Origin of the sequence: Corynebacterium afermentans subsp. afermentans (genome assembly GCF_030408355.1) — a bacterium.
In the GTDB taxonomy this organism is placed as follows: Bacteria; Actinomycetota; Actinomycetes; order Mycobacteriales; family Mycobacteriaceae; genus Corynebacterium; species Corynebacterium afermentans.
In genome coordinates, this window is sequence record NZ_CP046606.1 from 397511 (window position 1) to 451573 (window position 54063).

The 54063-nt window shown below is 65.6% G+C and carries 61 protein-coding genes and 3 pseudogenes (2 of these 64 only partly in view); 52 read left to right on the forward strand and 12 right to left on the reverse strand.

The features are described from left to right. The 3 genes in view from CAFEA_RS01795 to CAFEA_RS01805 are tightly spaced (at most 19 nt apart) and all read right to left on the reverse strand, a layout consistent with a single transcriptional unit that may run on beyond the window. A protein-coding gene (locus CAFEA_RS01795) for a GTPase (protein WP_063937574.1) crosses the window boundary here: on the reverse strand, positions 1–72 show its 5' end (the start). 1521 nt of this gene lie to the left of the window's left edge; 72 of the gene's 1593 nt are visible here — the first part of the coding sequence; its start codon is at positions 70–72; the stop codon falls past the left edge of the window. Beyond that, a complete protein-coding gene (locus CAFEA_RS01800) occupies positions 65–1918 on the reverse strand; it encodes a GTPase (protein WP_063937572.1) in 1854 nt (617 codons plus the stop codon). Before CAFEA_RS01800 ends, CAFEA_RS01795 begins: the two co-directional genes overlap by 8 nt. 19 nt (positions 1919–1937) lie before the next feature. Continuing rightward, positions 1938–2729, reverse strand: a complete 792-nt coding sequence (locus tag CAFEA_RS01805) for a formate/nitrite transporter family protein (protein ID WP_063937570.1) — start codon at positions 2727–2729, stop codon at positions 1938–1940. A 415-nt stretch (positions 2730–3144) separates the two neighbouring features. Here CAFEA_RS01805 and rplN point away from each other — a divergent pair, with 415 nt between their 5' ends. From rplN to CAFEA_RS01825, 4 genes are all read left to right on the forward strand, one after another. Continuing rightward, complete coding sequence (gene rplN, locus CAFEA_RS01810; protein WP_034997264.1) at positions 3145–3513, forward strand: 50S ribosomal protein L14; 369 nt, start codon at positions 3145–3147, stop codon at positions 3511–3513. A 3-nt stretch (positions 3514–3516) separates the two neighbouring features. Beyond that, on the forward strand, positions 3517–3831 hold the full coding sequence (gene rplX, locus CAFEA_RS01815; RefSeq protein ID WP_063937568.1) for a 50S ribosomal protein L24: 315 nt from the start codon (positions 3517–3519) through the stop codon (positions 3829–3831). Further along, positions 3831–4418 carry a 50S ribosomal protein L5 gene (gene rplE, locus CAFEA_RS01820; protein ID WP_034997268.1) on the forward strand — a complete coding sequence of 196 codons (588 nt, stop codon included), beginning with the start codon at positions 3831–3833 and terminating at the stop codon, positions 4416–4418. Before rplX ends, rplE begins: the two co-directional genes overlap by 1 nt. A 337-nt stretch (positions 4419–4755) precedes the next feature. Next, the gene (locus CAFEA_RS01825) at positions 4756–6273 is read left to right on the forward strand and encodes an OFA family MFS transporter (protein WP_076589984.1); all 1518 of its coding nucleotides are present in this window, start codon (positions 4756–4758) and stop codon (positions 6271–6273) included. Here CAFEA_RS01825 and CAFEA_RS01830 read toward each other — a convergent pair. After that, entirely contained in the window at positions 6270–7025 is a 756-nt protein-coding gene (locus CAFEA_RS01830) for a formate dehydrogenase accessory sulfurtransferase FdhD (RefSeq protein WP_159437633.1), read from the reverse strand. The two genes, CAFEA_RS01825 and CAFEA_RS01830, sit on opposite strands and share 4 nt — an antisense overlap. A gap of 178 nt (positions 7026–7203) precedes the next feature. On the opposite strand from CAFEA_RS01830, the gene CAFEA_RS01835 reads away from it, so the two are divergent. The 3 genes from CAFEA_RS01835 (at position 7204) to CAFEA_RS01845 (ending at position 9484) form a co-directional block, all read left to right on the forward strand. Beyond that, positions 7204–7917 (forward strand): DUF2786 domain-containing protein, encoded by a 714-nt coding sequence (locus CAFEA_RS01835; RefSeq protein WP_063937562.1) that lies wholly within the window; start codon positions 7204–7206, stop codon positions 7915–7917. Between the two features lie 107 nt (positions 7918–8024). Next, the gene (locus tag CAFEA_RS11350) at positions 8025–8351 is read left to right on the forward strand and encodes an ArsR/SmtB family transcription factor (protein WP_063937560.1); all 327 of its coding nucleotides are present in this window, start codon (positions 8025–8027) and stop codon (positions 8349–8351) included. Continuing rightward, the gene (locus CAFEA_RS01845; protein WP_253704973.1) at positions 8351–9484 is read left to right on the forward strand and encodes an MFS transporter; all 1134 of its coding nucleotides are present in this window, start codon (positions 8351–8353) and stop codon (positions 9482–9484) included. Before CAFEA_RS11350 ends, CAFEA_RS01845 begins: the two co-directional genes overlap by 1 nt. Before the next feature lie 12 nt (positions 9485–9496). On the opposite strand, the pseudogene CAFEA_RS11355 reads toward CAFEA_RS01845, so the two are convergent. Then, positions 9497–9619, reverse strand: a pseudogene (locus CAFEA_RS11355) (M20/M25/M40 family metallo-hydrolase); the annotation flags it as partial. A 558-nt stretch (positions 9620–10177) separates the two neighbouring features. On the opposite strand from CAFEA_RS11355, the gene rpsH reads away from it, so the two are divergent. The 19 genes from rpsH to eccB all read left to right on the forward strand — a co-directional run bounded on the left by rpsH (position 10178) and on the right by eccB (position 24907). Then, positions 10178–10576, forward strand: coding sequence for a 30S ribosomal protein S8 (gene rpsH, locus CAFEA_RS01855; protein WP_034997275.1), 399 nt, complete (start codon positions 10178–10180; stop codon positions 10574–10576). A 19-nt stretch (positions 10577–10595) separates the two neighbouring features. Further along, positions 10596–11132, forward strand: coding sequence for a 50S ribosomal protein L6 (rplF, locus tag CAFEA_RS01860; RefSeq protein ID WP_034997277.1), 537 nt, complete (start codon positions 10596–10598; stop codon positions 11130–11132). 2 nt (positions 11133–11134) lie between these two features. Continuing rightward, positions 11135–11539, forward strand: coding sequence for a 50S ribosomal protein L18 (gene rplR / locus CAFEA_RS01865; protein ID WP_034997279.1), 405 nt, complete (start codon positions 11135–11137; stop codon positions 11537–11539). A 40-nt stretch (positions 11540–11579) separates the two neighbouring features. Next, positions 11580–12224, forward strand: a complete 645-nt coding sequence (gene rpsE, locus CAFEA_RS01870; RefSeq protein WP_034997281.1) for a 30S ribosomal protein S5 — start codon at positions 11580–11582, stop codon at positions 12222–12224. Between the two features lie 5 nt (positions 12225–12229). Further along, positions 12230–12415, forward strand: coding sequence for a 50S ribosomal protein L30 (gene rpmD / locus CAFEA_RS01875; RefSeq protein ID WP_034997282.1), 186 nt, complete (start codon positions 12230–12232; stop codon positions 12413–12415). Positions 12416–12422: 7 nt separating this feature from the next. Then, positions 12423–12890 carry a 50S ribosomal protein L15 gene (rplO, locus tag CAFEA_RS01880; RefSeq protein WP_034997284.1) on the forward strand — a complete coding sequence of 156 codons (468 nt, stop codon included), beginning with the start codon at positions 12423–12425 and terminating at the stop codon, positions 12888–12890. Positions 12891–13317: 427 nt separating this feature from the next. Next, positions 13318–14646, forward strand: coding sequence for a preprotein translocase subunit SecY (secY, locus tag CAFEA_RS01885; protein ID WP_063937557.1), 1329 nt, complete (start codon positions 13318–13320; stop codon positions 14644–14646). Continuing rightward, on the forward strand, positions 14646–15191 hold the full coding sequence (locus CAFEA_RS01890; protein ID WP_034997287.1) for an adenylate kinase: 546 nt from the start codon (positions 14646–14648) through the stop codon (positions 15189–15191). The genes secY and CAFEA_RS01890 overlap by 1 nt, the downstream gene beginning before the upstream one ends. A gap of 81 nt (positions 15192–15272) precedes the next feature. Then, positions 15273–16064, forward strand: a complete 792-nt coding sequence (map, locus tag CAFEA_RS01895) for a type I methionyl aminopeptidase (RefSeq protein ID WP_063937556.1) — start codon at positions 15273–15275, stop codon at positions 16062–16064. Between the two features lie 51 nt (positions 16065–16115). Further along, a complete protein-coding gene (locus CAFEA_RS01900) occupies positions 16116–16919 on the forward strand; it encodes a L,D-transpeptidase (RefSeq protein ID WP_063937555.1) in 804 nt (267 codons plus the stop codon). Positions 16920–17084: 165 nt separating this feature from the next. Next, the gene (gene infA / locus CAFEA_RS01905) at positions 17085–17303 is read left to right on the forward strand and encodes a translation initiation factor IF-1 (RefSeq protein WP_019193979.1); all 219 of its coding nucleotides are present in this window, start codon (positions 17085–17087) and stop codon (positions 17301–17303) included. Positions 17304–17478: 175 nt separating this feature from the next. Continuing rightward, entirely contained in the window at positions 17479–17847 is a 369-nt protein-coding gene (gene rpsM / locus CAFEA_RS01910) for a 30S ribosomal protein S13 (RefSeq protein ID WP_034997293.1), read from the forward strand. Positions 17848–17850: 3 nt separating this feature from the next. Then, positions 17851–18252: a 30S ribosomal protein S11 gene (gene rpsK, locus CAFEA_RS01915; RefSeq protein ID WP_063937554.1), complete on the forward strand. Its 402-nt coding sequence runs from the start codon at positions 17851–17853 to the stop codon at positions 18250–18252. Positions 18253–18278: 26 nt separating this feature from the next. Then, the gene (gene rpsD, locus CAFEA_RS01920; protein WP_034997297.1) at positions 18279–18884 is read left to right on the forward strand and encodes a 30S ribosomal protein S4; all 606 of its coding nucleotides are present in this window, start codon (positions 18279–18281) and stop codon (positions 18882–18884) included. Positions 18885–18997: 113 nt separating this feature from the next. Continuing rightward, positions 18998–20011 (forward strand): DNA-directed RNA polymerase subunit alpha, encoded by a 1014-nt coding sequence (locus CAFEA_RS01925; protein ID WP_034997298.1) that lies wholly within the window; start codon positions 18998–19000, stop codon positions 20009–20011. Between the two features lie 46 nt (positions 20012–20057). After that, positions 20058–20561, forward strand: a complete 504-nt coding sequence (gene rplQ, locus CAFEA_RS01930) for a 50S ribosomal protein L17 (RefSeq protein WP_063937553.1) — start codon at positions 20058–20060, stop codon at positions 20559–20561. Positions 20562–20670: 109 nt separating this feature from the next. Next, on the forward strand, positions 20671–21501 hold the full coding sequence (gene truA, locus CAFEA_RS01935; RefSeq protein ID WP_063937552.1) for a tRNA pseudouridine(38-40) synthase TruA: 831 nt from the start codon (positions 20671–20673) through the stop codon (positions 21499–21501). 33 nt (positions 21502–21534) lie between these two features. Further along, positions 21535–23652 carry a DUF6541 family protein gene (locus tag CAFEA_RS01940; protein WP_063937551.1) on the forward strand — a complete coding sequence of 706 codons (2118 nt, stop codon included), beginning with the start codon at positions 21535–21537 and terminating at the stop codon, positions 23650–23652. Between the two features lie 40 nt (positions 23653–23692). Beyond that, positions 23693–24907 carry a type VII secretion protein EccB gene (gene eccB / locus CAFEA_RS01945; RefSeq protein WP_063937550.1) on the forward strand — a complete coding sequence of 405 codons (1215 nt, stop codon included), beginning with the start codon at positions 23693–23695 and terminating at the stop codon, positions 24905–24907. Positions 24908–24914: 7 nt separating this feature from the next. Here the strand turns inward: eccB and CAFEA_RS01950 are convergent, their stop codons facing one another. Both CAFEA_RS01950 and eccD read right to left on the reverse strand, forming a co-directional pair. After that, complete coding sequence (locus CAFEA_RS01950; protein ID WP_063937549.1) at positions 24915–25988, reverse strand: S8 family serine peptidase; 1074 nt, start codon at positions 25986–25988, stop codon at positions 24915–24917. Between the two features lies 1 nt (position 25989). Then, the gene (gene eccD, locus CAFEA_RS01955; protein WP_063937548.1) at positions 25990–27291 is read right to left on the reverse strand and encodes a type VII secretion integral membrane protein EccD; all 1302 of its coding nucleotides are present in this window, start codon (positions 27289–27291) and stop codon (positions 25990–25992) included. Between the two features lie 129 nt (positions 27292–27420). On the opposite strand from eccD, the gene eccCb reads away from it, so the two are divergent. The 6 genes from eccCb (at position 27421) to rpsI (ending at position 33737) form a co-directional block, all read left to right on the forward strand. Next, positions 27421–30843, forward strand: coding sequence for a type VII secretion protein EccCb (gene eccCb / locus CAFEA_RS01960; RefSeq protein ID WP_063937547.1), 3423 nt, complete (start codon positions 27421–27423; stop codon positions 30841–30843). After that, on the forward strand, positions 30840–31739 hold the full coding sequence (locus tag CAFEA_RS01965) for a type VII secretion-associated protein (RefSeq protein WP_034997306.1): 900 nt from the start codon (positions 30840–30842) through the stop codon (positions 31737–31739). The genes eccCb and CAFEA_RS01965 overlap by 4 nt, the downstream gene beginning before the upstream one ends. Positions 31740–31842: 103 nt before the next feature. Further along, positions 31843–32154, forward strand: coding sequence for a WXG100 family type VII secretion target (locus CAFEA_RS01970; protein ID WP_034997307.1), 312 nt, complete (start codon positions 31843–31845; stop codon positions 32152–32154). A gap of 10 nt (positions 32155–32164) precedes the next feature. Next, on the forward strand, positions 32165–32449 hold the full coding sequence (locus tag CAFEA_RS01975) for a WXG100 family type VII secretion target (RefSeq protein ID WP_034997309.1): 285 nt from the start codon (positions 32165–32167) through the stop codon (positions 32447–32449). A 299-nt stretch (positions 32450–32748) separates the two neighbouring features. Further along, positions 32749–33192 (forward strand): 50S ribosomal protein L13, encoded by a 444-nt coding sequence (rplM, locus tag CAFEA_RS01980; protein WP_034997310.1) that lies wholly within the window; start codon positions 32749–32751, stop codon positions 33190–33192. Further along, positions 33192–33737, forward strand: a complete 546-nt coding sequence (rpsI, locus tag CAFEA_RS01985) for a 30S ribosomal protein S9 (protein WP_034997311.1) — start codon at positions 33192–33194, stop codon at positions 33735–33737. Before rplM ends, rpsI begins: the two co-directional genes overlap by 1 nt. 58 nt (positions 33738–33795) lie before the next feature. On the opposite strand, the gene CAFEA_RS01990 is transcribed toward rpsI, so the two are convergent. Beyond that, positions 33796–34869 (reverse strand): HNH endonuclease signature motif containing protein, encoded by a 1074-nt coding sequence (locus CAFEA_RS01990; RefSeq protein WP_063937546.1) that lies wholly within the window; start codon positions 34867–34869, stop codon positions 33796–33798. Between the two features lie 155 nt (positions 34870–35024). On the opposite strand from CAFEA_RS01990, the gene glmM reads away from it, so the two are divergent. The 4 genes from glmM to CAFEA_RS02010 all read left to right on the forward strand — a co-directional run bounded on the left by glmM (position 35025) and on the right by CAFEA_RS02010 (position 38181). Continuing rightward, positions 35025–36368, forward strand: coding sequence for a phosphoglucosamine mutase (gene glmM, locus CAFEA_RS01995; protein WP_063937545.1), 1344 nt, complete (start codon positions 35025–35027; stop codon positions 36366–36368). A gap of 108 nt (positions 36369–36476) precedes the next feature. Beyond that, positions 36477–36803, forward strand: a complete 327-nt coding sequence (locus tag CAFEA_RS02000; RefSeq protein WP_063937544.1) for a hypothetical protein — start codon at positions 36477–36479, stop codon at positions 36801–36803. Beyond that, positions 36803–37900, forward strand: coding sequence for a hypothetical protein (locus tag CAFEA_RS02005; RefSeq protein ID WP_063937543.1), 1098 nt, complete (start codon positions 36803–36805; stop codon positions 37898–37900). Before CAFEA_RS02000 ends, CAFEA_RS02005 begins: the two co-directional genes overlap by 1 nt. Before the next feature lie 2 nt (positions 37901–37902). Next, positions 37903–38181 carry a hypothetical protein gene (locus tag CAFEA_RS02010; protein ID WP_034997315.1) on the forward strand — a complete coding sequence of 93 codons (279 nt, stop codon included), beginning with the start codon at positions 37903–37905 and terminating at the stop codon, positions 38179–38181. Between the two features lie 7 nt (positions 38182–38188). Here the strand turns inward: CAFEA_RS02010 and CAFEA_RS02015 are convergent, their stop codons facing one another. Then, a complete protein-coding gene (locus CAFEA_RS02015; RefSeq protein ID WP_063937542.1) occupies positions 38189–39043 on the reverse strand; it encodes a dienelactone hydrolase family protein in 855 nt (284 codons plus the stop codon). 80 nt (positions 39044–39123) lie between these two features. Between CAFEA_RS02015 and CAFEA_RS02020 the strand changes: the two genes are divergently transcribed. The 10 genes from CAFEA_RS02020 (at position 39124) to groL (ending at position 46577) form a co-directional block, all read left to right on the forward strand. Further along, a complete protein-coding gene (locus CAFEA_RS02020) occupies positions 39124–39774 on the forward strand; it encodes a GAP family protein (protein ID WP_034997318.1) in 651 nt (216 codons plus the stop codon). 7 nt (positions 39775–39781) lie between these two features. Further along, the gene (gene alr, locus CAFEA_RS02025) at positions 39782–40849 is read left to right on the forward strand and encodes an alanine racemase (protein ID WP_063937541.1); all 1068 of its coding nucleotides are present in this window, start codon (positions 39782–39784) and stop codon (positions 40847–40849) included. Further along, positions 40850–41317 carry a tRNA (adenosine(37)-N6)-threonylcarbamoyltransferase complex ATPase subunit type 1 TsaE gene (gene tsaE, locus CAFEA_RS02030; protein ID WP_063937540.1) on the forward strand — a complete coding sequence of 156 codons (468 nt, stop codon included), beginning with the start codon at positions 40850–40852 and terminating at the stop codon, positions 41315–41317. It begins immediately after the preceding gene. Positions 41318–41327: 10 nt separating this feature from the next. After that, positions 41328–41831 (forward strand): hypothetical protein, encoded by a 504-nt coding sequence (locus CAFEA_RS02035; protein WP_063937539.1) that lies wholly within the window; start codon positions 41328–41330, stop codon positions 41829–41831. Then, entirely contained in the window at positions 41831–42463 is a 633-nt protein-coding gene (gene tsaB, locus CAFEA_RS02040; RefSeq protein ID WP_063937538.1) for a tRNA (adenosine(37)-N6)-threonylcarbamoyltransferase complex dimerization subunit type 1 TsaB, read from the forward strand. The genes CAFEA_RS02035 and tsaB overlap by 1 nt, the downstream gene beginning before the upstream one ends. Next, positions 42460–42936: a ribosomal protein S18-alanine N-acetyltransferase gene (rimI, locus tag CAFEA_RS02045; protein ID WP_063937537.1), complete on the forward strand. Its 477-nt coding sequence runs from the start codon at positions 42460–42462 to the stop codon at positions 42934–42936. The genes tsaB and rimI overlap by 4 nt, the downstream gene beginning before the upstream one ends. Beyond that, positions 42933–43982, forward strand: a complete 1050-nt coding sequence (tsaD, locus tag CAFEA_RS02050) for a tRNA (adenosine(37)-N6)-threonylcarbamoyltransferase complex transferase subunit TsaD (protein ID WP_063937536.1) — start codon at positions 42933–42935, stop codon at positions 43980–43982. Before rimI ends, tsaD begins: the two co-directional genes overlap by 4 nt. 65 nt (positions 43983–44047) lie before the next feature. Next, a complete protein-coding gene (locus tag CAFEA_RS02055) occupies positions 44048–44509 on the forward strand; it encodes a hypothetical protein (protein ID WP_063937535.1) in 462 nt (153 codons plus the stop codon). Positions 44510–44664: 155 nt separating this feature from the next. Next, a complete protein-coding gene (gene groES / locus CAFEA_RS02060; RefSeq protein ID WP_034997874.1) occupies positions 44665–44964 on the forward strand; it encodes a co-chaperone GroES in 300 nt (99 codons plus the stop codon). A gap of 5 nt (positions 44965–44969) precedes the next feature. Beyond that, entirely contained in the window at positions 44970–46577 is a 1608-nt protein-coding gene (gene groL / locus CAFEA_RS02065) for a chaperonin GroEL (protein ID WP_063937534.1), read from the forward strand. Positions 46578–46758: 181 nt separating this feature from the next. Here groL and CAFEA_RS02070 read toward each other — a convergent pair whose 3' ends face one another. Next, positions 46759–47070, reverse strand: coding sequence for a WhiB family transcriptional regulator (locus CAFEA_RS02070; RefSeq protein WP_034997331.1), 312 nt, complete (start codon positions 47068–47070; stop codon positions 46759–46761). 270 nt (positions 47071–47340) lie between these two features. On the opposite strand from CAFEA_RS02070, the pseudogene CAFEA_RS02075 reads away from it, so the two are divergent. Beyond that, positions 47341–47742: pseudogene (locus CAFEA_RS02075) on the forward strand (sigma factor); the annotation flags it as partial. Positions 47743–47775: 33 nt separating this feature from the next. On the opposite strand, the gene CAFEA_RS02080 reads toward CAFEA_RS02075, so the two are convergent. After that, entirely contained in the window at positions 47776–48954 is a 1179-nt protein-coding gene (locus CAFEA_RS02080) for an IS1249 family transposase (protein ID WP_063937531.1), read from the reverse strand. A gap of 164 nt (positions 48955–49118) precedes the next feature. Here CAFEA_RS02080 and CAFEA_RS02085 point away from each other — a divergent pair. Continuing rightward, a pseudogene (locus CAFEA_RS02085) lies at positions 49119–49316 on the forward strand (sigma-70 family RNA polymerase sigma factor); the annotation flags it as partial. Next, complete coding sequence (locus CAFEA_RS02090; RefSeq protein WP_063938471.1) at positions 49313–50263, forward strand: hypothetical protein; 951 nt, start codon at positions 49313–49315, stop codon at positions 50261–50263. The pseudogene CAFEA_RS02085 and the gene CAFEA_RS02090, both read left to right, overlap by 4 nt. Here CAFEA_RS02090 and CAFEA_RS02095 read toward each other — a convergent pair. After that, positions 50260–50616, reverse strand: coding sequence for a DUF5319 domain-containing protein (locus CAFEA_RS02095; protein ID WP_081634383.1), 357 nt, complete (start codon positions 50614–50616; stop codon positions 50260–50262). The two genes, CAFEA_RS02090 and CAFEA_RS02095, sit on opposite strands and share 4 nt — an antisense overlap. Positions 50617–50766: 150 nt before the next feature. Here CAFEA_RS02095 and guaB point away from each other — a divergent pair, with 150 nt between their 5' ends. The 3 genes in view from guaB to CAFEA_RS02110 are tightly spaced (at most 20 nt apart) and all read left to right on the forward strand, a layout consistent with a single transcriptional unit that may run on beyond the window. Beyond that, the gene (gene guaB, locus CAFEA_RS02100) at positions 50767–52290 is read left to right on the forward strand and encodes an IMP dehydrogenase (RefSeq protein WP_034997340.1); all 1524 of its coding nucleotides are present in this window, start codon (positions 50767–50769) and stop codon (positions 52288–52290) included. Between the two features lie 9 nt (positions 52291–52299). Beyond that, positions 52300–53454, forward strand: a complete 1155-nt coding sequence (locus CAFEA_RS02105; protein WP_063938473.1) for a GuaB3 family IMP dehydrogenase-related protein — start codon at positions 52300–52302, stop codon at positions 53452–53454. Between the two features lie 20 nt (positions 53455–53474). Continuing rightward, positions 53475–54063, forward strand: the 5' portion of a protein-coding gene (locus CAFEA_RS02110) for a PAS domain-containing protein (protein ID WP_159437619.1). It continues 704 nt past the right edge of the window; only the first 589 of its 1293 coding nucleotides appear in the window; its start codon is at positions 53475–53477; the stop codon falls past the right edge of the window.

Sequence of the window (54063 nt, forward strand, 5' to 3'; positions counted from 1 at the left end):
CGGCGCGCCGATCTGCGCGGCTTCCTCCAGCGCCACGAGCCGCTCGGTCAGGCCAGCCTTCTTCTTAAACATTGCCGCCCCCCTTGCCAAAGCTGCCGCGCAACTGGTCGAACAGGCCGCGCAGCGCGCCGCGCTCGAAGCTTTCCTCCACGTCGTCTTGGGCTGCAGGAACTGCAGGAGCTGCTGGCCTATCGACGAGCCCAAGGAGCCTCACGTCCACAGCCCGCTTCGCCTCCGCAGTCGCCTCGCGCAGCTGCTCGGCGGTCGCGCCCTCGAGCAGGGGATCCGTGAAGGCGTGGTAGCGGTCTCGCTCCGCGGCGAAGAGCTCGCCCAAACGCTGGTTCAGGTCCTCGCGGGCCTCGGTGACCATGCGGCGCACGGTTTCCTCGCCGAAGATGGTCTCCAAAAGCTTCTGGCCCAGCACCGCGGATCCGCCCGCGATGGCGACCTCGCCGCCGGTGATGCCCGCCGTGGAGGCGAAGACCACTAGCATCAGCGCCACGGTGACCACGTTGAGGCCGAAGGACATGATGCGGGCGCGCTGGCGCTTGTCGCCCGCGGTGTCCTGGATGCGGGTGACCATGTCTTGCTGCCAGTCGCGCACCAGCTGCGCAGCCTGCTCGGAGATGTCGGCGCTGGCGCGGGCCAGGGCCGGATCCGCGTCGGTGCGCAGCTCCGGGGCTACCGAACCGGTGTGGGACCAGGCGCGCGAGGCGGCGGTTTCGGCGGCGTCCACAATCACGGCGTGGAGGCCGGACTCGATTTCCGTCTCCACCTCGCGCAGGGGAGCGGGCTGGCCGGTGAAGAAGCTGCCCACCTTGTCCACGGCGCTGGAGAACCAGCGCTCGAAGCCGCGGAATACGTCGGAGGTGCCGATGACATCCTGCCAGCGGTCCATCACCTCGGAGCGCAGCAGCTTGCCGTCGGAGGTGGCGTCGATGACGTGGCGGTTCGCGGCGGTGTAAAACTCGTGGATCGACTCGTCCAGCTGGTTGGCAAAGTTTTCCTGCCGCTCCCGGCGGCCTACCAAGGCGTCCACGCGGTGAAGTGCCGATTCCACAGCGCCAGCGACGGTTTTGCCGGCCACATCGCGCCGGGCGGCGGTGTCGTCCGCGAGCGTAGTCAGGTAATCGCGCAGGTCAGCGACCAACTCCTCGCCCAGGAACTCGCCAGTCTGCTCGCCGCCCAGGTCCGCCACGAACGGGACGGTAAACACGGTGGCCTTGGACAGGCCTGCGTCGTTCATCATGCGGCGCAGGTCGTCCGGCACCGTCTCCGCGGCCTTTTCGTCGAGTCGGTTAAGCACGACGACGACCTCGATGCCGCGGCCGGCAGCGTCGTTGAGGAAGTTCCACACCAGCTGATCCGCGTAGCGGGCCGGGGTGGTAACGAAAATCCACAGGTCCGCCGCGGCGAGGAGCTGGGACGCCAGTGCCCGGTTCTGGTCGTCGATGGAGTCGAAATCGGGGGCGTCGAGAAGCGCCAAGCCCTCCGGGATGCGGGGCGTGTCCACGACACGCAGTGTGGTGGAGCGCTCGTCTCCTGCGCCGTGGGAGCGGGCGAGGCCAGGCAGGACCTGCGGGGAGTTGAACCAGTCCGCGTCGCCGGGGTTGGCCACCAGCACCGGCTGGCGGGTAGTCGGGCGGATCACGCCCGGGTTGGACACTCGCTCGTGCAAAAGCGCGTTGACGAGGGTGGACTTGCCGGAACCGGTGGAGCCGCCGATGACGGCAAGCAGGGGAGCGTCCAGGTTGGCCAAGCGCGGCAGCACATAGTCGTCGAGTTGATTGACTATGGCTCTGGCTTCGGAGGCGACGTCGACAGGCAACGCCGTGTCTGCCACAGCATCGCGCACGCCGCGCACGGCCTGAAGGACATCTGGGGCCGAGTGGGAAACAGGTGTATTCACCTGTCCCATTCTGGCAGACGGTACGGGACTAGTCCTTGTAGTCCGTCTTGGTCAGGTTGAGCCAGCCGTAGAGCCCGCCCATGATGAAGCCGCCGCCGACGAAGTTGCCCAGCCACACGACAACCCAGTTGCGGATGACGTTCCAGGTGGTGAAGCCCTCGATCGCCTCCGGGCCGAGCGTAAAGCCGCCCAGGCTGGTGAGAATGAAGTTCGCGATGGAGTGCTCGTAGCTCATGGTGGCGAACGACGGGATGATCAGGATGACGCCCCACAGCTTCGCACTGAAGTCCTTGCCCGCCTGGGTGGCAAGCATAAAGGCGATGTTCACAACGACGTTTGCCAAGATGGCCTCGACAAACAGCGTCTTACTGGATTTCTGCAGCTTCGCCGCAAGCAAGTCGTGGAGGAATCCGTCCACCTCAACCAACTGGCCCATGGTGGTCCGGGAAATCAACCATGAAATCGCCACTGCACCAATGAGGTTGAAGATGGTGACGAACAGGACTAGCAACAGGCCTTTGACCACCGTGTTCTTCTTATGCAGTGCGCCATAGGTCATGAACATCATGTCGCCTGTGGCGAGTTCGCCTTGCAACACGATGATGATGTACAGCGTGGAGGCGAAGATGGCGCCGAACGCGTACTTGCCCCAGCCTGGGGCGTAACCGTCCAGCAGTTGGGCAGTGGAGGCAGCAAACGCCGTCATGATGCCCAGGTACACGCCCGCCAAGACTGCGCGGGTACCAAACCTGGCGGGCTCTTGGGTAAAGAGGTCAATCTTGTTCTTGATCGCCGTAGGGGCGGCTTCGTAAAAACTCACGGGTATTAACGTACAAGAGGTAATACTTTATGGCGAAACTTCGCGATCGCAGCACGACCGTGGTGACCTGCGGTGTTGACAATTTTATCGGTTTGTGTGTTCGGATTCACAGACACAAGTCACTTTTTCAGGCGGCCGTTCCGGTAGGGCCTGCCGGTGCGCATGCGTTGTTGCGGAGCAGGATTTGGGGAATCTACCCAGCTCGTGGTTGAATACCCCAGTTGTCTGCTGCTGGTCGGATGCGACGCGCGTTTCCGAGCTGAACATCCGAGACCCTTCGACCACGGTGCGCTCTCCTCGTGTGCGGGGAACGAGCGCACGAGGTTCGTCGATAAGCAATGGGCACCGAAAGCATTGACCACGTGCGTACAGGACGGAAATCTGGCGCACATTGAGCCAGGTCAGGAGACCAACTGTGATTCAGAAAGAATCGCGTCTGAAGGTCGCCGACAACACTGGTGCACGCGAAATCCTGTGCATCAACGTTCTCGGCGGTTCTGTTCGACGCTTCGCCGGCATCGGCGACACGATTGTCGCCACCGTGAAGGAAGCAGCCCCGGGCGGCAACGTCAAGGAAGGCGAGATTGTCAAGGCCGTCATCGTGCGCGCCAAGAAGGAAACCCGTCGTCCGGACGGCTCCTACATCTCCTTCGACGAGAACGCTGCCGTCATCATCAAGAACGACACCGAGCCGCGCGGTACCCGCATCTTCGGCCCGGTTGCTCGTGAGCTGCGCGACAAGCGCTTCATGAAGATCGTGTCTCTCGCACCGGAGGTGATCTAACCTATGAAGATCAAGAAGGGCGATATGGTCCAGGTCATCGCCGGCAAGGACAAGGGCGCTCAGGGTCGCGTCATCGAGGCGTACCCGCAGCGTGACAAGGTCCTGGTCGAGGGCGTGAACCGCATCAAGAAGCACGTCGCCAACTCCTACACGGAGCGCGGCGCCGAGTCCGGCGGCATTGTCACCCAGGAAGCCCCGATCCACGTGTCCAACGTGATGATCCTGGATTCCGACGGCAAGCCGACCCGCGTCGGCTTCCGCTTCGACGAGGACGGCAAGAAGATCCGCGTGGCCAAGTCGAACGGGAAGGACATCTAATGACTGAGAGCATTCAGAACTACACCCCCCGCCTGAAGACGCGTTACCAGGACGAGATCCGCACCAAGCTCAATGACGAGTTCTCTTACGACAACGTCATGCAGATCCCGGCCCTGACCAAGATTGTTGTGAACATGGGTGTGGGCGACGCTGCCCGCGACTCCAAGGTCATCAACGGCGCGCTCGAGGACCTCACCGCGATCACCGGCCAGAAGCCGCAGCTGCGTCGCGCGAAGAAGTCCATCGCTAACTTCAAGCTCCGCGAAGGCATGCCGATCGGCGCGAAGGTCACCCTCCGCGGCGACCGCATGTGGGAGTTCCTGGACCGTCTGCTGACCGTGGCGCTGCCGCGTATTCGCGACTTCCGCGGCCTGAACGACAAGCAGTTCGACGGCAACGGCAACTACACCTTCGGCCTGTCCGAGCAGACCATGTTCTACGAGATCGACATTGACAAGATCGATCGCGTGCGCGGCATGGACATCACGCTTGTGACCACCGCCACGAACGACGACGAGGGTCGCGCCCTGCTGACGCACCTCGGCTTCCCGTTCGCTGACAAGGACGGCAAGATGAAGCGCGCATAAGCGTTTTGCTTTGCAGCTTTGCGACGATGCCTCCGGTTCTCCTTGAACCGGGGGCATTTTCGTGTCTTGGTGGGGCTTTCGCTGTGTGTGGGCGGTGATGCTTCTGGCCGTGCTATTCCGGGCAGAATTCGAATGCTGGATTGCGAATGCGCGGCTCTTGTCGGCGATCTTGCGGCAGTAACGAGCTGCAACTAACGAGTTCTGGGGGTGGGCTCGGGCGGGGAACCTCGGCGAGCTTCAGTGGGCAGTCTGTGGTGAATGGAAGCTTTTTGTTCCACACCACTGCGAGATATGATTCCGTTCGTAATTTATGCAGACGAGACGGCAGGAAGCGTCCATGTCAATCTTCTCCCGGGGCGCGATCATCGCGCCTAAGGAATTCAACCGTTGGCTCATCGTCCCGGCGGCGCTGGCCATCCACCTCTCCATCGGTCAGGTCTACGGGTTCTCCGTGTTTAAAAAGCCAATGATGGAGCACTTCGGGGTGGGGGAGGTTGCTGTGGGCTGGATCTTCTCGCTGGCGATCGGCATGTTGGGCACCTCGTCTGCGCTGTTCGGCTCGTGGGTGGAAAGGGTCGGGCCGCGCGCGTCCATGTCTGTCGCTGGCCTGCTGTGGGTGGCCGGATTCCTCGTGGCCACGCTGGGCATTCACACCGGCAACCTGTGGTTGGTGTACGTCGGCTACGGGTTCATCGGCGGCATTGGGTTGGGCATCGGCTACATCTCGCCCGTGTCCACGCTGATGAAGTGGTTCCCGGACCGGCCGGGCCTGGCCACGGGGCTTGCCATCATGGGTTTCGGCGGCGGCGCGCTCATCGCCTCACCGGCCTCGAACCGGTTGATGGAGGCGTTCGGCGGAGGTGCTGAGCTCGCGGACCGCGCCGCGGGACTCGAACCGACGTTTATCACGCTTGCGGTGGTGTACGCAGCCGTGATCGCCATGGGCGCGTACTGCATCCGGCTGCCGCACCCGGATTGGACCCCGTCTGGCGCGCCGAAGTTGAAGGTGAAGCCGGCGAAGGTCGCCATCGTGGGCGCGAATGTCAGCGCGAATAACGCGATCCGCACACCACAGTTCTGGTGCCTGTGGGTGATCCTGTTCTGCAACATCACCGCCGGCATCGGCATCCTGGAAAACGCCGCGCCGATGGTGCAGGACTACTACCCGGCGCTGACCGCCGCGGCCGCCGCCGGGTTTGTCGGGCTGCTGTCACTGGCCAACATGGGCGGGCGCTTTATCTGGTCGTCTGCCTCCGATGTCATCGGCCGGAAGAACATCTACATGGTCTACCTGGGGGTTGGCCTGATCTTCTACTTCGTGGTTGCTTCCGCCGGCCACACCAGCCTGGCGCTGTTCGTTGTCAGTACCCTGATCCTGCTCACCTTCTACGGCGGCGGGTTTTCCACCATCCCGGCGTATCTGCGCGATCTCTTCGGTGTGTACCAGGTCGGCGCGATCCATGGACGGTTGCTCACGGCCTGGTCCGCGGCGGGTGTGGCGGGCCCGTTGATCATCAACATGGTGGTGGAGCGCCAGGCCAGCCGCGGCAACTCCGGCCCGGAGCTGTACCAGCTCTCGCTCTACATCATGTGCGTGCTGCTCGCGGTCGGCTTGGTTGCGAACATTTTGGTCAAGCCGGTTCACAAGAAGTGGTTCGAGGACCCGGAGACGGTGCAGGCCAAGGTGGAGGCGGATCGTGCGTCGGCGAGAGCATCCGCTACGACGGCGACCGCCAGCGGTGCCGGATCCCTGCACGCGCTGGCGGCTGTGGTGCTCGCGTTGGTTATCGCGGTGCTGCTTGTCTACGGGCTGTGGGAGACCGCGGCGAAGGCGTCGCAGATGTTCGCCGGTTAGGCCCCGGCGTAAACGCTGAAACGCTCGGCGCTCACCTCACCGACGAGCACCGTGTTGGTGGCCCGGGCAAGCTCCACGGCCATCGATGTCACGCCGGCGGTGGTGGCCACCGCGCCGAACCCGGCTGCTGCGGCGGCCCGCACGATCTCGAAGCCCACCTGCGCATCGGTTGCGAGGGTGAGGGCGGGGGATGCGGAGGCGTCGAGAAGCATGTGCCCCGCAATCTTGTGCACGGCGTTCAAAGCGTCGAGGTCTTGGCGGCCCGTGCCACCCGCGACGGCGGTGGGCAGGTCGCGCGTGCGGTGCTGCGACAACACCCCAGGCAGCGCGAAGATCTCGGACGGCTCGAGCTCCATGAACGTATCGCGCACGTCGAGGTTGGCGGCGAGCTCGCGCACCCGCTGCTCGGCGGAAATGCCGCAGGCGTCGCCGGGGATCGGGTCGATAAACTGCGGGGCCGAGGGGCGCGCGAGCTGGATATCCAGCAGGTTGTAGGTGTTCTCGCCGCCGATCGCGCCCTCGCAGTAGCGGGCGGTGACCACGTCCTCGACCCGGGTGATCATCCCGCGCGCCAGCAGCAGGCCGTGGGCGAGCTCGATGTCGTGGCCCGGGGTGCGCATAAGCGTAGCGGCGCTCACGCCACCGGCCCGGATCTCCAGCGGCTCTTCAACCGCGACCTGGCCCGCGCGGGTGTCGCGGGTGCCGTCGGCGGAGATTCTGGTGACTGCGAAGCTGCGTTTGGTCCTGCTCACGGGAACCGATGGTATCGCCGGATTCTTAACTCGCGAACTCGCGGCGAATCTACGTGCGAAAACTCGGGTTGTCCACAGGGGTGCGAACGCGAATTACACAAGCACAAAAACACAGGCCTTGACCGCCCATTACAACTGCACCCACACATCCGAACACAGAAAGGGGTGGGTGCGTCCGATGCGTACCGAAGACAAGATCAAACAACGGCTACAGAAACTGCTCAACCAGGCCCGCGACCGTGAGGGCACACCGGAGGGCGACGCGTTCTACGCCAGAGCCTTCGAGCTCATGGCCGAGTACGGCTACGAACAACGCGACCTGGACACCGATGACGGCGACGAGGTGGGCCAGCGCGCTTACGAATTCGCCGGCGCCTACACGGAGATGCAGGCGAACCTGCTTCTGACCATCGCATTCGCGCTGCACTGCACGGGGTTTTCGCAGCGCGTGTACAACTCCACGCGCATGAAAGACGCCGTCATCTTCGGCTGCGCGCGCCACCTGGAGAGGGTGGACATGCTGTACGCGCTGCTGTTGCCCGTGATGCTTGCGGATGCGCAGAAAGTGCGCGCGACCAGCTGGGGTGAATCGGCGGTCGTGCGCCGCCGCAGCTTCATGTCCGGCTTCGCCGCCAGCATCGGTGCGCGTCTCGCCGAGGCGGAAAAGACCGTGGAGGAATCAGACGGGGAGTATGGGCTCGTGCTTGTCGACGACTTCCAGAAAGCCACCGAAGCCCGCGACAATTTCGCGGCAGAGATGGGCTTCTTTCTCGGCAGCTTTTCGTCCAAACGGTCCTTCGACGCGGATGCGTTCGATCAAGGGCATGAGGCGGGGCAGCGCTCCGACATCGGGCAGACGCGGGTGCGTTCGCGCCCCGCGCTGCCGTTCTAGCCGCGCTGAACGGGAATCTCGATCGAGGGGCTGTCACCCATCGCGATTGTGCAACTTTTCTTGTATGGTTATCGTGCAGGAAAAGTTGCACAGTATTTGGAGATTCGATGACACCACGTGAATACCATCATCCAACAGCTGAGGAAATCACTCTGACCAGGGTGCTTGGCGCTTTGAGCGACCCCACTCGACTGGAGATGATCCGTCGGCTCGCCGACGGGTTGGAGCATGACAGTCTTGAGCTGGCAGACGATTTGCCCCGGTCGACGCTCACGTACCACACGCGGATGTTGAGGGAGGCGGGTGTGACGTGGACCCGAGGGGAGGGGCGCGCGTGCCTGATCCGACTGCGGCGGGACGACCTGGATCGTTTATTTCCCGGTGTGCTTGCAGCAGTGATCGCCAACACGACTGCCGAGGTGGAACAGGGATGATGCGGCGGCTATGGCCTTTCGTGCTGGGGAGCGTGGCGCTCGGCCTAGACGCATACGTCGTGGCGGGGCTCCTGCCCGCCATAGCAGCTGCCCTCGGAACGCCGGAAGCTACGATTGGTCTGGGGGTTGCGGCATTTACGGGTTCGTATGCCGTCGTGGGACCGTTGCTGGCGGGGAGGGCAGGACGGCGGTCACGGCACAGCCTGATCATCGCCTTGCTGGTGTTTACGGTAGCCAACTTGGCCACGGCGTTTTCGCCAACTGTCTGGGTTTTCCTGGGGTCTCGCGTGGTGGCTGGCGCAGCAGCTGGTGTGTATTCGCCGCTATCATCTGCGGTCGCCGCGGAACTCGTGGGGCAAGAACACCGAGGCCGAGCACTAGCGTTAGTCCTAGCTGGCTTAGCGGTCGGCACTGTATTCGGCGTGCCGACCGGTCTGCTGCTAGCACAACATTGGGGTTGGCGCGCCGCGATTCTGCTGATCGTGGTCATCGGAGGTGTAGCACTCGCAGGTATCGCACTGCGAGGAGGAGATCTGCCGGCCATCCCAGCGTCTGGTCCCGCCGACCGTCTGCGGTCGATTACACGCCCGAAGAATCTGCTCACGGTCACTGTGACGCTGTTGACCGGCGTCGCTTCTCTGGGGCTTTACACCTACCTTACTGTCGTGCTGTCCGGGGGAGCCCTTGCGTCGCATCAGAACGTAGCGATTTGGGTATGGGGGCTTGGTGGAGCGGCCGGAGCATTGGGGGTTGGGCGGCTCGCGGACAAATATGACCCGCTGCGGTTGAGTGCTGTGATTCTCGCGGGCCTCACCTGTGCGTTGCTCGGTATGACCCAAGGCCAGGTTCCGGTGTTAGTGGTAGTCAGTCTGTTTGTCTGGGGGTTGTGCGGTTGGGCTTCCTTGGCGCCCCAGCAGCAAGTGCTACTGCAAGCGAATCCCACTGATGGCGCAACAGCCGTAGCTGCGAATGCTTCGGCCAACTACCTAGGTTCGGCACTGGGCGCGCTTGCTGGATCGCTTTTGGTCGCTGCAGATGCGACGCCGACCGTACTGTGTGGTTCAGTGGCGGTCGTGACCGCGTTCGCGTTGTTCTGCCAGCTTGTTCGGCAGCGCATGGATTTCAACCCGTGAGCCAAATCCTGCTTACGCGCCATCCACCAGCCACGCGGCCGCGGCCGCGATCATGGCCTCGGCCGCACGGTCGAGCGTGGGCTGCAGGTCCGGTGCAAAGGACGGGGAGTGGTTGCCGGGTGCGTTCTCCCCGTCCGTTTTCCAGCACGCAGACGGTGCCGGTTTCTCCGACCTGCATGTGCGTGAGCTGCAGCGCGTCCAGCCGCGAGCGGATTTTCGAGGATGTCTGCAGCTCCTGCAGCGACAGCTCGGGATGCTGGTGGAACCACACGTACAGTGCTTCGCGAGCCTCGCGCGTGGCGGCCAGCGATCCAACGAGCTGAGCAAGAGCAGATTCCATAGAAAATCAGTCCATGGGGTCGCGTGGGCGGCCGGGGCTCGGTGGGGTGGCGGAGTTCGTCGATAAGCGATTTGCTTATTGGCGCAGGAAAGCGGTAAGTTACCCCCTCGGACTTGCGCGCCGAGGATTCGGCGTGCGCAAGCCGAAGTACATTTGAACATCCAACTTTGTTGCAGGCCCCCCGCCAAGATGCGGACCGCGTGCAAGGGAGGCGGCGAGCGGCCCACGCTATTGAGTGTGGGCAGCGTGAGTAGCCCCCGACAGACCATGCGGAAAACGCGACCTCAAGCGCTCACGCGCGGCAGGTCACCCGGTGGATGGGAACCGCAACGAGAAAGGTAACGGTCACCACAATGACCATGACTGATCCGATCGCGGACATGCTGTCGCGCGTGCGCAACGCAGCAACTGCGCAGCACGACACCGTGTCTATGCCTTCGTCCAAGATCAAGGTGAACATCGCCGAGATCTTGAAGCAGGAAGGCTACATCGAAGACTACAAAGTTGAGGAAGAGAAGGTCGCCAAGTCGCTGACGCTCAACCTCAAGTACGGCCCGACCCGCGAGCCTTCTATCGCTGGTCTGCGCCGCGTGTCCAAGCCGGGCCTGCGCGTGTACGCCAAGTCCAACGACCTGCCTCAGGTGCTCGGTGGCCTGGGCGTGGCAATCATCTCCACGTCCCACGGCCTGCTCACCGACCGCCAGGCTCAAGAGAAGGGTGTAGGCGGGGAAGTCCTCGCTTACGTCTGGTAAAGGGGAGGTTGAAAGACTTATGTCTCGTGTAGGTAATGCACCCATCGCAATCCCGAACAACGTCGAGGTGAAGATCGACGGCCAGCACGTCGAGGTCAAGGGCCCGAAGGGTACCAAGGACCTGGATATGCCGGCACCGATCACCGCTTCCGTCGAGGACAACCAGATCCTGGTGGCCCGCCCGGACGACCACCGTGACAACCGTTCGCTTCACGGCCTGACCCGCTCCCTGATCAACAACATGGTCGTGGGTGTGAACGAGGGCTACAAGATCAACATGGAGATCTTCGGCGTCGGCTACCGCGTGCAGCAGAAGGGCAAGGACCTCGAGTTCTCCCTCGGCTACTCGCACCCGATCCTGATCGAGGCGCCGGAAGGCGTCACGTTCTCCGTCGACGGCAACACCAAGTTGGCCATCGAAGGTTCCGATAAGCAGCAGGTTGGCCAGATTGCGGCAAACATCCGCCGTCTGCGTAAGGATGACCCGTACAAGGGTAAGGGCATCCGCTACGCCGGCGAGCAGGTCCGCCGCAAGGTCGGAAAGACGGGTAAGTAATCATGAGCAATACTGCAGAGAACACCAAGCGCACCCCGGTTGGCAAGGACATCTCGTCCCGCCGCCGCGAGGCACGCGCACGTCGCCACAACCGCATCCGCAAGACGCTGCGCGGCACCCCGGAGACCCCGCGTCTCGTTGTGCACCGCTCCTCGCGTCACATCCACGTCCAGGTCATCGACGACCTCGCAGGCCACACCCTGGCGTCCGCGTCGTCCATTGAGCCGGACGTGCGCAACCTGGAGGGCGACAAGAAGGAAAAGGCTGCCAAGGTTGGCCAGCTCGTCGCTGAGCGCGCCAAGGCTGCAGGCATCGAAGCAATCGTCTTCGACCGTGGCGGCTACAAGTACCACGGCCGCGTCGCGGCCCTGGCCGAAGCAGCTCGTGAAGGTGGTCTGAAGTTCTAATGATCACCGCAAACATCACCATCAACGGAAGGATCGCGTAATGGCCGAACGTGAACGGCGTGACGGCGGGCGCTCCGCCGACAACCAGAACAAGAACGACCGCAACGACCGCGGCAACCGTGGTGGCCGCGGCCGCCGCGACGACCGTCGCAACAACCAGAACGACGAGCGCGATAAGTACATCGAGCGCGTCATCACCATCAACCGTGTTGCCAAGACCGTCAAGGGCGGCCGCAACATGTCCTTCACCGCACTCGTCGTTGTCGGCGACGGTGAGGGCATGGTCGGCGTCGGCTACGGCAAGGCAAAGGAAGTCCCCGCCGCAATCCAGAAGGGTGCAGAGGAAGCTCGCAAGAACTTCTTCCGCGTCCCGATGATCGGCGGCACCATTCCGCACCCGGTTCAGGCAGAAGAGGCCGCAGGCATCGTCATGCTCCGCCCGGCGGCTCCGGGTACCGGTGTGATCGCCGGTGGCGCTGTCCGTCCGGTGCTCGAGTGCGCTGGTGTTCAGGACATCCTGGCCAAGTCCCTTGGCTCGGACAACGCCCTGAACGTGGTCCAGGCAACCGTCGCTGGCCTGAAGCAGCTTGTCCGCCCCGAAGAGGTGGCTGCCAAGCGTGGCAAGTCCGTCGAGGAAGTTGCACCGGCTCGTATGCTGCGCGCACGCGCAGGACAGGAGGCCTAAGCACCATGGCACTGAAGATTACGTTGCACCACGGCAAGATCGGCGAGAAGCCGGTTACCCGTAAGAACCTCGAGGCTCTCGGTCTGCGCAAGATCGGCCAGTCCGTCGTGAAGAAGGACAACGCTGCTACCCGCGGCCAGATCCTCAAGGTGCGCCACCTCGTCACCGTTGAAGAAGTTGCAGGGGAGTAGATACAACATGGCTGACATCATCAAGCTCCATGATCTGCGCCCGGCAGAGGGCGCAAACAAGGCCAAGACCCGCGTTGGTCGCGGTGAGGCATCCAAGGGCAAGACCGCCGGCCGCGGCACCAAGGGCACCAAGGCTCGCAAGCAGGTTTCCGCTGCTTTCGAGGGTGGCCAGATGCCGCTGCACATGCGTCTGCCGAAGCTGAAGGGCTTCAAGAACCCGAACCGCGTCGAGTACCAGGTGGTCAACGTCGCGGATCTGGCCGAGGCCTTCCCGGAGGGTGGCGACATCGCCATCGCCGACATCGTTGCCAAGGGCCTCGTTCGCCCGAAGCAGCCGGTGAAGGTGCTGGCAGAGGGCGACATCAACGTCGCGCTTAACGTCACCGCGAACAAGTTCTCCAAGTCCGCTGAGGAGAAGATCAAGGCTGCTGGCGGTACCGCCAACGTCGTTGAGTTCTCCAAGCGTGCTAACTAAAAGCATCTAGCTTTTCGACGTCACCCCCGCCCCGGGCCCAGCGCCGGGGACGGGGGTCTCGCGTTGTTTGGGGGCGTTGGTGCTGGGGTGCGCTGACAGATTGCGGCGCGAAGTGTTGGGAGCGGGTGCACAATAGTTCACTCGCGCAGCACCGGGCCGTGAACTTTCCCGCACTGCCACCAAAGCGACCTGGGGAAAATGAACTATCCCGCCTGCGGGTGCAGACAGATTCATCGGCGAGTGAATTTTCCTACACCGGGCCCGCACCGAAGCTAACCCAACCTGAAATATCAACTTTCCAACGGGTGCTGTTAGTGTAGTGGGGTCAAAAGACCGCCCCGCCGGTTTTCGCGTGCCGTGAAACCAGAGCGAGGAGTCGAATGTCCACTACCTCCCGTCCGTGGCGCGGCGGGGGCCAGGAGGCTTTGTGTCCGCTATTGCTCAGGCGTTCAAGGATCCGGATCTACGCAAGAAGATCCTGATTACCCTTGCGCTGATGTTTCTGTACCGCGTCGGCGCCCAGATCCCCACTCCGGGCGTGGATTACGCGCTGATCAACTCCCGTCTCGAGGAGATCTCCCAGGGCGACCAGGCGACGATGTTCTCCATCATCGGCCTGTTTTCCGGCGGCGCGCTGCTGCAGCTTTCCATCTTCGCCATCGGCATCATGCCGTACATTACGGCGTCGATTATCGTGCAGCTGCTCACCGTGGTGATCCCGAAGTTCGAGGAGTTGAAGAAGGAAGGCCAGGCCGGCCAGGCGAAGATGACGCAGTACACCCGCTACCTCACGGTGGCGCTGGCGCTGCTGCAGTCCGCCGGCATCGTGGCGCTGGCGGACCGCGAGCAGCTGCTCGGCCAGGGCATGCCGGTGCTGATCGAGGATCGCAACATCTGGACGCTTCTGATGATGATCATCGTCATGACCTCCGGTGCGGTGCTGATCATGTGGCTCGGCGAGATCATCACCGAAAAGGGCGTGGGTAACGGCATGTCCCTGCTCATCTTCGCGGGTATCGCTACCCAGATCCCGTCCGAGGGTTCGTTCATCCTCCAGCAGTCCGGCGCTGTCACCCTGACCCTGGTGGTGCTCGCCCTGATCGCGCTCGTGGTCGGCATCGTGTTCATCGAGCAGGGCCAGCGCCGCATCCCGGTGCAGTACGCCAAGCGTATGGTGGGCCGCCGCCAGTACGGCGGGTCCTCGACTTACCTGCCGCTGAAGGTTAACCAGGCCGGCGTGATCCCGGTGATCTTCGCGTCCTCGCTGATGTACGTGCCGGTGTTGATCACCCAGATCGTCACCATGAACAACCAGACCCCGCCGGACAACTGGTGGATGAACCACGTGATGGCGTGGCTGCAGAACCCGGGTTCCTGGCAGTACATCCTCACCTACGTGGTGCTGATCATCTTCTTCTCCTACTTCTACGTCTCCATCCAGTACGACCCGGTGGACCAGGCGGAGAACATGAAGAAGTACGGCGGCTTCATCCCCGGCATCCGCCCGGGCCGCCCGACCGCAGAGTACTTGGCGTTTGTGATGAACCGACTGTTGTTCGTCGGCGCTATCTACCTTGCCGTGATCGCCGTCCTGCCGAACCTGGCCATGGACGCCGGTATCACCGGCTCCGGCCAGATGGGCATGAGTGCCTTCGGCGGCACCGCGATCCTGATTATGGTTTCCGTGGCCCTGACCACGGTCAAGCAAATTGAATCCCAGCTCCTGCAATCCAACTACGAAGGACTTCTGCGATAATGCGTCTCGTTCTCCTTGGCCCTCCCGGTGCCGGCAAAGGCACCCAAGCTGCGATCCTCTCCGAGAAGCTCGGTGTGCCGCACATCTCCACGGGCGATCTTTTCCGCGCCAACATCGGCGAGGGCACCCCGCTCGGCGTTGAAGCGAAAAGCTACATTGATGCCGGCAAGCTCGTGCCTACCGACGTCACCGCGCGCATGGTCGAAGACCGCCTGAACCAGGACGACGCGAAGGACGGCTTCCTGCTGGATGGCTTCCCGCGCACCGTGGAACAGGCCGAGATCCTCACGGAGCTGCTGGCTAAGAAGGGCGAGAAGCTCGACGGCGTGCTCAACTTCGTGGTCGACGAGGACGTGGTGGTCGAGCGCATGCTCGCCCGCGGCCGCGCAGACGACAACGAGGAGACCATCCGCACCCGCCTCGGCGTCTACCGCGACGAGACCGCCCCGCTGATCCAGCACTACGGCGACCAGATCATCTCCATCGACGCTGTCGGCGACGTGGACGAGATCAACCAGCGCGCCATGGAAGCGCTGGGCAAGTAGCCCTTTCAATCGAAGGCCGGTGTGTGTTCGCACCGGCCTTTCGCATTTTTGCCTATCGACGAACCAAAGGACCACAACGCAATGGTTTTCAGAAAACGCAAGATCGCGGCCAAGACGGCGGCTGAACTCGACGCCATGGAGTCCGCCGGGCGCATCGTCGGCATCGCCCTGCAGGAGGTCCGCGCCGCCGCCAAGCCGGGCGTAAGTACGCTCGACCTCGACAAGGTGGCCGAGACGGTGATCCGCGACCACGGCGCGATCCCGACGTTTTTGGGCTACCAGGGCTTTACCGGCTCCATCTGTGCGTCGGTGAATGAGGTGGTCGTGCACGGGATTCCGTCGTCAGGCATTGTGCTCGAAGAAGGTGACCTGGTTTCGATCGATTGCGGCGCAACGTTGAACGGCTGGGTGGGCGACAGCGCGTGGTCCTTCGGCGTCGGCGAGTTGGCGCCCGAGGTGGATGCGCTCAACCGCGCCACCGAGTGGGTGCTCGCTGAAGGGCTCAAAGCAATGGTGCCGGGCAACAAGCTCACCGACGTCTCGCACGCGCTCGAGCTGGCCACCTACGCCGCCGAGGAGCGCTTCGGGGTGGAGCTGGGCATCGTCGACGGCTACGGCGGACACGGCATCGGCCGCACGATGCACGAGGATCCGTACCTGGCCAACGAGGGCAAGCCGAACCGCGGCCCCGTCATCCAGGAAGGATCTGTGCTGGCCATTGAGCCGATGCTGATCCTCGGCGGGGAAGTAGACACCGAGGTGCTCGAAGACGAATGGACCGTGGTGTCTGTGGACCGCTCGCCCGCGGCCCACTGGGAGCACACCGTCGCGGCGACCGCCGAGGGCCCGAGAATTCTTACGCCGCGCGTGTAAATTTCTGGCGCGTTGTAGTGCGTTTGTTGGCAGGGAGGTTATACTTCCGCCATGTCTTACCGTCCCCGCCACGCAAAGCAGTCGCCGCTGAAGCGGCGCGCAACCACCTTCGCAGCCGGTCTCGGTGTCGTTGCCTCCCTGGCAGCCCCGGTGAACGCACAGGCTGCGCCCGCGCAGAACCCGGCGGCCATGTCCAGCCTGGACTCGCTGTCCAACCAGGCAACCTCGTCCTTTGGCAACCTGGACAAGTCCGCGCGCGAAACCGCGTGGAACATCCGCAACGGTCTGCGCCAGCAGGCCGACGGCCTGGCCGCCATCGACCCGGAGCTGCCGGCGAAGGCGAAGAAGCGTATCGACGAGATCCTCGAGACGTTCTTCCCAGGCCTGATCGCGCAGAAGACCCCGAAGCCGAAGCCGAAGCCGGCTCCCGCCCCGAAGCCTGAGCCGGCACCGGCTCCCGCCCAGGAACCGGCACCGCAGCAGAACCCGCGCGGGGACTTCAACTACGGCCCGTGCCCGGCTGACGCGAAGGTCTGCGTCGACATCGACGGCCGCCGCTCCTGGCTGCAGAACAACGGCGTTATGTACTACCAGTCCGGCCTGATCGGCCCGGGCAAGCCGGGTCAGGAGACCCCGCGCGGCACGTTCTACGTCAACCGCAAGGTCAAAGACGAGATCTCCTGGGAGTTCGGCAACGCGCCGATGCCGTACGCGACCTACTTCACCTACAACGGCATCGCCTTCCACCAGGGCGACCCGAACTACCTGTCCAACGGTTGCGTGCGCATGTACCGCGGCGACGCGCAGCGCTACTTCAACGACCTGCAGATCGGCGACAAGGTCTACGTGTTTTAACACGCGCCCGCTTCAAGCCCCGGCTATCGCTGGGGCTTTTTGCGCTTTTGCAGGTAAATGGCTAATGTAGTCCAGCGGTGTTTGTGCATACCTGCACGAGCACCGCATGTAACCGGTAAATACGTCTGCTGCCTGCACTTTCAGGCGGCGTAGGAAGTGGAGTGTATGGCGAAAGAAGGCGCAATCGAGGTTGAGGGCCGCATTGTCGAGCCCCTGAAGAACGCGATGTTCCGAGTCGAACTGGACAACGGGCACGAAGTTCTCGCCCACATCAGTGGCAAGATGCGCCAGCACTACATCCGCATCCTCCCGGAGGACCGCGTCGTGGTGGAACTTTCCCCCTACGACCTGGACCGCGGGCGTATCACTTACCGCTACAAGTAAGCATTTCAAGCCTTCTCACCCAGATCCGCCCCACGGCGGATCGTGCACCTCTGGCCACGGTGGCTGGAGCCGCGCGTAATCTCAACCCACTCTCCGGCACGGCCCGGACAAAGTGTTGTTTGGCGTGGACGGGTGGGGAGAAAACCACCGTAACAACCCGAAAGGCACGTACCTCATGGCACGTCTAGCTGGTGTTGATCTCCCGCGCAACAAGCGCATGGAGATCGCACTTACCTACATTTACGGCATCGGTGCAACCCGAGCCAAGGAACTGCTCGAGAAGACCGGTATTTCTCCGGACCTGCGCACGGACAATCTGTCCGACGATCAGCTCGCTGCTCTGCGCGACGCGATCGAGTCCTCCTACACCGTAGAGGGCGATCTGCGCCGCGAGGTGCAGGCAGATATCCGCCGCAAGATTGAAATCGGCTCCTACCAGGGCATGCGCCACCGTCGTGGCCTGCCTGTCCGCGGCCAGCGCACCAAGACCAACGCGCGCACCCGCAAGGGCCCGAAGAAGACCATCGCAGGAAAGAAGAAGTAACCTATGGCTGCTCAGACTCGTTCCGGCGCGCGTCGCGGACGCCGCGCCGTCAAGAAGAACGTGGCCGCAGGCCACGCGTACATCAAGTCCACCTTCAACAACACCATCGTGTCCATCACGGACCCGCAGGGCAACGTGATCTCCTGGGCATCTTCCGGCCACGTCGGCTTCAAGGGCTCCCGTAAGTCCACGCCGTTTGCCGCGCAGATGGCTGCCGAGAACGCTGCCCGCAAGGCAATGGATCACGGCATGAAGAAGGTCGACGTCTTTGTCAAGGGTCCGGGCTCCGGCCGCGAGACCGCAATCCGTTCTCTCCAGGCCGCCGGCCTGGAGGTGTCTTCGATCTCCGACGTGACGCCGCAGCCGTTCAACGGCTGCCGTCCGCCGAAGCGTCGTCGCGTTTAAGGCTGAAAGGAAAGAGGTAAAGAGACATGGCTCGTTACACCGGCCCTGCTACCCGTAAGTCCCGTCGCCTCCGCGTCGACCTCGTCGGCGGCGACATGTCCTTCGAGCGTCGCCCGTACCCTCCGGGGCAGGCTGGCCGCGCCCGCATCAAGGAGTCCGAGTACCTGCTCCAGCTGCAGGAGAAGCAGAAGGCTCGCTTCACCTACGGCGTGATGGAGAAGCAGTTCCGCCGCTACTACGAAGAGGCGAACCGTCGTCCGGGCAAGACCGGCGACAACCTGCTGATCCTGCTGGAGTCCCGTCTGGACAACGTGATCTACCGCGCTGGTCTGGCTAAGACCCGCCGTCAGGCACGTCAGCTGGTCTCCCACGGCCACTTCACCGTCAACGGCAAGCACATCAACGTGCCGTCCTTCGCGGTGACGCAGTACGACATCATCGATGTCCGCGACAAGTCCCGCAGCATGCTGTGGTTCGAAGAGGCCCAGGATGCCCTGCTCGACGCCGTCGTTCCGGCGTGGCTGCAGGTCGTTCCGGACACCCTGCGCATTCTCGTGCACCAGCTGCCCGAGCGCGCCCAGATCGAGGTGCCGCTGCAGGAGCAGCTCATCGTCGAGCTCTACTCGAAGTAAACTTCAGTTTGCTTCACCCCGCGCACTGCCGACGTGTTCGGCCGGTGCTCGGAATCTTCCAAATATCCGTTCCTACCGGCTTCAAATAGCGGGAGCCGACAAAGGAGAAGTCCATGCTCATTTCTCAGCGTCCTGAACTGACCGAGGAGTACATCGATACCAACCGCTCGAAGTTCATCATCGAGCCGCTCGAGCCTGGTTTCGGTTACACCCTGGGCAACTCTCTGCGCCGCACGCTGCTGTCGTCCATCCCGGGCGCGGCCGTGACCTCCATCAAGATCGACGGTGTGCTCCACGAGTTCACCACGATCACCGGCGTGAAGGAAAACGTCTCTGAGATCATCCTCAACATCAAGGACATCGTGCTGTCCTCCGACTCTGACGAGCCGGTTGTCATGCAGCTTGCTGTTGAAGGCCCTGGCGACGTCACCGCAGGCGACATCGAGCCGCCGGCTGGTGTGGAGATCCACAACCCGGATCTGCACATCGCGTCGCTGAATGAGCAGGCTCGCCTCGAGATGGAGCTTGTCGTCGAGCGCGGCCGCGGCTACGTCCCGGCTATGCCCAACTCCGGCGGTGAGGCCGGCCGCATCCCGGTCGACCAGATCTACTCGCCGGTCACCCGTGTCGCTTACAAGGTTGAGGCGACCCGTGTTGAGCAGCGCACCGACTTTGACAAGCTGATCATCGACGTGGAGACCAAAAACTCCATGACCGCACGCGACGCCCTCGCGTCGGCCGGTTCCACCCTGGTGGAGCTCTTCGGCCTGGCGCGCGAGCTGAACACCGCGGCCGAGGGCATCGAGATCGGCCCGTCGGCGCAGGAGACCGAGTACATCGCCGCGTACTCCACGCCGATCGAGGACCTGAACTTCTCCGTTCGCTCCTACAACTGCCTGAAGCGCCAGGACATCCACACCGTCGGTGAGCTCGCAGAGTGCACCGAGTCTGACCTGCTGGATATCCGCAACTTCGGCCAGAAGTCCATCAACGAGGTCAAGATCAAGCTCGCCAGCCTGGGCCTGACCTTGAAGGACGCTCCGGAAGATTTCGACCCGACCCAGATCGAAGGCTACGACGCCGAGACTGGCGACTACGTCGACACCAGCGCGGACGAGACCGAGTAACACCACAGAGCACGCGCTCAACTAACCGCACACGAGGAGTACGAAAATGCCTACCCCGAAGAAGGGCGCCCGTCTCGGAGGCTCGGCCGGCCACCAGAAGCACATTCTGTCCAACCTGGCCCTGGCCCTGTTCGAGCACGGCGCAATCAAGACGACGGACGCGAAGGCACGTATGCTGCGTCCGTACGCCGAGAAGCTGATCACCAAGGCGAAGAAGGGCACCGTGGCTGACCGCCGCGCCGTGGCCGCTGAGCTGTCGAACAAGGAAGTCGTTGCTTACCTGTTCAACGAGCTCGCACCGAAGTTCGCCAACCGCGATGGCGGCTACACCCGCTCCATCAAGCTGGAGAACCGTGCCGGCGACAACGCTGCGATGACTCAGATCTCTCTGGTGCTCGAGGAGACCGTGTCTTCCGAGGCAACCCGCGCAGCACGCGCCGCCGCTTCCCGCCAGGCCGAGGAAGCCAAGGCTGAAGAGGCTCCGGCTGAGGAGACCAAGGCTGAGGAGGCCACCGAGGCTCCGGCCGAGGAGACCGCAGAGGAGAAGTAGCAGCAAGCTACACACCCCCTTTTGCGCCGAGCGCCCGGGAGGTACTGCAACGTCAGTGCCCCCGGGCGCTTTGCTGTGCGCACCATTTCCGGCGATACAATGCCTCACCATGGACAACACGCTGCGCCTGCGCCTGGACATCGCCTACAACGGCACCGACTTCCACGGCTGGGCCCGCCAAAAGGGGGATCTGCGCACCGTCCAGCAGACCATTGAGGACGCGCTCTCACTCGTCTTGCGAACTGACGTGGCGCTCACTGTCGCCGGCCGCACCGACGCGGGCGTGCACGCCGCCGGGCAGGTCGCGCACACGGACATTCCGGCGGAGTCGCTCAACCAACGATCGATTGACGGGGATCCGGGGCGGCTGGTGCGTCGATTAGCAAAATTGCTCCCTGAAGACGTCCGCGTGTTCGGCGTCGCGGAAGCCCCCGCGGGCTTCGACGCCCGCTTTTCCGCCCTGACCCGCACCTACTGCTACCGGGTGACCACCCATCCCGCAGGTGCCATGCCCACCCGCGCGAGAGACACCGCCGTCTGGCCGAAACCCGTGGACTTGGGCGCGGTGCAAGCCTGCGCCGACGCACTGGTCGGCCTGAACAACTTCGCCGCGTTTTGCCGCCCGAAGAAGCACGGCACCACCATCCGCGAGGTGCATAGCTTCACCTGGCGCGAAGTCGAGCCGCACCTGTTTGAGGCGCGAATCACCGCCGACGCGTTCTGCTGGAACATGGTCCGCGCACTCGTGGCCACCTGCCTCACCGTCGGCGAAGGCAGGCGCGCACCCCAGTGGCCGGAGGAGCTTTTGCTTCTCGACGCCCGCTCGCCCGACGTCCCCCTCGCCCCCGCCCGCGGACTGACATTGGTGGGCGTGGAATACCCGGAAGATAGCGAACTGGCGGCGCGAGCCGAAGCGACCAGAGCCACCCGCGAGATGTAGCATGCTTGGGTTACATCAGAACCGGGAGGTGCCATGACCACAGTCGCAGCCGCGTGGTTCGCCGTGGTGTTTTTCACCCTCCCCGGCTTTGTGTTTTCCTGGGTCGCCGGCATGAAAGCCCCGGCCGCAGGCGCGGCCGCGCTGCCTGTGACCTTCGGCCTGTTCGGCGTGACTTCCTGGTTCTGGGGGCTGACCAGTGCGCCCTTTAACCTGTGGACGTTCGGCGTGAGCATGGTCGTGGCCCTTCTAGCGGCCGCGGCATGGCGGTACCTGTTCGTGCGCCGGGCCCGCCGCGGCGGGGCAGTGAGCTGGCGCCGAGCGCTGTTTCCCGGCGACGTGCGAAAGGGCAGCATCGCCGATCCGTACTGGGTGCTGCCCGCCGCCGGCGTTGGCGTGGGGGCGTTCATGGCGGCGTCGGACAGGCTGCGCTGGCTCGAGCGCATGCCCAACGGTGTTTTCAATATCGTCCAGGGGTGGGACGTGCAGTGGCACGCCAACCTGGTGCGCTTCATCATGGACGACGGCATCGCCTCGGCCACCCGGATGGGCGAGCTGCAAAACGTGGAGTCGCAGCTGAAGCTGTTCTACCCGTCCGCCTACCACGCAGGTATTGCCCTGTTCGGGGAAACGGCGGGCCTGGACCCCATCCCGGCGCTGAACATCGCCTCGGCCGTGCTGCCCGCGCTGGCGCTGCCGGTCACGCTCGCGTGCCTGGCGTTCGCGTTTTTGCGCTCCACCGGAGTCACGGCGCAGATCGCGGCGGCGCTCGCGGCCATCATGGGGTACGCCGCCCCGCAGCTGTTCTGGATCCCGGACTACGTGGGCATGTGGCCATACCTACTCGCCGTAGCACTCACCGGCACCGTGACGTGGCTGCTTATCACCGTGCCGCGCCGGCGCGCCAGCGCCCTGCCCGCCGCACTCGCGTTCGTGGCTGTGCTGTGCGTGCACCCGTCCGCAGTCACCATCGTGGTGCTCGCAGTCGGGTTCTACTGGCTGACCTCCACCTTGATCTCCCCGGAGCGCACGCGGCTGACGGACACGCTGTGGATCGCGCTGCCCGCCGTCGCCGGCGTCGCCATGTTCGTCCCGCAGGTGCTCGCCGGCTCCGCCCAAGCGGGCGAGGTGGCCTCTTGGCGCCCCGAGGAAACCCTCGGCGTCGGCGGGGCGTGGGGCACAGCGGCGCGGATGGAAACGCGCCACGTGTTGCAATTCTTCCCGGCGTACGACGCCACCGTGCTGCTGTGGCTCGCCGCCGCTGGCGCCGTGGTGTGCCTGCTGTGGCGCCGCCAGATCTGGCCGGTGCTCTTCTACGCGGTGTCTTTGGCCATTACCGCCAACGCCTTAGTTTCGTTCGACAACACCCTCGGCCACCTGCTCGACTACGTGGGCAACCTGCATTACAGCACCGGCCACCGCCTGATCATGCCGGTGGTCATGGCGGTCACCGCGTCGGCCGCTATCGCCGTGGCGGCGGGCATTCGCGTGGTCACGGCAGCGCCCGTCGCAAAGCGGTATGCGAAAGGCGAGCGCACCTCCGCGATCGCGAGCATCGTCGTCGCCTGCATCGTCGCCTCCGCGGCGGTCCCGATGATCCGCGAGCACACCGACCACGGCGCCGAGAAAACCTACGCCGCCGCCCGCGTCATCGACCGCATGGTCGACGCCGACGACCTCGAAGCCTTCGACTGGCTAGCCACCCAACCCGCCGCCTGGGAGGGCCTGACCGCCGGCGACCCCGCCGACGGCTACTCCTGGATGTACGCCTACAACGGCGTGCCCACGTTGAACCGCCACTACCTGTGGCCCAACGGCGGCCGCGGCACCAACGGCGACATCATGTACTGGAACGCCGACTTCATCGGCGAAGGCGAGCACAACCTCGTCGACGAGACGGTGGAGAACTTGAACGTGAAGTTCTTCCTGCTCAGCCCCGGCGCGTTCTGGCACTACCAGTACCCGCCGTACGAGATGCTGCGCGACTTCTGGGTTTCAGAAGGCGTCACACCCGTCTACCGCAAGGGCTCCACGGCGATCTTCGCGGTGAACAGCCAGTTCAGTAAGGCGGAGCTGGAGGACATGGTCGCAGACGGGCAGGAGAACGGCTCCGACGAGCTGTTTGCGCTCGCGGAGGCCGGTACTGCGCAGTAAGCTTTGCGCCAGGTGTTTTTCTCGGGGGAGGGGAATTGTCATGGCGAAGCTTTTGCCAACCACGCGTGCCCAGGTGTCGGGGCACAAGTTCATGCGCCGACGTATGGAACACGGCCTGATCTTCGGCGATATCCGCATGATCCACGATCCGCTGGCCGCGCGGCGCCGTGCGACCATTTTCGGCACCGCGGCGGTGGTGATGATCGCGGGCGTGATGGGGCTGTTTGCGTGGATGCGTCCGAACGCTGATCCGGGGGATGCGCCGATTGTGCGCGCCACGGACGGCACACTGTACGTGCGCGTGGGGGCGGCGGCGCACCCGGTGACGAACTTGGCGTCGGCGCGCTTGATCGCCGGCCAGGCGGCTGAGCCGGCGCGCATCGGCGACGAGAAACTCGCCGAGTTGCCGCGCGGTGTGCCGGTGGGCATCGTCGCAGCACCAGGCATGTTCGCGCCCGAAGGCACGCGTTTGGCCAGCTGGTCGGTGTGCGGCGCGGACACGATCACGGTGGTTGCGGGTGAGGCTCCGGAGCCATTGCCTATCGACGCCGCAGTCCTCGCCGCCGATGCCACCCGCGAGTGGGTCGTCACCGCCCAGGGGCGGCGCTTGCTGCCGGAGGCGAACACCCCGCAGGGCCGCGTGATCCGCCGAGCGCTGGGAATCACCCCGGACACGCCCCGGTGGTCGCCGCCGACGCAGGTCATCTCGGCGTTGCAGGAGTTGCCGCCGGCGGCGCTGCCGGATCCGCTGCCGCAGATCATCGACGCGGACGATACTTCCTGGGCGCTTTTAGACGGCCGCATCCAACCGATCACCGCCACCCAGCGCACCATCCTGCTGGATGCGGGAGCGAAGGCCGCCGTCGCGAGCCGTGAGAGCCTGGCGTCTTACCCGGACGCCGAGGAGGAACTGCGCCTGCCGGGGGAGCGGCCGCGGTGGATGGAGCCGCACCTAGCGTGCGTGGACCAGGGCCGCGGCGGGGCAACCGTAGACGAGGTGCCGGAGGGCATTGAGCTTTCGGGAACGTCCGTGGCCACCCATTTCGCGGGGTTGGATGGCGGCTCCGTCGGGGTGGATTCGGGCCACGGGTTCCACGTGGTCTCCGCCAACGGGCTGCGCCACCGCGCACCGGACGCGGAAACCCTGGCCACAGTGGGCGCGGCGCACGTGGAGGACGTGCCGTGGGAGATCGTCGCCTTGCTGCCGGAGGGCGCGGAGCTTACGCGCGACTCGGCGCTTCAGGCGACCTATTAGGTCCGTATTACCGTCGGCCGGCGCGCAGCGCGACCACCAGGGCCGCCATGGCGAGCGCCGCCCCGGCGAGCAATCCGAGCCTGCCCACGGCCGCGTTGGGCTGCTTATCGACGGCGCGCACCTGCGCCGTCGGGCGGTCCGCCAGCTCGTGCGGTGTTAGTTGGGTCAGCGCGGCAAGCGGATCGATCGCGCCGCCGCCGGGTTGAGCGGAGGCGTCGATCAGCGAGCGCACATGCTCCGGAGTAATGCCGGGGTAGCGCGACTGCAACAGCGCCACGGTGCCGCTGACCACCGGGGTGGCGAAGCTCGTGCCAGCGTAGGGGCGAACCCCGTCTTTTTCCAGCGTGCCCTCTGCCCACCCGCCCGGCGCGAGCGCGGCCGGGACATGCCCCGGCGCAGACAGCGCGGCGGGCAGGGAGTAGTCGGCGAGGGTGTGGTCGTTTGCGCGCGCGGCCACCGCGAGCACGGTGGGGAAGAGGGCGGGGAAAACCTCGAAGCCGGGTTCGCAGTCGGGCCCCGCGTTGCCGGCGGCGGCAACGACCACCGCGCCTTGCGCCTCGGCGCGGTGGAGGGCGCCGGTGATGCCGGAGGTGTCGATGCGCGCCGCGAATCCGGGTTCCAGGCAGGACACGACGGAAATGTTGAGCACGCTCGCGCCCTCGTCGAGGGCGTTGTGGATCGCGTCGGTGAGCGTTTGTAGGTTACCGGCGTCAACGTCGCGGTAGTGCGCCGAGGTCTGCCGGACCGAGATGATCTCCGCGTCCGGGGCGATGCCGAGGGTGCGCCCGGCGATCACCCCGGCGACGGCGGTGCCGTGGTTGTCGCAGTCGTGCAGCGCGTCCGCGGCGACGAAGTCGCGGCCGCCGCGCAAGTGGGCGATCTCGGGGTGCGGCGCGACCCCGGTGTCGATCACCGCCACGCGCACCCCGGCGCCGGTGGCGAACTCCCGCAGGTTTTCGGTCGCGGGGGAAGCAGCAGGCTTATCGACGAGCGCCGGCACCGCGCACGCCACATCCTGGGCGGAAGCAGACACCGGTGTGAGGCTCAGCGCGAACAGAGCGATGGCGGTGAGTTTGCGCATCTTAGAGCCCCCGGATCAGGCCGAACAACCCGGTTAAGTGCACCGCCAGCGGGATCACGGCGATGGTGGCGGCGATCTCGGCGCGCTCGAACCACACGATGGTGGTCGGCTCCACATCCGGCACGCGCGGCGCCCACGCGACCGTCGCCGCGGCAGCGATGGCAGCGAGCGCGGCGACGGCGATGCACGCCGGGTGCCCGGTCTTCGCGGCGGCGGCCGCGGCGGCGATGACGGCGGAAAGGGCCACCGCGGTCAGGCAGGCCCGCGGCACAGCCCAGTGCTGGCGCGAGGCGTAGACCACCAGCGCCGCCGCCACCCCCAGGCAGAATGCGAACGTCCACGCCCCGCCGGCCCGGCCCAGCCACCAAAGCGCCGGCACGCAGCACGCGGCGATCGCCGCCGAGATGGCGGAGGCGATGATGGCAGCGGCGGCGCTGCGGGCGTCCACGTCGCGTTGGTAGTCGTCGGAACGGTCGAACTCTTCGCCGGCGGTGGGCACCCGCGGCACCACCAACCCCGCCGCGCGGGTGGCCGCGCCGGGCGTGGCCACCACCCCGAGCACCCCCGTCAGCACCGTCAGCGCGGGCGGGGCGAGCGGGCCCGGCAGCCACACGCCGGCCGCCCCGGCGCCGCCAAGCACGCAGACCGCGGCCGTGAACGCCACCTGCGCCGCCCCGGCCAACCCCAGCGCGACGCCGATGCCGACGGCCACTGCCGCCGTGAGCAGCGCCGCCAGCGCCCCGAGCCCAAGCGAGGGCGCATCGCCGCCACCGGCAACCCACACGCCCGCGGCGAGCCCCGCCAGCAGCGGCACGGGAGCAAACGCCGGGCGCGACCTGCCAATCGACGCCACCACCAACGCCAACAGCGCCACCGCACCCAACGCGACCGGCCACGGCGCAAACACCCGCGCAAGCAGGAGCACCGCCGTCAGACCCGCGAACGTCGCCGCCGCGTCCAACCCGCGAATCTGCCGTGCCGACTCGGCTGCCCCGGCCAGAGCGTCGGCCGCGTCGCGCACCACCGGCGGGGGCGTGGGTTCTTGGGGGTGGAGGGAGACGGTGGCGCCGTCGTGAAGCTTGAGCGCGTACAGCGGCGTGTGCATATCCAGCACTACTCCGCCCGCGGTGGTGGCTTGCCACGGGCGGTGCACCTCCGGCAGCTCCACCAGGCGCGCGAGTTCCGGCAGCACCTCCGAAAGCGTCGACGACGTCGGCAGCGTGACGTCGATGTCGCGGTGGAACGCGACAACCGAAATGCGGACAGTAACGCGCACGATGTGGTGCGCAGACGTTGCAACCAACTTTCAAACCCCCGAAATATCAGGCGCGGCCCCCATTCGCCGCGCGACGGGACACAGTATGGCCTACAATCCTCAGCGCGTCCACAGTTCGGGGGAACTGTGGGAAAACACAAGGGGGGAGAATCCACGATGCTTGGCCTCGACTACGACCAAGTGCTCGCACCAACAACCGGCGCACCAGACGCCGCGATCGACGCCGCGCCGCCGCCGACCGGCACCTTGCGCGCCGAGCCCGTGCCCGCGGCGCAAAAGCCGCAGTCGCCGCCGGTGATAAAGATCCTGCTGCCGGTGGTGATGGTGGTGGCAGTCGGCGCGGTGATGGTGCTCATGGCCACCTCCGGCCGCGCTGTGAGCCCGATGATGCTGATCTTTCCGCTGATGATGCTCTTCGGGCTCGTCGGCATGTTCAACCCGCAGGAAAAGCAGGGCGACATCGACGAGACCCGCCGCGTCTACCTGCGCCACCTGGACGCGCTGGCGAAGAAAGCCCGCGCGAACGCCGCGACGCAGCGCACGCACGCCACCGCGCTGCACCCCGCGCCGGGCGAGCTGGTGGCCGCGGTGCCGGTGGAGCGCATCTGGGAGCGTGCAGGCGCCCCGACGGTGCGGCTGGGCACCGGTGCGGGCGCGCTGTGCACCCCGGTGGACGTGGACGACCCCGGCAGCCCCGAGGATTTGGACCCGGTGTGCGCGGTGAGCCTGCGCCGCGCCGTAGCGGCGGTGAGCACGGTGCCGGGCATGCCGATGCTGGTCCAGCTCGACGCGTTCGACGCGATCACGCTCGCCGGGCCGGCGGCGGCCGATGTGGCGCGCTCGATCGTGTGCCAGCTGGCGTTTTTCTACGGCCCGGAAAAGGTCCGCATAGACGCGCCGTTCGCCTGGGCGAAGTGGCTGCCGCACGCGCGCAGCGACGGGGCGTTTCGCATCTCGCTTATCGACGGCCACGCCTCTCCCGCACCCACCGACTCCGACCTGGTGGTGACCATCCACGACGACCCGGACTTCTTCGCCGACCCGGACGCGTTCCACCTGGTCTGCACCGACGTGCTGGAAGCTGTCACGGCGCAGGGGGTGGAGCAGCTGGGCGTGCCGGATAGGTTCACGGATGCGGAGGCGGAGTTCGTCGCTAGGCACTTAGGCTTTTATCGCCGCCCCGACGGGGCGGTGGAGGCTGGCGGGGATTTTCTGTCCATGCTGGGTGTGCCGGACGTCGATGCGCTGGATGCGCACACGATGTGGCCGGGGGTGCGCAACAAGCTGACCGTGCCCATCGGCGCGACTCCCGACGGCCATCCGGTGTACCTGGATTTGAAGGAGGCGGCGCTGGGCGGGATGGGCCCGCACGGGCTGTGCATCGGGGCGACGGGCTCCGGTAAGTCGGAGCTGCTGCGGACCCTGGTGGTGGCGCTGGCGGCGACGCACTCGCCGGACGAGCTGAACTTTGTACTCGTGGACTTCAAAGGCGGCGCGACGTTTTTGGGCTGTGAGTCGCTGCCGCACACCGCCGCGGTGATCACCAACTTGGAGGACGAGGCGGTGCTGGTGGAGCGCATGTTCGACGCCATTTCCGGCGAGATGCACCGCCGCCAGGAACTGCTGCGGGCCGCCGGCAATTTCGCCAACATCACGGACTACACCAAGGCGGGCAACACGCTGCCGTCGCTGGTCATCGTGGTCGACGAGTTCACCGAGCTGCTCACCCAGCACCCACACTTTGCGGACCTGTTCGTGGCGGTGGGCAGGCTCGGCCGTTCGCTGGGCGTGCACCTTTTGCTCGCCTCGCAGCGGCTGGAGGAGGGCAAGTTGCGCGGGCTGGATTCGCACCTGTCCTACCGCATCGGCCTGAAGACGTTCTCCGCCGGCGAGTCCCGCCAAGTCCTCGGCGTGCCGGACGCCTACGAGCTGCCCGGCGAGCCCGGGTCCGGCTACCTCAAAGCCGGCATGGAGCTGACCCGCTTCCGCGCGGCCTACGTCTCCGGCCCGCTGACGCGCACGGTGGTTGAGCACCCCGGCGAGCAGCACGTGCGGCTGTTCACCGGCAACGAGATCGAACTGGCGCCCACCGCCTACGTTGAGGAGGACCGCTCCACCACGCTGCTGGACGCGGTGGTGGCTAAGGCCCGCGAGGTCGCCGATGCCCGCGGCATGCACGCGCACCAGGTGTGGCTGCCGCCGCTGCCGGAGCGCATCCCGCTGTCGCAGGCGCACGGGGCGCTCGGGCTTATCGACGAACCCTTCAAGCAGCGCCAGACCCCCTTCCACTTGGACCTGGATACCGCCGGCGGGCACGTCGCCATCGCGGGCGGGCCGCAGACGGGCAAAACGATGGCGGTGCGGAGCATCGTGGCCACGCACATGCGCGAGGGGTTGGCCGTCTACGTCATCGGCGACGTACCGGAGCTCGAGGCGCTGCCGCATGTCGCCGGCGTGGCCAGCATGAAAGACGCCGAGCGCACCCGCCGCATCGTCGACGAAGTCACCGGGTTCCTCGACCACCCGCGGCCTGTCATGCTGGTTGTCGACGGCTGGCACGCCCTCGACGAGGACCTGCGCGAACCGCTCGCCCGCATCGCCTCCGAAGGCCCCGACGCCGGCATCCACCTCGTGGTGACCACCCAGCGCTGGAGCGCGATCCGCCCGAACGTGCGCGACCTCATCGGCACCCGCCTCGAGCTGCGGCTGACAGAACCGATGGACTCGTTGATCAACCGCAAACACCAAGAGAAGCTGCCCGCCACGCCCGGCCGCGGCCTGACCCCGGACGGCAAAACCGTCCAGCTCGTCTTCACCAGCGGCGAGGACATCGCCCACCTCGCGGCCACCGCCGACCAGGCGCCGGTGGAGAAGTTGCGGGTGCTGCCGGAGGCCGTGGCTACGCACTCGCTTCTCGACGGCCAAAGGATCCCCCTCGGCATCGGCGGCCCCGCCCTCGAACCCGTGTACTCCTCCGGGCACATCCTCGTCATCGGCGCTGGCGGCTGCGGGAAATCCACCTTCATCGCCAGCACAATCGCCGCGGTGGAGCACATGGGCCGCGAGGCCGCCCGGATGGTGGTGCTCGACCCGAAGCGCGCGCACCTCGGCCGCGCCGACGAGGACATGGTCGCCGCGTACGCCGCATCCACCAGCGCGATCACGCAGGCCGCCAAATCGCTCGCCGTCACGCTGCAGTCGCGCCTGCCCAGCGCTGAGGTGACCCCGGAGCAGCTGCGAAAGCGGTCCTGGTGGTCGGGTCCCGAGCTGTATCTGATCATCGACGACTACGAACTCGTCGGCGAAGACCCGCTCCGGCCGATCGCGGATCTTCTGCCGCACGCGCGCGACATCGGCCTGCACGTCGTGGCAGCCCGCAAATTCGGCGGCGTCTCGCGCGCCCTGTTCGGGCCGTTTTTGACCGCGCTGAAGGACCTGCAGCCCGACGTGCTGCTCATGGACGGCACCCGCGACGAAGGCGCCATCTTCGGCGTGCGGCCCAGCCCGCAACAACCCGGCCGCGCCACCTGGATCCATGGCGAAGCGCGCGGCACCGTCCAACTCCCGGAGGCACAATGACCGAGCTGCGCATCACCGCCACCGACGCATCCACCGTGATCACCGGTGCAGCCAACATCCACCGCTTCGACGCGCCCACCAGCCGCGAAATCGCCGGCACCGTCCGCAGCGTGCTCGGCCCCGACCCGCACGGCGCGCCGGTGCACATCGCAGCCGACCCACAACGCCTCAGCGAGCTCACACACGCACTCGCCGACTACGACATCGACCTGACCACCGAGCCCCTCCAACCCGTCGCGCCCACACCCGACGACACCCCGGAACCCTTCCACCGACCACCACCGCCCGAGCAGGAATCGCGCTCCGGCGTGTGGATCATCGCCGCCGTCGTCGCCGCAGTCGCCCTCGCCTGCGCCGCAGTGATTTGGGGTCTGACTAGCGGGAAAGCGCAGTCGTCGGGAGAGGCGGAACCGCCACCGTCGCAGCCGCCGGAGACGCAATCAACTCCAGTGTCGTCTCCTGCGCAGGAGGAGGAAGAGGCGGAGCAGTCGTCGATAAGCATTGAGCGCGACGGCTTAACCGTCCAACTCCCCGCAGGCTTCACCCTCGAAGCCGACGACGACATGTGGCGCGCCACAGGAAGCGACCCCAACTTCCGCCTGCAGATCGCCGTCGAGCACCTCTACCAGCTGCCAGCGCGCACGATGGCCGACCAACTTCTTGCCGACATCGAAACCGACCCGGAGGTCGAACTCGTCGACACAGACGGCATCTCCGTGACCTACCTGGAGCGCGCCGGCGACGGCTCGCAATCGCTGTGGAAAACCTGGCCCAACGGGACCGTGCAGCTGTTCGTGGGCTGCCACACGCGCACCGAACCCACCGTCGTGCAACGCGCCACCTGCCGCATGGCCATGGAATCCGCTGAATATAAGGGGGCTGACGTGGGTCCATAAAAAAGTTTTGAAAACGATGGAACCGAAAGAGCTAAACGTCAGTCAGATATACGGACAGCACAGAAGTTGTCCGTCCCAACACACAACGAGGGGGAAAGAGAACATGGAGCAGTTCGCAACCGAAGCCGAGGTCATGCGCGCCGCTGCAGACCGCACCGACGACACCAACGCCGACGTCAACCGCGAAATCGACCGCGTGCAGCAAGTCGCCGAAGCCACCCGCGGCTACTGGGTGGGCAACGCGCAGCGCAGCTTCGACGACTTGATGCTGCGTTACGACGATGCCCAAAGGCGATTGTCTGAAGCACTGAGCGCGATCGCCGTGAACATCCGCGACAACGCCAAGAACTACGAAACCACCGACGCCACCAACACCGACAGCCTCCGCCAGATCGCCGGCGGACTCGCACTGTAAAGGGGAAACAATGCAGATCAAGTACGATTTCGCGCAGATCGCCGGCGCCGCAGAGGACATGCGCGCCTCCGCCTCCCGCATCAACGGCGACCTGGCCGAACTCAAGCAGATGCTCCAGCCCATGGCGCAGACCTGGGAAGGCACCGCAGCCGCGGCCTACCAGGCGCACCAGGCCAAGTGGGACCAGGCCGCGCAGGATCTGAACCAGATCCTCAACCAGATCGCCAACACCGTGGAAGACGGCAACACCACCATGCTCGCCGTCAACAACGCAGCGGCGAACAGCTGGGGCTAGAACACAACAAGACTTGCGTCGCAGGCCGTGCAAGGGGCCGTTTTCATCGGGGGACGGGCACGGCTTCACACGGCCCGCGGCGCAACCGCTCGGGGGATACGGGGGGACGTGCCGCCGCAGGTGATGGGGGAATCACCTGCGGCGGCACTTTTTTGTTTTCGGTCAAGCGTGCCGTAGGGTGTTATCCCTGTGTGTCCCGCCGGATGCGCTTTTCGGGTCTCCACCGGCCGCCGTGAAGCGCAAAGGGGCAGACGAAGTTTTGGCCGGCAGCCATCTAGACAGACTTTAAGGAGTCATGCATGTCTACTTACCACCCGAAGAGCGGTGACATCACCCGCAAGTGGTACGTCATCGACGCAACCGACGTGGTGCTGGGCAAGCTTGCTTCCACCGTCGCAGACATCCTGCGCGGTAAGCACAAGCCGCAGTACGCACCGAACGTCGACACCGGCGACCACGTCATCGTGATCAACGCCGACAAGATCCACATCTCCTCCAACAAGCGCGAGCGCGAGATGCGTTACCGCCACTCCGGCTACCCGGGTGGTCTGAAGTCCATGACCCTGGGCCGCGCGCTGGACGAGCGTCCGGATCGCGTGATCGAGGAAGCTGTCAAGGGCATGATGCCGCACAACAAGCTTTCCCGTCAGTCCATCAAGAAGCTGCACGTCTTCGTCGGTGCCGAGCACCCGTACGCTGGCCAGCAGCCGGAAACCTACGAGTTTAAGCAGGTGGCACAGTAATGACCGAGCCGAACAACTTCGAAAACACCGCTGAGTCCCTGGGCACCGACGTCGACGCCGCAACCGCCGCGACCGAGGAGTTCAACTACACCATCGGCGACGCCATCGCCCCCGAGGCTGAGGCAACCGAGGAGACCGTTGAGGCCGCTCCGCTGCACGAGGGTCCGATCCAGACCGTTGGCCGCCGTAAGCGCGCCATCGCCCGCGTGACCGTCGTCGAGGGCGAGGGCAAGATCACCGTCAACGGCCGCGAGTTCGAGGACTACTTCCCGAACAAGCTGCACCAGCAGGACATCCTCACCCCGCTGACCCTGCTCGAGCGCGAGGGCCAGTTCGACATCAAGGCCAACATCTCCGGTGGCGGCCCGACCGGCCAGTCCGGTGCTCTGCGCCTGGCTATCGCCCGCGCACTGAACGTCTACAACCCAGCTGAGCGCACCACCCTGAAGAAGGCTGGCCTGCTCACCCGTGACGCCCGTGCCGTGGAGCGCAAGAAGGCAGGTCTGCACAAGGCCCGTCGCGCACCGCAGTACTCCAAGCGTTAATCGCTTCTACGCGTGCGTTGTACGCCGTCGTCCGTTTGGGCGGCGGCGTTTCGCGTTGCTAGGTGCTTGGTGGTCCGAAGAGTTGGTCGAGTGCTCCGCGGTCGGTGTTTTTGATGTGGTACCCGCGGGGTGAGACCCACCAGGGCGCGCCTCTGATCATGGTGATGCGGCCGCGTTTGTTGCGCCAGGGGTCATCGTCGTTGATCCGATTGTGATACCTGCATAGCGGCACCAGGTTGTCCATGTTGGTCAGCCCGCCGTGTTTCCACGCTGTCACGTGGTGGATCTCGGAAGCATACGCCCCGTGGCGGCAGCCTGCGAAGGCGCACACGGGTGAGACCATGCAGGCCATATCGCGCTGTTTCTGGTTGGCGAAGCGTTCGGTGTCGTAGAGGTTCACCGCGCCTTCCTCGGGGTGGAAGGCTGCGACCTCGAGTGCCTCGCCGAACTCTTGCTGGAGGTACTCCGCACCCGTCATGATGGTGCCGTCAGTCAGCGTCAGGATGACGTCGTCGCCGTCTCCCGCCATGATGCGTGCGTGCTCGGTGATCGGCACCAGCACGATCGGCCGTGGCGCGGCGGCGACCACCCCGCCAGCCTTACCTTCGACGATGCGCCAAAACGCATCCTCCATCTGCGCCGCCGCCGGCAGCGTGGCGTCGATGTCTTGGCGCAGGCGGTGCTCTAAGTCGGCTGCTTTGCGGTCGGTGGTGTCGATGGTGATGCGCGCCCGCCCGTTTTTCGGTTGCGAGAACGCCACCTGTTTCTTTGTCGGGGTGGTGTCGTCGCGGGGGATGATCTCTCGTGCGGCGCGTTCGATCGCGCGGTACCCGCCGGTGACATCCAACAGTTCCAGCCGCAGCCGCCACCGCTCGCCGGCATCCTTCACCACGGCAACACGTCGTTCGATCAGCCCGAGTTCGTCGAGGGAGAACCCGCGGGCTTTCTGCGCGGCTTCCGATTGCTTGCGGGTGAATTTCGTTTTTCCGTAGTAGACGTCCTGCATCTGATCCCACGCACGCGCCCGATCCGGCGCCATCCCGGCAGCAAGGGCAACGGGCAGGTCGAAGTGCCGCAGTGTCTCCATGGATACTGCGGACATCGCCTGGATGAATGCGTCGAACGAGTTCATGGCCACAGACCCTAAACCCAACGCAACCCCACCCCGGCCCGCCCTGTGGAATTCGCAACATCACCCCTGTGGATAACTCGCAAAACGCCAGGTTAAATTGCGCGGAAGTTGGGGTGGCGGAGCGATCGTCGATAGGCAAGTGCATAATTGTGCGCATGACTCGATTGTTCGGAACTGACGGTGTCCGCGGCCTGGCTAACGAGGCCCTCACCGCATCACTTGCCCTCAAGCTCGGCGCCGCGGCTGCGACCGTGCTGACCAAGGACCGCGGCTCGGAGAAGCGCCGCCCGATCGCGCTGATCGGCCGGGACCCGCGTGTCTCCGGCGAGATGCTTGCTGCCGCGATGGCGGCCGGTATGGCGTCGAAAGGCGTGGACGTACTGCGCGTCGGCGTCATCCCCACGCCGGGCCTGGCGTTTCTCACCGACGACTACGGCGCCGACATCGGCGTGATGATCTCCGCGTCCCACAACCCGATGCCGGACAACGGCATCAAGTTCTTCGCCGCCGGCGGCAAGAAGCTGCCGGACGACATCGAAGACGAAATCGAGCGCGCCATGGCCGTGCTGGAGGAAACGGGCCCGACCGGCACCGCCATCGGGCGCGTGATCGAGGAAGCGCCGGACGCGCAGGAGCGCTACCTCGCCCACCTCAAAGAGGCCATCACTGAGCCGCTCAGCGGCATCAAGGTCGTGGTGGACTGCGCCAACGGTGCTGCCTCCGAGGTCGCCCCGAAGGCATACGCGGCCGCTGGTGCGGAGGTCACCGCCATCCACAACACGCCGAACGCCTACAACATCAACGACGGCTCCGGCTCCACCCACATGGACCAGATTCAGGCGGCCGTGGTCGAACACGGCGCGGACCTGGGCCTGGCGCACGACGGCGACGCGGATCGCTGCCTGGCCGTGGACGCGCAGGGTAACGTCGTCGACGGTGACCAGATCATGGCCATCCTCGCCACCGGCATGAAGGAGTCCAACAGCCTGAAGGACAACACGCTCGTCGCCACGGTGATGAGCAACCTGGGCCTGAAGCTGGCCATGGAGCGCGAGGGCATCTCGGTGCGCGAGACGAAGGTGGGCGACCGTTACGTGCTCGAGGAACTGAGTAACGGCGATTTCTCCCTGGGCGGCGAGCAGTCCGGCCACATCGTGGTGCCGGCCCACGCCACCACTGGCGACGGCGTGCTGTCCGGCCTCATGCTCATGGAGCGCATGGCGGAGACCGGCAAGGCGCTCGCCGGTCTGGCGGAGGTGATGACGGTGCTGCCGCAGACGCTGATCAACGTGCCGGTGTCCAACAAGGCGCTGATCTTGGAGGACCAGTCCGTCAAAGACGCCATCGCCGAGGCGGAGGCTGAGCTGGGCGATGCCGGCCGCGTGTTGCTGCGCCCGTCTGGCACGGAGGAGCTGTTCCGCGTCATGGTGGAGGCCGCTGAGGAGGAGCAGGCGCGCAAGGTTGCCGGTCGCCTCGCGGCGGTCGTTGCCGCGGTGTAGGTTTATCGGCGGTAAAAGTTTTTTGCCCCGGCAGGGAACCGCCGGGGCATTGGGGGAGTCTAAGTAAAGGTAAGACAGTTCAACTGCGAGCCTTTCGGGGGTGGGCATATGACACATGTTGGGGCGCTCGACATCGATATCGATGCGGTGCGCACGAAGTACACAGAGGCTATCGACGCGTACCGTGGCGCCGCGCGCGAGCTCGACGCTGGGCGGCCGGTGGTTGCCGCGTCGGCGTTCGGCGCGGGCTTTGCGCGGGAGGGCCAGCGCATCGTGGATGCGTTGGAGGCGTTGCATTCCACGTCGCAGCGTTTCCTCGCGGCGCGCGGGGAGAATTGGGAGCAGGTGCTTTTGCTTAGCGACGCCACTGTAGCCGCCGACCAGCTCTCATCCGAGTTCTTAGAGTCGATTGCGGGTGGGGTGGAGAACGCATGATGGCGGCGGTGAAAGACGACGTCCAGTCGCTGGTGTGCGCGGTTGATGTCGCGCCGGAGGTGGGGCCGGCGCAGCGCGCCGCGGTGCACGGCCTGGCCGGCGAGCTGTTGGAGCAGGTCGCGGAGACCGACGGGCTTGATTTGAGCGCGTTTCTGGCCGCTGGCCTGCGGTTGTCTGCGGGTGGGCAGCGCCCGGAGACGCCGGCGCGGACGTGCTCGTGCGATGAGAGCGCTTGGTTCGACGAGGTGGGCATCCGCGAGCGTGAGCTTTGCGACGAAACACGCGAATCCGAGCATTTCGATCGCGCAAAAACTGCCGGGGAGAGCATTGGGCAGTGCGGGGAGGCGATCAAAACGATTGTGGCCACCGCGGAGTCTGCGGTGCGTGCCCTGCTGGAGCCGGCGCGACGCATGCTCGACATCGTGCTGAACTGCGGGATTGTGCAGTTGATCCAGCCGGCGGTGGAGATGGTCATCGAGGCGCTGCGCAGCGCGCGCGAGACCGCCAGCGACCGCAACTGCGTGATCAAGGAATGCCTGGGGGAGGTCGCCACCCGCGTCGACACTGCGGCCGCTGAGCAGCCCGCCCCGCCGGTGGACTTCGGGGAGAATACGCATTCGCCTTGCGACGTCAGCACCCGCCCCGCCGCCGCCAGCATTTCCGATGAAGCTTCTCGCAGCGCCTCGTCCAGCGATAGTGCCGATTTGGGCCTGGAGCTGACGCTGGGGCTGACGTTGGAGGCGAACCTGGAGGCGACGCTCGACGTCGACGAGACGGCGCTGGAGGACTGCCCGACCGAGCCGGCGGCGACGCCGGAGTGCGAGCCCGAGCCGGAGCCAGAACCCGAGCCGGAGCCAGAACCCGAGCCTGAGCCGGAGTGCGAGCCGGAACCGCCACCGCCTCCGCCCGCGCCCGCAGATGACGGTGTGATCGCTCCGCCGCCGGAGCTGTCGCAGGTGGAGGAGCCGACGCCGCCGCCGAAGAAGCTGGAGAATCTGGAAACGCAGCCAGCGCAGGCAGGAGATGCTGGCGACACGGGCGACACCGGCGGGGTGGATGCTGATCCGTGGGCAATGAAGAAGTCAGGGGAGTGGTAACGATGGATTTCGAGCAGTTTGTGGCCCAGTACCAGAGGCGTACCGCGAAGCGAATGGCGGATTTCGAGGCGTTGATGAAGGAAACGCAGCAGAAGATGGAGATGACCGCCAAGCACCACGCGCGGGCCCGGGAGACCATGCCGCGGCAGCCGGTGACGGTGCCACGGGGGGATTACAGTATGCCGCGGCCTCGTCGTAACGCTGCGCAGAAGTCGCAGAAGCAGCAGATCCAGGCGGTGCTGCGCGCGATTGGCCCGAACGGCGAAAACCCCGTCGTGTAGCCGGGAGCTAGAACAGGGAGAAGCCGGCGTTGTCGCGCGCTAGGCCGGCGGCCTTGGACAGCTTCTCGCCGGTCAGGGATCCCACGCCGGAGCCTTCGGCGTCAGGCTCGGAGTAGGAGGCATACGACTTGTCTTCGTCGAGCTGGTGCAGCAGGTAGCCCACGAGCAGGCCGCGGATGGTCTCCTGCAGGCCGCGGTCGGACTTGCCCAGGCCGAGGATGCGCTTGACCAAGTTGTCTTCGGAGAAGGACTGCTGGTCGCCCTTCTTCGGCGCGCGGTAGACCACTTCGCCGGCCCAGTTGTAGGCCAGCTTGGCGGGGTTGCCGGGGTCGAACAGCGAGTCGCCGTCTTCGCCGGGGCCGACGACCATGCCGGGGACGAACAGGTTGCGCGCCGCCTCGACTGCGGACGGTGCCACGTTGGCCGGGTACACCGCCGCCACGGCCTTCGCCTTCGGGTTGTCCACCGCGGCGAGCACGGCGGCACCGCCGCCCATGCCGTGGCCGACGATGCCGAGCTTGCCCGGGGAGACGGAGATGTTGCCGTTGCCCAGGCGCACGCCGCCGAGGATCTGCATGGCGGTTTCCAGGTCGGCGGCCAGGCCGGCGTGGTCGGGCTTGAAGCCGGTTTCGGTGTCCGGCGCGGCCACGGCGATGCCCCAGCTGGCCAGGTGGCGCAGGGTGTCCTCGTAGGCGGCGACGTCCTTGAGCCAGTCGTGGCCGAACGCCACGCCGGGCAGGTTCTTGCCTTCGGCGGGGGTGTAGACCTTGCCGGGCAGGCCGGTGTAGCCCAGGTCGCCTTCCAGCACGCGGTGCGGGCCGCGCTTGGATAGGTCGGAGAGTTTCTTCAGCTTCGCAGACACGCGGGCTATCCTACTGCAATCTTTCCTCGACTAGGGTGAGTCCGACATTGCCAGGCTACCCCGCACACACAGGAGGTCGGATGCTCGGTGCTTTGCAGCTGGCGTTCATTGATTCGGTGAATCTGCTTCTCATCGGCGTCATCGTCGCGGTGGGCATCGCCGCGCGGCGCAACTACGCCAAGACCACGGCGCTGCTGATCGCGGGCGATTGGTGCGGTGTGGCCGGCTTGGCACTGATCATGCTGGTGATTTTCGACGGCCTGGGCCCGGTGGTGCAGCGCTTCGTCGAGGGCCCGGTGTTCGGCATTTTGCTCATCGCCACCGGCATCCTCACCGCCTTCCTGGCGCTGCGCGGCGGCGACAACCAGGCGCTGACGCAGAAGATCATGCGCCCGCTGCACATCCCAGGTCCGGCTACGGTGGCCACCGGCGTGGTACTCGGCCTGATTCAGTCGGCCACGTCGATGCCGTTTTACGGCGGGCTCGCGCTGTTGTCGGCGGCCGGCCTCGAGGCGCAGGTGCGCTACGCCGCGATCCCGCTCTACGCCACGGTGGCGCTGTCGCTGCCCACACTCGCCGCGTTGGCCGTGGGCTGGGTGCGCGCGAAGCCGCACAGCGCGGCGGCGCGCGGCTTCGACTGGGCGCGCGCCCACCCCGACCAGGTCACGGCCGCGGCGACGTGGTCGGTGGCGGTGCTGCTCATCGTGTTGGGCGTCACTCACGTGATGTAATAGGCCCGTGCTGAGAACAACGATCGATCTGGACGCAATCGCGCACAACACCCGCCGCCTGCGCGAGCAAACGTCGGCGGAGCTGATGTGCGTGGTCAAGGCGGACGCCTACAACCACGGCGTCGAGCGCTGCGTGCCGGTGATGGAGGCGGGCGGCGCGGACGCGTTCGGCGTGGCCACGTTCGCGGAGGCGCGTCGGGTGCGCGAGTTGACTACGAAGCCGGTGCTGGCGTGGCTGTGGGACCCGCAGGAGGAGCTCCCGGCCGGGGTCGACGTGGGGGTTCCGTCGTTTACGCATTTGCAATCGCTTATCGACGCACCAACGGCGCCCACCGCCTACCTCAAGGTGGACACGGGGATGCACCGCTCCGGCATCGATGAGGTCCGCTGGCAGGAGGCTTTCGAGCTCGCCCTGGACGCGCAGCGCAAAGGCAAGCTCACGGTCGCGGGGCTGATGACGCACCTGAGCTGCGCCGACGACCCGGCGGACCCGTACACCGACCAGCAGGCCGCCGCGTTTCGCCGCGCGATCGCCCATGCCCGCCAGGTGGGCCTTGAGGTGCCGCGCAACCACGCGGCGAACTCGCCGGCGACCTGGACCCGACCGGACCTGCACTTCGACATGGTCCGGCCGGGGGTGAGCCTGTACGGCCTGGAGCCGGTCGATGGACTCGACCACGGGCTCAAACCCGCGATGACCTGGTCGGCGCCGGTGGTCGCGGTCAAGCCGATGCGCAAAGGCGAGGCCACCAGCTACGCGCGCACCTGGGAGGCGCCGGTGGACGGGTTCACCGCCGTCATCCCGGCGGGCTACGCGGACGGGGTGCAGCGCTCCTGGCAGGGCGCGGTGGAGGTCGACATTGCGGGCCGGGCCTACCCACAGGTGGGCCGGGTGTCCATGGATCAGATCGTGGTCTGGCTCGGCGACAACGACGCTCACGTCGCCGCGGGCGATGAGGCCGTAATTTTCGGCGACGCCACCGCGCTGGCCAACCGCGCCGGCACCATCAACTACGAGGTGGTCTGCGCCCCGCGCGGTCGCACCACCCGCACGTACATCGGGGAAGGCAAGTAGATGAAGTCGATTTTTCCGGAGCAGGGCGAGCGGCTGTGCGAAGGTACCGCGGATACGCAAAAGCTCGGTGAAGAGCTGGGCGCGGCGCTCGATGCGGGCGACCTCGTTGTGCTCGACGGCCCGCTCGGCGCGGGCAAGACCACCTTCACGCAGGGCATCGCGAGGGGTATGGGGGTCAAAGGCAGGGTGACAAGCCCGACGTTCGTGATTGCGCGGGAGCATTCGTCGATAGGCAATGGCCCCTCGCTGGTGCATGTCGACGCATACCGGCTTGGCGACGACCCGCTAGGTGAGCTCGACGCCCTCGACCTGGACAGCGCCCTCGAGGAGGCCGTGGTGGTGGCCGAGTGGGGCGGCGGGCTGGTGGAGCAGCTCGCGCTGCGCTACGTGCACGTCACGCTTGATCGGCGCACGCACGCTGAGACGGAAGCACGCATCATCTCCTGGCGCGTCGAGGACGGGATGTAGGCTTACACGCATGCTCAACCTCACTAGCCAGTCCCGCCGCTGGGTCGCGCTCGCAGCCGTACTGTGGCTCGTGCTCCTCGCCGGGATCATCTTCATCCCGCAGTCCCGGTCCAACGATCTCGCTCAGGTCGAGCCGACGAACTCGCTTTCTCGCTCGCTGCAGCAGACCCGCCCGGGCGGCGATGCCGTGGCCGCGCAGCTGGTGGACCCGGCGCGCATCTACGACCCGGAGCGCTACGTCGGCTACACCACCCTGTGCCCGGGCGAGCCGCAGGAGCTGGTGGACGCCAAGGTTGAGGCCTTCGGTATCAGCGTCGACGACGTGGACCTCGGCGGCGACCTGGGCTACGTGTTGCTCATCCCGGGTGGCGAAGGCGAAGCGCCCATGGTGGATGCCGTGGAGCTGAACAAGGTGGATATCTGCACCGTCCCGCAGTCCGAGTCCTTCCCGCTGAACACGGCGATGCCGTTCCACATGAACCAGGGCCGCTGGACCCTCGGGTTGGGCCAGTAATGCTCGTCCTCGCCCTGGACACCGCCACGACTGACCTGGTCGCAGGCATCGTGGACGGGGACCGTGTGCTCGCGGAGACGGCTGTGGCCACTCGCGCGCACAACGAGACGCTCATGCCGGAGATTACTCGGCTGCTGGGGGAGGCGGGCGCCGAGTTCGCGGACTTGGGCGCGGTCGTGGTGGGGTGCGGCCCGGGGCCCTTTACGGGCCTGCGTGTGGGCATGTCTACCGCGTCGGCGCTGGGGCAGGCGCTTTCCGTTCCGGTGCATGGGGTGTGCACGCACGACGCGGTTGCTGCGTCGCTTAGCGGGGAGGCGCTGGTGGTCACCGACGCGCGCCGCCGCGAGGTGTACTGGGCGCGCTACTCGGGCGGTAAGCGGGTGGCGGGCCCGGACGTGTGCAAGCCGGCGGATCTTTCTTCGCCCGCGGTGGAGGTGGTGAGCGTGCCGTCGTCGCTAGCGGAGCTTTTGCCTATCGACGCCCAAAGGGTGACCTACCAACCCCCAACCCCCGCCGGCTTAGTCTCAGTCGCCGACCTGGACGCGCAGCCGGAGCCGCTGGTGCCGCTGTATTTGCGCCGTCCCGACGCTGTGCCGCCGAAGCAGGCCCCGAAGTCGCCGGCGCTGCCATGAGCGTGCGCTTCCGCGAGCTGACAGTCGCGGACGCCCCGGCGGCCGCGGCGATCGAGGCGGTGCTGTTCGCCGGCGACAGCCCGTGGTCCGAGGCGGCGTACCGCTCCGAGATTGCCGCGCGTCACACCTTCTACCTGGGCGCCTTCGACCGCGAAGAGCTGGTCGGGTTTGCGGGCCTGGCCATGCTCGGGCCGAAGGACGACCCGGAGTTTGAGATCCACACCATCGGCGTCGACCCATCGCGGCAGGGCGAAGGCATAGGCCGAGCGCTGATGGACCAGCTCATGCACACCGTGGACCTGTTAGACGGGCCGTGCTTTTTGGAGGTGCGGGTGGACAACACGCCCGCGATCCGCCTGTACGAAAGTTTCGGGTTTTTCACCGCGGGCGTGCGCAAGAACTACTATCAGGCCTCCGGCATGGACGCGTACACCATGACGCGGCCGAACAAGAGCGAAAGGCGAGACCAGTGATTGTGTTGGGCATTGAGTCCTCGTGCGACGAAACCGGCGTGGGCATTGTTGAGTTGCACGACGACGGCACGATGAACATTCTCGCCGACGTGGTCGCCTCCTCGATGGAGCAGCACGCCCGCTTCGGCGGGGTCGTGCCGGAGATCGCCTCGCGCGCCCACCTGGAGGCCATGCCGCAGGTGATGGAGAAGGCGCTGGCGGACGCCGGCATTGCCAAGCCGGACGCGGTGGCCGCCACCGTCGGCCCGGGCCTGGCAGGCGCGCTGCTGGTCGGCGCGTCCGCCGCTAAGGCATATGCGGGCGCATGGGGGGTTCCGTTTTACGGGGTGAACCACCTGGGCGGGCACGTCGCGGTGGCCAACTTGGACGGCGAGCCGCTGCCCCACGCGGTGGCGCTGTTGGTCTCCGGCGGGCACACGCAGCTGCTGGAGGTCGAAGCCGTGGGCAAGCCGATGCGGGAGCTGGGCACCACGCTCGACGACGCCGCCGGCGAGGCATACGACAAAGTCGCCCGCCTCCTCGGCCTGGGCTACCCCGGCGGCCCGGTGGTGGACAAGCTCGCGGCCGAGGGCAACCCGGAAGCGGTGAAGTTTCCGCGGGCGCTTTCGCGCGCCGAAGACCTGCGCGGCGAGCACCGCTACAACTTCTCCTTCTCCGGATTGAAGACTGCGGTGGCCCGCCACGTCGAGGCCGCCGAGCGCGACGGCCGCGTTATCTCGCTGGAGGACGTCTGCGCGTCGTTCCAGGAAGCGGTGTGCGACGTGCTCACCGCTAAAGCCGTCATGGCCTGCGAGGACACCGGCGCGCGCACGCTGCTGCTCGGCGGCGGCGTGGCAGCCAACCGCCGGCTGCGGGAGCTGGCGCAGCAGCGCTGCGAGGCCGCCGGTATCGAGCTGCGGGTGCCGCGGTTTAACCTGTGCACGGACAACGGGGTGATGATCGCGGCGCTGGCCGCCCAGCTCATCCATGAGGGCGCCGCCCCGTCCGGACTGGGCGTGGGCACGGACACTTCGCTGGAGGTCGAGGTGCCGCTCGTGTCGTCGTAAGGCGCGAAGTGTTGGTTGCGGATACGCTTGGCGACTGCACGTCTTACTCGACGAAAGGATGTCCCGTGTCCGCTGAAACTACTGAGCAGTTCGACCAAGGCCAGGCCGACCGTGAGCGGTTCGGATTCCTGGTCAACCCGGATCTGACCTACCGCCGCATCGTCTTCGACGAGGACACGGTGCGCGAGACCCTCGGCGGCGTAACCGAGAAGTTCGACGATGTCGCCTTCGACCAGGACGGCAACCGTTTCCACGCGATCTTCCGCCCGGACGCGGCACAGCTGGGCCAAGAGCCGAACCCGGTGGCATCGCTAGCGCGCAACACTTCGGAGACGGATAACCCGGAGTTCCTCACCGACCCGACCCGCGCGGTGTGCGGCCCGGTGATCTTCACCGCCGCCGACGGCGGCAGCGTCAATGAGGACACCATCGCGGAGGTGCTTCAGGCGATCCGCGCGGTGGAGAACTACCGCGACGACAACGCCGAGGAGTTCGATCTGTGGCGTAACGCGGTGCTCAACCGCTAGATCACACCGCCGCACAGCCTGTGGTTGTTGGCTGGCACTCTCAGGGGTAGAGTGCCAAAGCAGGTTGTGTGAAGCACAGTTGTTCACCCGCGACGACGGCTGCGCCTCTTCAGACCTGAACTGTTGAATCATTCACCAATGAAAGGTTGCTGATCATGGCAAACGTCAACATCAAGCCGCTGGAGGACAAGGTCCTCGTCCAGATTGCCGAGGCTGAGACCACCACCGCGTCCGGCCTGGTTATCCCGGATTCCGCTGCGGAGAAGCCGCAGGAAGCCGTCGTCATCGCTGTCGGCCCGGGGCGCCTGGACGACAACGGCAACCGCGTCGCCGTGGACGTCAAGGAGGGCGACACCGTCATCTTCTCCAAGTACGGCGGCACCGAGCTGAAATACGGCGGCGAGGAGTTCCTGCTGCTGTCTGCTCGTGACCTGCTGGCCGTCGTCGAGAAGTAAGCGCCATGGCAAAACTCATCGCATTTGACCAGGAGGCCCGCGAGGGCATCCAGCGCGGCGTGGACACGCTCGCCGACGCGGTGAAGGTCACGCTCGGCCCCCGCGGCCGCAACGTCGTGCTGTCCAAGTCCTGGGGTGGCCCGACCGTCACGAACGACGGCGTGACCATCGCCCGCGACATCGACCTCGAAGACCCGTTTGAAAACCTCGGCGCGCAGCTGGTGAAGTCCGTCGCCGTGAAGACGAACGACATCGCCGGCGACGGCACCACCACCGCAACGCTTTTGGCCCAGGCGCTCGTCGCCGAGGGCCTGCGCAACGTCGCGGCTGGCGCGAACCCGATCGGGCTGAACAAGGGCATCAAGGCCGCTGGCGAGAAGGTCGTCGAGGAGCTCAAGGCCCGCGCGACCGAGGTGCAATCCTCCGGAGAGATCGCGAACGTGGCCACCGTGTCCTCGCGCGACCCGGAGGTCGGCGAGATGGTCGCCGGCGCCATGGACAAGGTGGGCAAGGACGGTGTGCTCACCGTCGAGGAGTCCCAGTCCATCGACTCCTACGTGGACCTCACCGAGGGCATCTCCTTTGACAAGGGATTCCTCTCCCCGTACTTCATGACGGATCCGGATGCCGGCCAGGCCGTGCTCGAGGACGCCCGCGTGCTGCTGGTGCGCGGCAAGATTTCCTCCCTGCCGGACTTCCTGCCGCTTCTGGAGCAGGCCGCCTCCGAGTCCGTGCCGCTGTTCGTGGTGGCAGAGGACATCGAGGGTGAGGCGCTGCAGGCGCTGGTGGTCAACTCCATCCGCAAGGTGCTTAAGGTCGTCGCCGTGAAGTCGCCGTACTTCGGCGAGCGCCGCAAGGCGTTTATGGACGACCTCGCGGTGGTCACCGCCGCGACCGTGATCGACCCGGAGGTCGGCGTCAACCTCAAGGACGCCACCCTGGAGCACCTCGGCTCCGCCCGCCGCGTGACGGTGACCAAGGACGACACCGTCATCGTCGACGGCGCTGGCACCGCCGAGGCTGTGGAGGACCGCCGCAACCAGATCCGCCGCGAGATCGAAACCACCGACTCGACCTGGGACAAGGAGAAGGCGGAGGAGCGCCTGGCCAAGCTGTCCGGCGGTGTGGCCGTGCTGCGCGTCGGCGCCGCCACCGAGACTGAGCAAAACGAGCGCAAGCTGCGCGTCGAGGACGCCATCAACGCCGCCCGCGCGGCGGCGGAAGAGGGCATCATCGCCGGCGGCGGCTCGGCGCTGGTGCAGATTGCCAAGCAGCTCGAGGAGTTCGCTAACGGCTTCGACGGCGAGCAGAAGACCGGCGTGCTGGCCGTGGCCCGCGCGCTGTCGAAGCCGGCGTTCTGGATCGCCGATAACGCGGGCCTCGACGGTGCCGTTGTGGTGTCCAAGATCGCCGAAATGCCGAACGGCGAGGGCTTCAACGCCGCGACGCTCGAGTACGGCAACCTCATTGAGCAGGGCATCATCGACCCGGTGAAGGTCACCCACAACGCGGTGGTCAACGCCGCGTCTGTGGCGCGCATGGTGCTCACCACGGAAGCGTCTGTGGTGACTAAGCCCGCCGAGGAAGACGAGCACGAAGGCCACGCGCACTAGTCGCGCATTGCCGAAGGTTCGTCGCTAAGCAAAAACGCCCCGAAACCGGGGCGTTTTTCTGTATCTCAGGCCGGTAATTTCGCAAAAGTTGACGAACCGGCCGTTTTGGGCTGCTATTTCCCCTGGTCGCAAATCGTGATTGTTAGGTTTTACGAAACCCCCGCCAGGTGGTTGCAAAAAATTACTTGGCGGAAGCCGCGGCGACCTTCATGCCGCCGGCGGTGCCGCGCAGGATGGCGGAGCGCTCAGATTCGCTCATGCCGCCCCAGATGCCGTACGGTTCGGCTACGCGCAGCGCGTGCTCGCGGCACTGGGTAAGCACCGGGCACTCGAAGCAGATGGCCTTGGCGCGGTTTTCACGCTGCGTGCGCGCCCGGCCGCGCTCCCCGTCGGGGTGGTAGAAGATCTCGGAGGCCTCCCCCCGGCACTTGCTGTGTAGCTGCCAATCCCAGAAGTCGGCGTTGGGTCCGGGAAGCTGGTGCGGCAAAGACATAATCGGGAGTGCTCCTTTGTGGAAGTACCTCAAACGTGAAACCGGCTACGAGTGTGGACTGTTTTGGTTAACGTTTGGTGTCGCTGCGGTTACGGTCTGCTGTCGCCTAGTCGAACCGCGTGGAAATACCCGTGTCTTACTGCGCCAACGCAGCTGGTTACAGGCAGGTGAATTCCTGGCAAAAGGTCGGTAGCGCGAATGCTAAGGCAAGTGCGTTTATTATGAACGGGTTACGCGAAACTGGTGCAAGCTGACAGACGAGGGAAGGAGATGCGTGTGGCTGCAGGCGATGAAGACGCAGAACTCGCTGGCCTGGTTCCCGCCGCTGCGCAGGGCGACAGGCGGGCGCTGCAGCGCATCATCTCCATCATCCACCCGCGAGTGCTGCGCTACGCCAGGGCGCGCATCGGGGGCGGGCGGATGCCTACCCCCGAAGATGTCGCCCAGGAAATCTGCCTGGCGGTAGCGACGAGCATCGACCGCTACAACGACACCGGGCGGCCGTTCATGGCGTTCGTGTACGGCATCGCGTTTAACAAGGTTGCGGACGCGCACCGTGCGATGGCGCGCGACAAGCTCAGCCCGGTGGAGGAGGTCCCCGACACCGAAGTGGCGACAATCACTCCCGAGGACGCGGCGATGGTGTCGGTGGGGAGTAACGGGTTAAACGACAAAAAGTGTGTCTGATTCAGCGTGTCGTGGGGGTTAGATTTGGCCTTTTTGGATGCCGATTGAGTGTGTGTAGTTGGTGTCGATAGCGTTGTCGTAGAGGGCTGGTCGTCCGGTTTCGTGGTCGGCTTCGTTCTCGTTTCGGGTCAGGGTGGATACTTTGGCGAGTTGGCCCTGGCCCCAGTCGGACTGACTGGCGATTCGTACTGGATCGTCAGGCAGTTCCGTTTTCAAATAGAGCCACCAATCCAGCATGCGGCGTTGTCGTTCACCTGATCTGCCGCGGTGTGTTCTGGCGAGCAGTTTGAGCTGGGCGTTGATGCCGCCTTCCAGGCTGTTGGTGGTGGATTTGATCCACTCTGGTTGAAGTACTGCTTTTGGCGGGTTGAGGTAGACAAACAGCATCTCGGACCGCCAAAGATGGTTGAGGCTGTTGTATGCCTTGCGCACGTTGTGATGCGTCCACACGCGGGTCCATGCACCGGTTTTGGGATCTTTGACCAGGGTTTTCTCGTCCATCCATGACCGGTAGAGCGTGGAGAACTCGTGCAGCTGCGCACCCCATGCAGCGGCTTCATCCAGCGTGGTGATCCGGGTCAGCTTCAGCGCAAGTCGGTAGATGGTGCGCCCGGCATCGGTGCGTGGGTTACTGGTGGTGTAGCGGCGTACCACGCGTTGGGCGTGGACGAGGCAGCGTTGAATTTTCGTAGTCGGCCAGCACTTTTTGATCGCGCTGTATGCGCCTTGGCCGCCGTCGATGACGGCGATGAGTGGGGCTTCGATGCGCTCAAGCAGCAGTTGGTAGTCGCGGGTGGTTTCGTGTTTGCACCAGTGCCAGGCAATCACGTGGTCGATCGTCGCCGCGACGATCAAGCAGCCGCCAGCGGTGTAGGTGCCGTCAAGGAAGATCTGGTCGTAGACCCGCTTGTCGTGGCCGGCGGTGGGGTCAGGCACATCAACGAACCAGAACGGTTCGAATCGACGTTGCATCGTGCGCGGTGAGCACCCCACACGGCGGGCAACGGTATCGAGGCTGGCGCCGGTGGTGAGGTGGTCGATGAAGACGGTGAACGCCGCCGCGTTGGTGATGTCGCTTCTGCGTTTCACGCTGGAGGCGCCGCATCGTTTGCAGCGCCACCTGGTGGTGCCTTTGCTAGTGGTGCCGTTTCGTTTCATTTCTCCGCCGCAGTGGCAGCGTGGTTGGTTCTTTGACATTGCGACACCACACCACGCCGCACATAGCACATCACGGCAGCCACACCGAGGATTGAACGCTCGAGACCTAAATATATGCCCCCGAAGCATATATTTCCCTGAAACCTACAGGTCAAACCCTGAAAATCGTCGATTCCAGACACACTTTTTGTCGTTTAACCCGGAGTAACGCTGTGAGGGCTTTGCTCGATTCACTTAATGAGAAGGCCCGCGACATCGTGATTCTGCGAGTGTTTGTGGGTCTGTCCGCGGAGGAGACGGCTGAAGTTATGGGAAGCACGCCAGGTGCAGTGCGTGTTGCCCAGCACCGTGCGCTGTCCAAACTGCGGAAGCAACTGGATGGAAGGCAAGCGGAGTTATGACACGTCAGGACGATCACATGGAGGAGTTCGCGCGCAGCGACGCGTTCTTTGACGCGCTCATGCTTGGCGACGATCCTTCGGCTGGCACCGACCCCCTCGCCGCCGCTCTGTTGGATTTGAAGGCTGATGTTGACCGCCCGATGCCGCCGGCGCCGCAGCTGTTCACCGAAAATACTCAGCCCTCTGGCAGCGTTGCCTCGTTGGAGGAAAAGCGCGCGGAGAAGGCGAAGCGCCGCGTCAGCCCTTGGCTGTCCGGCTTGATCGGCGCGGCTGCTGCGACCGTGGTGTGCGTCGGCACCGGTGCCGTCCTGTTCGAAAGCGACACTACCGACGAGGACACCACCGTGGTGGAGCTTGCCACCACCCTCGACGAGCTTGAGGTGGCGAGCGAAAGCGGTGACGCTGCCGCCGCCCGCGACCTGCTGGAGCAGGCGCGGGATCTGGTGGCGACTATCCAGGAGCGCGAACGCCACGCAGCCAGGGACGGCGCGTCCGCGACGGTGACGGAGACAAAGACGGTCACGGAAGCGGCCACGGAGGCGTCCACGGTGCCGCCGGAAGGCGCTTCCTCCGAGCGCCCGGCTTCGGAACAGGTCCCCGCACCGCCGGTGCAGCAGCCGACCCAGGCGCCGCAGGATCCCGCGCAGCGCGGCCCTGGGGCGGGAAATGGCGCCGGCACAGGCCATGGGAGGCCCACGCAGTCCACCCAGCCGACATCGTCGAGCCCGCAGCCGAGCACGACCGCCGGCAGCGCGGCACCGTCGCAGGGGCAGGACGCGGCCAGCGAATCGCCGTCGTCGGAAGCGGGTGCGGAGCAGGAGAGCCCGTCGCTGCGAGTCAACGACCCGGCAACGATGGTCAGCTCGCCGGCCGACTTTGGCGCGGGTGTCTCCGGCGGCGCAGAGGGCGGCCCGGTCGTCCACCCGGGCGCCGGCAGCAGCTCCTAGCGCCCCTCTAAGCCGTCGAGGTAGCCCATGGCGTAGTCCCAGGGCACGTACGCCTCGATGCTCGGCTGCGCGCTGGGCTCATGCACGGGCGGAAGCTGGTTGTTCAACGAGGCGATCATGTTTTGCTCCATGATCTCCCAGTCGTAGTAGTGGACTTGGTCGCAGTCCTCGCAGAGGAATGACACCCCGAGAATGCCGCGGGGTTTGAGTATGCGCTTCGCGTCTCGCACGTGCGAGAGATCCTGGATCACTGCGACGCGTTCTGCGGGCGACAGCGGCTCGGCGTGCTCATCGTCCTCGATGAAGGATGCCGGGTCGTTAGGGTCGTCCGCAAACGGGTCCAGTGGCATCATGTCGTCGTAGTTCACCCGTATAACCCTATACGGTGTGGCAAACCGGCTGGATCGCCCGCTGGAAAGTGCCCTGAACTGGGTGGCACGATCGGTATTTGCGCCACGTTATATCATGGCGGAAAACATCTGCGCGGGAGAGGAGACAATGCGATGGCTAACGAGCGTGTGTGGACTGGTGGGGACGATCCGGAAAAGGTCGCGCTGCGTGGCCTGACCTTCGACGATGTGCTGCTGCTGCCGGCGGAGTCCCACATTGTCCCGTCAGAGGTGAGCACCGCCTCCCAGTTCACCAAAAACATCCGTCTGGGCTTGCCTATCGCCTCTGCCGCGATGGACACGGTTACCGAGTCCCGCATGGCGATTGCGATGGCGCGTCAGGGCGGCATCGGCGTGGTGCACCGCAACTTAAGCGCCCAGGACCAGGCGGAGCACGTCGACATCGTCAAGCGCTCCGAGTCCGGCATGGTTTCCAACCCGGTGACCGCAACCCCGGACATGACGCTTGAAGACGTGGACGCCCTCTGCGCTCGCTTCCGCATCTCCGGCCTGCCGGTGGTGGACGACGGCGGCCGCCTGGTGGGCATCATTACCAACCGCGACATGCGTTTTGAGGCGGATTTCCAGCGCAAGGTGGCTGAGGTTATGACCCCGATGCCGCTCGTGGTGGCACCGGAGGGCGTCGATAAGCAAGAAGCTTTGGCGCTGTTGTCCTCCAATAAGGTGGAGAAGCTGCCGATCGTGGCGGCGGACGGCACCCTGGCCGGCCTGATCACCGTGAAGGACTTTGTCAAGAGTGAGCAGTACCCGAACGCCTCCAAGGACGCCGACGGCCGTCTGCTCGTCGCCGCTGGCGTGGGCACCGGCGAAGATTCCTTCGACCGCGCGGGTCTGCTGGTGGAAGCTGGCGTGGATGCGCTCGTGGTGGATTCCGCGCACGCGCACAACAACCGCGTGCTCGAGATGGTCTCGCGCGTGAAGAAGGAATTCGGCGACCGCGTGGACGTCATCGGAGGCAACCTGGCCACCCGTAGCGCGGCGAAGGCCATGATCGACGCTGGCGCTGACGCGATCAAGGTGGGCATCGGCCCAGGCTCCATCTGCACTACTCGCGTGGTGGCAGGCGTGGGCGCGCCGCAGATCACCTCGATCCTCGAGGCGTCCGTCCCGGCGAAGGCCGCAGGCGTTCCGATCATCGCCGACGGCGGCATGCAATTCTCCGGCGACGTAGCCAAGGCGCTGGCGGCGGGCGCGTCCACCGTGATGCTCGGCTCCATGCTTGCCGGCACCGCAGAGGCCCCGGGCGAGATCGTGGTCGTGGGCGGCAAGCAGTACAAGCGCTACCGCGGCATGGGATCTATGGGCGCCATGCAGGGCCGCGGCCTGACCGGCGAGAAGCGCTCCTTCTCCAAGGACCGCTACTTCCAGGCTGATGTGACCAGCGAGGACAAGCTGGTGCCGGAGGGCGTCGAGGGTCGTGTGCCGTTCCGCGGCGAACTGGACTCCATTACCCACCAGATTGTCGGCGGCCTGCGCGCCGCCATGGGCTACACCGGTGCTGCCTCCATCGAGGAGCTGCAGACGAAGCAGTTCGTCCAGATCACCGCCGCCGGCCTGCGCGAGTCGCACCCGCACGACATCACGCAGACCGTCGAGGCGCCGAACTACCGCCAGTAGGGGATATTCATGCGCGACTACGTGGAAATCGGCCTCGGCCGCGAGGCCCGCAGGGCGTACGACTTGGGCGACCTTTCAATCGTGCCGAAGCGCCGCACCCGTTCTTCGAAGGACGTGGACACGAGCTGGAACATCGACGCCTACACCTTCGATATCCCGCTTGTTTCTCACCCGACGGACGCGCTGGCCAGCCCCGAGTTCATCATCGAGATGGGCAAGCAGGGCGGCCTCGGCGTGATCGACGCCGAGGGGCTTTGGGGCCGCCATGCCGACCTCGAGGGCGCGGTGAAGAAGGTCGTGGACTCGTGCGAGGACGCCTGGGGTATCGACTCGGAAGAGAAGTACCAGGAGTACATGGACTCGGAGGAGCGCTCCGTTCGCACGCTGCAGGAGCTGCACGCAGCGGAGCGTGATACCGATTTGCTCACTGAGCGCATCGCCCAGGTGCGCGACTCCGGGGTCACAGTGGCGGTGCGCGTGAGCCCACAGAACGCGCGCGAACTGGCACCGGTGGTCATCGCGGCAGGTGCGGAGATTCTGTTCATCCAGGGTTCTATCGTCTCCGCCGAGCACGTGCAGCAGGGCGGCGAACCGCTCGACCTTAAGGAGTTCGTCGGCTCGTTGGACGTGCCGGTGGTCGCGGGCGGCGTGTTCGACTACTCCACGGCAACACACCTGATGCGCTCCGGAGTGGCCGGCGTGATTGTGGGCTCCGGCGACGCCAACACGGTGGTCAACGTCCCCATGGCGACGGCGATCGCCGACGTGGCGGCAGCGCGCCGCGACTACCTGGATGAGACCGGTGGGCGCTACGTGCACGTGCTGGCGGACACCTCCCTGTGGGAGCCCGGCGCTGTTGCCCTTGCTATCGCGTGCGGGGCAGATGCAGTTATGCTCGGCCGAAATTTGGTGCAGGCGTCCGAGGCTGCGGCGAACGGGGTGTACTGGGAGGCGCAGACGGCGCACCCGCGCTTTCCCCGTGGTGGCGTGAGCAAGCATGCGGTATCGGGCAAGCGTGTGCCGTTGGAGACGGTTCTGTTCGGGCCGTCGAGCGATCCATACGGCCGTCTGAACATCGTCGGAGGTCTCAAGAGAATCATGGCCAAGTGTGGTTATACTGATGTGAAAGCTTTTCAGAAAGCAGATCTGGCAATCCGTAATTAAGAAATTGGATGAGTACGCCCATGTCTAGCCGTGTAACCCTTCTTCGCGACGCACCAGAGGGTGCCTCCCATGAAGTGGATGTCAACGACATCTTTTTCTCGGTCACCGACGCGAAGGGTGTGATGACGCATGTCAACAATGTGTTCATCAAGTACGCCCAGTACAGCGCGGACGAGATGATTGGCAAGCCACACAACCTCATCCGCCACGACGAGATGCCGGGTGCCGCCTTCAAGCTCATGTGGGACACCATCGAGGATGGCCGCCCCTTTGCCGCATACGTGCGCAACCGTGCCAAGAGCGGCTCGGCTTACGACGTGCTCGCCACCGTCACCCCGCTGCCCAACGGCGGTTACCTCTCCGTGCGCACCCGTCCGATGACGGAGCGCTTCGAGGCCGCGGGTCAGCTCTACCAGGAGGCGAACCTGGTGGAGCACGAGGCGAAGGCCAACGGTGTGGGCCGCCGTGAGCGCGCCGTCATGGGTGCGGAGAAGATCGGCGAGCTGCTGCCGGACTACGACGCGTTTATCCAGGCCGCCCTGCCGGCCGAGGTGCAGGCGCTTGAGGACGCCGGGTTTACTCTGCCGGAGGGCTCGGGTGACATTTACG

Coding starts and splice junctions, on each gene's coding strand:
- CAFEA_RS01800 (WP_063937572.1), bottom strand. CDS start 1,918: ATGGGACAGGTGAATACACCTGTTTCCCACTCGGCCCCAGATGTCCTT.
- rplX (WP_063937568.1), top strand. CDS start 3,517: ATGAAGATCAAGAAGGGCGATATGGTCCAGGTCATCGCCGGCAAGGAC.
- rplE (WP_034997268.1), top strand. CDS start 3,831: ATGACTGAGAGCATTCAGAACTACACCCCCCGCCTGAAGACGCGTTAC.
- CAFEA_RS01825 (WP_076589984.1), top strand. CDS start 4,756: ATGTCAATCTTCTCCCGGGGCGCGATCATCGCGCCTAAGGAATTCAAC.
- CAFEA_RS01835 (WP_063937562.1), top strand. CDS start 7,204: ATGCGTACCGAAGACAAGATCAAACAACGGCTACAGAAACTGCTCAAC.
- CAFEA_RS11350 (WP_063937560.1), top strand. CDS start 8,025: ATGACACCACGTGAATACCATCATCCAACAGCTGAGGAAATCACTCTG.
- CAFEA_RS01845 (WP_253704973.1), top strand. CDS start 8,351: ATGCGGCGGCTATGGCCTTTCGTGCTGGGGAGCGTGGCGCTCGGCCTA.
- rpsH (WP_034997275.1), top strand. CDS start 10,178: ATGACCATGACTGATCCGATCGCGGACATGCTGTCGCGCGTGCGCAAC.
- rplF (WP_034997277.1), top strand. CDS start 10,596: ATGTCTCGTGTAGGTAATGCACCCATCGCAATCCCGAACAACGTCGAG.
- rplR (WP_034997279.1), top strand. CDS start 11,135: ATGAGCAATACTGCAGAGAACACCAAGCGCACCCCGGTTGGCAAGGAC.
- rpsE (WP_034997281.1), top strand. CDS start 11,580: ATGGCCGAACGTGAACGGCGTGACGGCGGGCGCTCCGCCGACAACCAG.
- rpmD (WP_034997282.1), top strand. CDS start 12,230: ATGGCACTGAAGATTACGTTGCACCACGGCAAGATCGGCGAGAAGCCG.
- rplO (WP_034997284.1), top strand. CDS start 12,423: ATGGCTGACATCATCAAGCTCCATGATCTGCGCCCGGCAGAGGGCGCA.
- CAFEA_RS01890 (WP_034997287.1), top strand. CDS start 14,646: ATGCGTCTCGTTCTCCTTGGCCCTCCCGGTGCCGGCAAAGGCACCCAA.
- map (WP_063937556.1), top strand. CDS start 15,273: ATGGTTTTCAGAAAACGCAAGATCGCGGCCAAGACGGCGGCTGAACTC.
- CAFEA_RS01900 (WP_063937555.1), top strand. CDS start 16,116: ATGTCTTACCGTCCCCGCCACGCAAAGCAGTCGCCGCTGAAGCGGCGC.
- infA (WP_019193979.1), top strand. CDS start 17,085: ATGGCGAAAGAAGGCGCAATCGAGGTTGAGGGCCGCATTGTCGAGCCC.
- rpsM (WP_034997293.1), top strand. CDS start 17,479: ATGGCACGTCTAGCTGGTGTTGATCTCCCGCGCAACAAGCGCATGGAG.
- rpsK (WP_063937554.1), top strand. CDS start 17,851: ATGGCTGCTCAGACTCGTTCCGGCGCGCGTCGCGGACGCCGCGCCGTC.
- rpsD (WP_034997297.1), top strand. CDS start 18,279: ATGGCTCGTTACACCGGCCCTGCTACCCGTAAGTCCCGTCGCCTCCGC.
- CAFEA_RS01925 (WP_034997298.1), top strand. CDS start 18,998: ATGCTCATTTCTCAGCGTCCTGAACTGACCGAGGAGTACATCGATACC.
- rplQ (WP_063937553.1), top strand. CDS start 20,058: ATGCCTACCCCGAAGAAGGGCGCCCGTCTCGGAGGCTCGGCCGGCCAC.
- truA (WP_063937552.1), top strand. CDS start 20,671: ATGGACAACACGCTGCGCCTGCGCCTGGACATCGCCTACAACGGCACC.
- CAFEA_RS01940 (WP_063937551.1), top strand. CDS start 21,535: ATGACCACAGTCGCAGCCGCGTGGTTCGCCGTGGTGTTTTTCACCCTC.
- eccB (WP_063937550.1), top strand. CDS start 23,693: ATGGCGAAGCTTTTGCCAACCACGCGTGCCCAGGTGTCGGGGCACAAG.
- CAFEA_RS01950 (WP_063937549.1), bottom strand. CDS start 25,988: ATGCGCAAACTCACCGCCATCGCTCTGTTCGCGCTGAGCCTCACACCG.
- eccCb (WP_063937547.1), top strand. CDS start 27,421: ATGCTTGGCCTCGACTACGACCAAGTGCTCGCACCAACAACCGGCGCA.
- CAFEA_RS01965 (WP_034997306.1), top strand. CDS start 30,840: ATGACCGAGCTGCGCATCACCGCCACCGACGCATCCACCGTGATCACC.
- CAFEA_RS01970 (WP_034997307.1), top strand. CDS start 31,843: ATGGAGCAGTTCGCAACCGAAGCCGAGGTCATGCGCGCCGCTGCAGAC.
- CAFEA_RS01975 (WP_034997309.1), top strand. CDS start 32,165: ATGCAGATCAAGTACGATTTCGCGCAGATCGCCGGCGCCGCAGAGGAC.
- rplM (WP_034997310.1), top strand. CDS start 32,749: ATGTCTACTTACCACCCGAAGAGCGGTGACATCACCCGCAAGTGGTAC.
- rpsI (WP_034997311.1), top strand. CDS start 33,192: ATGACCGAGCCGAACAACTTCGAAAACACCGCTGAGTCCCTGGGCACC.
- CAFEA_RS01990 (WP_063937546.1), bottom strand. CDS start 34,869: ATGAACTCGTTCGACGCATTCATCCAGGCGATGTCCGCAGTATCCATG.
- glmM (WP_063937545.1), top strand. CDS start 35,025: ATGACTCGATTGTTCGGAACTGACGGTGTCCGCGGCCTGGCTAACGAG.
- CAFEA_RS02000 (WP_063937544.1), top strand. CDS start 36,477: ATGACACATGTTGGGGCGCTCGACATCGATATCGATGCGGTGCGCACG.
- CAFEA_RS02005 (WP_063937543.1), top strand. CDS start 36,803: ATGGCGGCGGTGAAAGACGACGTCCAGTCGCTGGTGTGCGCGGTTGAT.
- CAFEA_RS02010 (WP_034997315.1), top strand. CDS start 37,903: ATGGATTTCGAGCAGTTTGTGGCCCAGTACCAGAGGCGTACCGCGAAG.
- CAFEA_RS02020 (WP_034997318.1), top strand. CDS start 39,124: ATGCTCGGTGCTTTGCAGCTGGCGTTCATTGATTCGGTGAATCTGCTT.
- tsaE (WP_063937540.1), top strand. CDS start 40,850: ATGAAGTCGATTTTTCCGGAGCAGGGCGAGCGGCTGTGCGAAGGTACC.
- CAFEA_RS02035 (WP_063937539.1), top strand. CDS start 41,328: ATGCTCAACCTCACTAGCCAGTCCCGCCGCTGGGTCGCGCTCGCAGCC.
- tsaB (WP_063937538.1), top strand. CDS start 41,831: ATGCTCGTCCTCGCCCTGGACACCGCCACGACTGACCTGGTCGCAGGC.
- rimI (WP_063937537.1), top strand. CDS start 42,460: ATGAGCGTGCGCTTCCGCGAGCTGACAGTCGCGGACGCCCCGGCGGCC.
- groES (WP_034997874.1), top strand. CDS start 44,665: ATGGCAAACGTCAACATCAAGCCGCTGGAGGACAAGGTCCTCGTCCAG.
- groL (WP_063937534.1), top strand. CDS start 44,970: ATGGCAAAACTCATCGCATTTGACCAGGAGGCCCGCGAGGGCATCCAG.
- CAFEA_RS02070 (WP_034997331.1), bottom strand. CDS start 47,070: ATGTCTTTGCCGCACCAGCTTCCCGGACCCAACGCCGACTTCTGGGAT.
- CAFEA_RS02080 (WP_063937531.1), bottom strand. CDS start 48,954: ATGTCAAAGAACCAACCACGCTGCCACTGCGGCGGAGAAATGAAACGA.
- CAFEA_RS02090 (WP_063938471.1), top strand. CDS start 49,313: ATGACACGTCAGGACGATCACATGGAGGAGTTCGCGCGCAGCGACGCG.
- CAFEA_RS02095 (WP_081634383.1), bottom strand. CDS start 50,616: ATGATGCCACTGGACCCGTTTGCGGACGACCCTAACGACCCGGCATCC.
- guaB (WP_034997340.1), top strand. CDS start 50,767: ATGGCTAACGAGCGTGTGTGGACTGGTGGGGACGATCCGGAAAAGGTC.
- CAFEA_RS02105 (WP_063938473.1), top strand. CDS start 52,300: ATGCGCGACTACGTGGAAATCGGCCTCGGCCGCGAGGCCCGCAGGGCG.